Raw genomic sequence first — 57,671 nt, 5'->3', positions numbered from 1 at the left:
GCGCAGATCATGCTGTCGGGCCTGCGCGGTGCCGGCCTGCCCGCCGCCTATTGTTCGGGCTATCTGCGCACCCTGCCGCCGCCGGGGCAGGAGCGGCTGGTCGGGGCGGATGCGACCCATGCTTGGGTATTGGTGTGGGCCGGTCTCGAATCGGGATGGGTCGGCGTCGATCCGACCAACGGCATCTGGATGGCCGAGGACCATGTCGTGATGGCGATCGGCCGCGACTATGCCGACATCGCGCCGATCGACGGCGTGGTGCTGGGGTCCGGCGCGCAGACGATGCACGTGTCGGTCGATGTGGAGCCGTTGCCGGTCGGGTAAGAGCGTTCGCGTTGTCCTGAACCAAACGTCATCCCAGCGGAGGCTGGGATCTCCCCGTTTGCTTGGGCGCGCGCCTCGCCGCTGGAGGCCCCAGCCTTCGCTGGGGCGACGTTTCGGACAGAAGTGCCTGTACCGATGGCGCACCCCTCCCAACCCGGATTGACGAATCCATAAGGGTTGGAGGATAAAGAACAAATCATGAACGTAGAGTCGCCCACCCTGTCCGCGCTGAAGCGGCAAGTCGCCGCCATGGAGCGGCGCGCGCCGATAGGCAAGGCGGTGCGGGTCGCGACCGGGCATGGCGATATCGATGCCGCACTGGATGGGGGCATAGCCCGCGGACGGCTGCACGAGATTTTTGCGGCGGAGGAAGGCGATGCCGGTAGCGCGACCGGCTTTGCAGGGATGCTGTCGATCCGGCTGGGCGGCGGCATCGTGTGGCTGCGCGAGGAGGCGGCGGTGCGCGGTGGCGGGCATCTCCATGCGCCGGGACTGGTCGAGATCGGAGTCGATCCCGCGCGGTTGCTGCTCGGCTTCCTCCCCGATGCGCTGTCGGTGCTGCGCGCCGCCGCCGACGTCGTACGCTGCGCCGGAGTCGGCGTGGCGGTGATCGAACTGCACCGCGATCCCCGCGCACTCGACCTGACCGCCAGCCGTCGCCTGGCACTGGCGGCGGAGGAAAGCGGAGTGACCGCGCTGTTGCTGCGCATCGCCGCGACTCCGGTGGCGAGTGCCGCCGACACGCGCTGGGCGGTGCGGTCCTGCGCATCGCAACCGCTGCCGGCCAATGCACCGGGGCATCCGACCTTCGACCTCGAATTATTGCGTCAGCGCGGCCGGGGTGCCGATGGCCGCTGGCAAGTGGAGTGGAACCGTGAGCAAGCCGTCTTCACCAGCCCGGCCCAGCGGCCGACGCCATCTGGCGCTGTGGTGGCCGTTCCTGCCCACCGACCGGTTGCGATTCCAATCCCCTTGCGTCGTGCCGGATGACGCGCCGTTCGTCTGTGTCGAGACGGTGCGGGGTGCCTTGCGTATCGCATCGGTCGACCCACAAGCGGCGGACAAGGGGATCGCGCCGGGCATGACGCTGGCCGATGCGCGGGCGCAACTGCCCGATCTGGTCGCGGTCGATGCCGATCCGTTTGCCGACCATGGCTGGCTGGAGCGGATGGCGGACGCCTGCGACCGGTTCACGCCGCTGGTGGCACTGGACGGCGGCGACGGGGTGACGCTCGACATTACCGGCTGCGCGCATCTGTTCGGCGGAGAGGCCGCGCTGGTGGCAGAGGTCGAGACGCGCCTCGCCCGGTTTGGGACGTTGCGTCATGCGCTAGCCGATACGCCCGATGCGGCGCAGGCGCTAGCGCGGTTCCAGAGCGCGCCGGCGGCAAGCGAGGCGGCGGCGGTCCGGCGGCTGGGCGTTGCGGCGCTCAGGCTGGACGACGAGATTGCGGTGGCGCTCCGTCGCGCGGGCCTGCGTACCATCGGCGATCTGGCGAGCCGCCCGACCGCGCCGATCGCGGCGCGCTTCGGCGAGGAGACGGTGGCGGCGCTGGCGCGGTTGCTGGGCGATGCCGATCAGCGGTTGCGCCCGCGCCGGGCGCTGCCGGCGCTGTTCTTCGAACGGCGCTTCGCCGAACCGATTGCACGCGACGGCGATGTGCTCTCGACGATCGGCGAGCTGGCGGCGGAGGCGGAGGCGGAGCTGACCGCGCGCGACCGTGGCGGGCGGCGTTTCGCGGTGCGATTGTACCGGGCGGATGGGGCGCTGCGCGATCTGGCGGTGGAAAGCGGGCTGCCGATGCGCGATCCGCCGTCGATCCTGCGGCTGTTCCGCGAACGGATCGACGCGCTGGCCGACCCGATCGATCCGGGCTTCGGTTTCGACATGATCCGCATGAGCGTGCCCGCGCTCGAACCGCTGGCACCGACGCAGTTGCAGCTGGAGGGCGGCGCGGTCAGCGAAGAGGCGATGGCGGCGCTGGTCGATCGGCTGAGTACGCGGCTGGGACGCGGGCGGATCGCACGGGTCGCGCCGGGCGACAGTCATCTGCCCGAACAGGGGATGCTGACCATTGACGCGATCGACGCGCCTGTGCCGACCGGATGGGACGCGCCGGAGGCGGGCGAGCCGCCGCTGCGCCCGATCCACCTGTTCGACCCGCCGCAACGGATCGAGGTGATGGCCGAGGTCCCCGACGGCCCGCCGCACCGCTTTCGCTGGCGGCGCGTGCTGCACGATGTGATCCGCTTCGAAGGGCCGGAGCGGATCGCCGCGCAATGGTGGCGGCGCGGGCAGGCGAAGGTGCGCACGCGGGATTACTACCGCGTCGAGGATGTGCGCGGGCGGCGCTACTGGATTTTCCGGCACGGGCTGTACGATCGCGAGACGCCCGACCCGCTATGGTATGTGCATGGGGTGTTCGCGTGACGACGCCTCAACCTCGTCATTCCCGCGCAGGCGGGAATCCATTCACGCCGACGCTGCGGATGAAATCGAGACGTCAGCGCATATGGATTCCCGCCTGCGCGGGAATGACGAAAGGTGGTTTGGTAGCGCGGGTTTGTCCTCCCTTCGTCATCCCGGCGCAGGCCGGGATCCACCGTGCCGCATATTCGATGGCTTCGGCGCTTGCGGAACCATGGATCCCGGCCTGCGCCGGGTTGACGAACGGGGCGGGGTGGTGCTTCGCCTCCGCTGCTCCGTGAGATGGTCTTTGCCGAACTGATCGCCGCGACGCATTTCTCCTTCCTGCGCGGGGCGTCGTCGCCGTCCGAAATGGTTGCGCGCGCTAACGAACTGGAAATGGCCGGAATCGGGATTGCCGACCGCAACACCGTTGCGGGCGTCGTGCAGGCGCATCTGGCTCTTAAAAAGGCGAATGAAGGGCTGGTCGAGCAGGGACTGCCGCCCAACGACTTCGATCTCGTGGTCGGCGCGCGGCTGGTGTTCGCGGACGGGACGCCGGACATCGTCGCCTATCCGACGGACCGCGCGGCCTGGGGACGGCTGACACGATTGCTGAGTACCGGCAACCGGCGGGCGAAGAAGGGGGAGTGCCATCTCGACCTTGCCGACCTGCTCGACTGGCAGGAAGGGTTGTTGCTGATCGTCACCGCGCCCGATGCGGCATTGCTGGCGCGGCTCGGCGATGCCTGTCCGGGGCGGGTGTGGCTGGCCGCGGCGATGCCGCGCGGCGGGCGCGACCGGCGACGCTTGGCGGCAAGGATCGCGCTGGCGCAGGCGGTGGGCGTCCCGCTGCTGGCGACCAACGACGCCCTCTATGCGACCCATGAACAGCGCCCGTTGCACGACGTGCTGACCTGTATCCGCGAGGGCACGACGCTCGCCGCGGCCGGGCGCAAGCTGGCCGCCAATGCCGAGCGGCATTTGAAGGACCCGCTGGAGATGGCGCGGCTGTTCCGCGACTGCCCGGAGGCGGTGGACGAAAGCGTGCGGCTGCTGAAGCGCATCACCTTTCGCCTGACCGACCTGAAGTACGAATATCCGCACGAACCGGTGCCGGACGGGTGGGAGGCGCAGGACTGGCTGGAGCATCTGGCGACGACCGCCGCGCATGACCGCTATGGTCCCGACCTGCCGGACGATGTGCGACATCGGCTGGACGAGGAGTTCGCGCTGATCCGTAGCGAGAAATATGCGCATTACTTTCTGACGGTCCACGACCTCGTCCGGTTCGCGCGGACCTGCGACCCGCCGATCCTGTGCCAGGGGCGGGGGTCGGCGGCGAATTCGATCGTGTGCTTCCTGCTGGGCGTCACATCGGTCGATCCAAGCGAGCATGACCTGCTCTTCTCGCGCTTCGTGTCCGAACAGCGCGGCGAGCCGCCCGACATCGACGTCGATTTCGAACATGAGCGGCGCGAGGAGGTGATCCAGTATATCTACCGCCGCTACACCCGCGAGCGTGCCGGCATCGCCGCGACCGTGATCCATTACCGGCCGAGGAGCGCGGTGGCGGAGGTCGGCAAGGTGCTGGGCCTGACCCGCGACGTGACGCAGCGGCTGGGCAGCACGGTATGGGGCAGTTTCGCCGGACAGATGGAGGCGCGGCGCTATACCAGTGCCGGGTTCGACCTGAACAATCCCGACATCGCGCAGCTGCGCTGGCTGGTCGACCAGATCATGGAATTCCCGTGTCATCTGTCGCAGCATGTCGGCGGGTTCGTGCTGACGCAGGGGCGGCTGGACGAAATGGTGCCGATCCATAACGGCGCGATGGAGGGCCGGACCTTCATCGAATGGGACAAGGACGATATCGACGCGCTGGGGCTGATGAAGGTCGATGTGCTGGCGCTGGGGATGCTGACCTGCATCCGCAAGGCGTTCGACCTGCTGCGCCATCATGGGCTGGGCGACCACGACCTGACGGTCGACCTGAAGGCCGATGACCAGCAGGTCTACGAGATGCTGCACAAGGGCGACAGCATCGGCGTGTTCCAGGTCGAAAGCCGGGCGCAGATGAACATGCTGCCCCGCCTCAAGCCCGAAAGCCTCTATGACCTGTCGGTGCAGGTGGCGATCGTGCGGCCGGGGCCGATCGAGGGGGACATGGTGCATCCCTATCTGCGGCGGCGGGCGAGCAAGGAGGTGGTGACCTACCCCTCGCCCAAGCCGCCGCACGACCCCGATGAACTGAAGACGCTGCTCGACAAGACGTACGGCGTGCCGCTGTTCCAGGAACAGGTGATGAAGCTGGCGATCGTCGCCGCCGACTTTACGCCGGGCGAGGCGAACGAACTGCGCCGGGCGATGGCGACGTTCCGCAATCCCGGGACGATCCAGAAGCTGCGCGACAAGCTGGTCACCGGCATGACGGCACGGGGCTACGAACCCGACTTCGCCGAACGCTGCTTCCGCCAGATCGAGGGGTTCGGCAGTTACGGCTTTCCCGAAAGCCACGCGCTGTCGTTCGCAAGGCTGGTCTATGTATCGTCATGGATCAAGTGCCACCATCCGGCGGTGTTCGCCTGCGCGCTGCTCAATTCGCAGCCGATGGGATTCTATGCCCCGGCGCAGATCGTCCGCGACGCGCGCGACCATAGCGTGGAGGTGCGCGGGATCGATGTGAACGTCAGCGACTGGCACAACAAGCTGGAAGGAGTGTCTCTCGCACTCAGGCTGGGCTTTCGGCAGATGGACGGGTTTCGGGAGAAATGGGCGGAGGCGATCGTCGAGGCGCGCCCCTTTGCCAGCGTCGAGGAACTGGCGCGCCGCGCCCGGTTGCCGCAGCGGGCGCTCAGGCTGCTGGCCGATGCCGATGCGTTCCGGTCGATCGGGCGCGACCGGCGCGAGGCGTTGTGGGAGGTGCGGCGGACGCCCGATGCCGAACTGCCGCTGTTCGCCCATGCCCGCGCCGCCGAACTGGGCGCGGAGCCGGACATGGCGCTGCCGGTAATGCCCGCAGTCGAGCATGTCGTGACCGATTACCAGACGCTCAGGCTGTCGTTGCAGGGCCATCCGATGCAGTTCCTCCGCGACCGATTGACGCGGATGGGCGTGGCGAGTTGCGCCGACATCATGGCGGCGAAGGCGGGGGCGAAGGTGACCGCCGCCGGCCTCGTCCTCGTCCGGCAGCGGCCGGGCAAGGGCAATGCGATCTTCGTCACGCTGGAGGACGAGGGCGGCATCACCAACGTCGTGCTGTGGGCGCGGTTGTTCGAGGCGTATCGGCGCGAGGTGATGGGCGCGCGACTGATGCTGGTCGAGGGCGAGGTGCAGCGGACCCGCGAAGGGATCGTCCATTTGATGGGGGCGCGGGTGCGGGACCGCAGCGACCTGCTCGACACGCTGGGCGAGGCACCGCCGCCGATACCCTCCTCGTGGGGCGACGAAGCGATCCGCCCGGTCGCGTCACGCCATCCGCGCGACGTGCGGCTGGTGCCCAAGTCGCGCGATTTCCACTGACAAGCGCCCCGGCCACCGCGTAGGACGGGGGCAGGGGAGGATGCATGGACGGGTTGCTGCTGTTCGTCGTCGCGATCGGCTATGCCGCGCTGCTGTTCGCGGTGGCGTGGATCGTGCGGCGGCGCGGGATTGCGGCCGGGCAGCGGCGGGCGGTCTATACGCTGGGGCTGGCGGTCTATTGCAGCAGCTGGACCTTCAACGGCGCGGTCGGCAGCGCGGTGGCGGATGGCTGGGCCTATCTGCCGATCTATCTGGGGCCGATCCTGTTGTTCGTCGGGGGTCGGCGGCTGCTGGTGCGGCTGGTGAGCGCGGTGCAGGCCGATGGCGCGACGTCGATCGCGGACTTCATCGGCGGGCGGTTTTCGCGCAGCCGGGGGGTGGCGGCTTTGGTCACGCTGATCGCGCTGACCGGCACCGTGCCCTATGTCGCGCTGCAGCTGCGGTCGGTCGCGACCAGCTATGGTGCGCTGTCCGGCATGGCCGATGCAACGCGACCGATGATCGTTACCGCGATCGTGCTGGCGGGATTTGCCGTCGCGTTCGGGACGCGCGGCGATGCGCGGACGCGGGCCGATGGCGGGCTGCTGGCGGCGGTGGCGGTGGAGTCGGTCATCAAGCTGGTCGCCTTTGCCGGGGTTGCGCTGTTCGCGTTGTGGCTGGTTTCGCAAGCCGCCCCGGCGGATCGCGCGGTCGGGCTGGATCGGCTGGCGAGCGGCTTTGCCCGGCCGCCGGCCGTCGGCGACTTCGCCATCGCCACGCTGCTGGCGATGGCGGCGATGCTGTGCCTGCCGCGCCAGTTCCATGTGACGGTGATCGCGGCGCATGACCAGCAGGACCCTGCGCGGGCGCGCTGGCCCTTCGTCGCCTATCTGGCGCTGACCGCGCTGCTGGTCGTGCCGATCACCTGGGGGGCGCTGGTGCAGGGCGGCGTGACGCGGCCCGACCTGCTGGTCATCGCCATGCCCCTTTCGGCCGGAGCGCCCATGATCGCGCTGCTGGGGTTCGTCGGCGGCTTTTCGGCGGCGACGGCGATGGTGGTGATGGAGACGGTCGCGCTGGCGACGATGGTGTCGAACGACCTGATCGCGCCGCTGTTGCTGCGCAGCCCGCGCATGGCCGCCGCCGCGCATGTCGGGCGCACATTGCTATGGGTACGGCGGGGAGTGATCGTGGGGATCATCGCGGTGGCGCTGCTCAGCGCGCTGCTGATTCCGATGACGCGCGGGCTGGCGACGATCGGCCTCGTCGCCTTTGCCGCGATGGCGCAGTTCGCGCCGGCGCTGGTGCTGGCGGTACTGGGCGGCGGGCGCGATCCACTGGCGGCGAAGGCGGGGCTGGCGACCGGTTTGGCGGGGTGGACGCTGCTGCTGTTCGTGCCGACGCTCAGCGGCGCGCCGCTGCCGATCGCGGGGCTGGCGGGGATGGGGGCGGTCGCGACGGGGGCGGTGGTGACGCTGGCCGCGAACCTGGCCGTCCATGCGGCGGTCGCGATGTCGCGCGCGCCGCGCCTGCCGTTCGTGCGCGACGACCGGGTGCCGCCGGTGCGCGACCTGCCCGAACTGACCCAGCTGGTCGCGCGCTTCGTGGGCGAGGAACGCGCCGCCGCCGAGCTGGGTACCGGCACCCATATCGATGCCCGTGCGGCACGGCGGGCCGAGCGGCTGGTGGCGCAGGCGGTCGGCGTCTCGTCGGCCCGGCGGCTCGTCGCCTCCGCGCTGTCGGGCGAGGGGCTGGGTGCCGAGGATGTCGCGCGGATGCTGGACGAAAGCGGACAGAGCCTGCAATTTTCCAAGGGGCTGCTGGCCGCCACGCTGGAGCATATCGATCCGGGGGTCAGCGTGGTCGATGCCGAGCTGAACCTCGTCGCGTGGAATCAGCGCTATCTCGACATGTTCGGCTTTCCGGCCGGCATGATCCGCATCGGCGCGCCGGTCGCCGACGCGATCGCGTTCAATGCCCTGCGCGGCGATTGCGGTCCCGGTGAGGTCGACGACCATGTGCGGCGGCGGCTGGCGCATATGCGGCGCGGCACCCGGCACAGTTTCGAGCGGGTCAGGAACGACGGGCGGGTGCTGAAGACGGTCGGCGGGCCGATGCCCGGCGGCGGCTATGTCATGTGCTTTTCGGACATCACCGCCGAGGCGCAGGCGCTGCGCGCGGTGGAGACGGCACGGGCCGATCTGGAGCGGCGGGTCGCGGCGCGGACGCGAGCGCTGTCGGATGCCAATGCCGCGCTGGCGCGGGCGACGGCGGACAAGACCCGGTTCCTTGCCGCTGCCAGCCATGACCTGTTGCAGCCGCTCCATGCCGCACGGCTGTTCACCGCCGCCTTGGCACGGGGAGCGGACGACCGGGCGAAGCCGCTGGTCGAGCGGATCGACCAGTCGATCGCGGCGGCGGACCAGCTGCTGCGCGCGCTGCTCGACATATCGAAGCTGGACGCCGGGGGGATCGTGCCGGTGCCAACCCGCTTCGGGGTACGCGACCTGCTGGCCGAACTGGTCGACAGCTTTGCCGATCAGGCGCGGGCCAAGGGGCTGGTGCTGCGGCTGGGGGCGGGGGATGCGGTGGTGGCGACCGACCGGGTGCTGCTGCGATCGATCGTCCAGAACCTGCTGGGCAATGCGGTGCGCTACACGGCGCGCGGCGGGGTGGTGATCGGGGTGCGGCGGCAGGGCGGACTAGCGCGGATCGAGGTGGTCGATAGCGGGCCGGGAATCGACGACGCCGACCGGGCGCGGGTGTTCCGTGAGTTCGAGCGGCTGGCGACGGCGGAGGATGCCGGGCTGGGCCTAGGCCTCGCCATCGTCGCGCGGACGGCGGCGCTGCTGGGCGCACAGGTCGATCTCGACAGTCGTGTCGGGCGGGGGAGCCGCTTTGTGGTGACGCTGCCGATGGTTGCAGGTGTCGTTGCGCCGGTGCCGGAGCGGGTGGCGGCGCGCGATGTGGGGCCGCTGTCGTGCCTGATCGTCGATGACGATGCCGGGGTGCGGCGGGCGATGAAGGCGCTGGCGGAGAGCCGGGGGCATCGGGTGCGGGTGGCGGCTGGCGTCGCGGAGGCGTTGTCGGACGTGCGCGAGGACGTTGCGTTCGTCGACCATGATCTGGGCGGGGAGATGGACGGGCTGGCGCTGATCGCGGCGTTGCGGGCGCGCAAGCCGGATTTGCGCGCGGCGCTGGTGACGGCGGATGCCAGCCGGACGCTGGCCGAAACGGCGCAACGCGCGGGGGTGGCGGTGTTGCTGAAGCCGTTGTCGGGCGAGGTGTTCGACGGGTGGGTAGCCGCGCCGGGCGAGCGGTAGCGCAGCTACGGCGAGCCGAACGAGGCGCGGCCGGCCGGCGGCGCTTAAAGCGCCGTCCGACGACATGGGCTTTGCCCATGGCGGGTCATGCTGAAAACAAAGGGTTTTTCGGCCAAAGTTCACTAAGTTCACACTCGCCGCGCCCGGCAAGGCGTAGCGCAGCTAGGCCGAGCCGCACGAGGCGCGGCCGGCCGGCGGCGCGTAAAGCGCCGTCCGACGGCACGGGCTTTGCCCGTGTCGGGCCTTCTGAAAACAAAGGGTTTTTCGGCCAAAGTTCACTAAGTTCACACTCGCCGCGTTTTTGTCGCGGGACCGTGCGCGGCGCGGTGGGATGGCGGAACCGACGATGGGAAAGAGCAGGGTGCGACCCTGGCAGATTGGCGGCCTGTAGGACAGTGCCTCGCGGCGGGGGGTGGAGGAGAAGCGGGACCCCGGATCAAGTCCGGGGTGACGGTGGGGGTGACGGGTTCGCCACATAGCACCGATCCCTAGGAAAGCTGGGGATCGACCTGACCAATGGTCCTTTGTCGGTTGGAAACGCTCCGCATAGCGTCGCTGGCAGCCCGCTGCCCTTGGCGGAGCGTTCCGTGGAGGTCCGACGTGCCGCGCATCCTTGCCCTGTTGCCGATTGCCCTGTGTCTGGCGGCGAGCGACACGCCGCCACTGCCGAAGAACGAGCGCGTCGGGGTGTGGCAGGCACCGGACGGTGGTGTTCAGATACCATTGTGGCCGGCGGAGGTGGCGCTGAGCAAGCCTGATACCGGCGATCGGCCGGAGGCGACGGGCAACGGGACCGGGTTGGTCGCAGGGCGGAAATGGCATTGGGCGAGCTATGTCACGCGGCCGACGATGACGGTGTTCCGGCCGAAGGGGCGGGGCAATGGTACGGGCGTGCTGGTGCTGCCCGGTGGCGGGTTCGAGGTGGTGGCGACCGATCTGGAAGGGACCGAGATTTGCGACTGGGTGGTCGCGCAGGGGATGACGTGCGCGATGCTGAAATATCGCGTGCCGCAACGCTGGCCGCAGGTCGACGGTCGGCAGCAACGGCCCGAGGTGCTGCTGGCGCTGGAGGATGCGCAGCGGGCGATGGGATTGCTCCGCGCCGACGCCGCGCGGTTCGGGATCGATCCGCACAAGCTGGGGGTGATCGGCTTTTCGGCGGGGGCGTATCTGGCGGCGAATATGAGCAATAGCGAGGCGCGGACCTATCCGACGCAAGATGCCGCCGACCGGGTATCGCCGCGCCCGGACTTTGCGGTCATCGCCTATACCGCGCGGATGCTGGACGACAGCAAGGGGCGCAACAGCCTCGAACTGCGACCATGGGTGACGATCGATCCGAAGGCGCCGCCGACGCTGCTGCTGCACGCGATGAACGATCCGACGGACAAGGTGCGTCAGCCGCTCGCCTATGCGCTGGCGCTGAGCGATGCGGGGGTGCCGGTCGACCTTCGCTTCTATGCGAAGGGCGGCCATGCGTTCGGGCTGCGGCCGGGGGCCAATCCGATCACCCGCGAATGGCCGGGGCAGGTGGCGCAGTGGTTGCGCAATTTGGGAATGTTGTGAGGGAGATCAGCCCGTCACTTCCAGCCCCAGCGCGCGGGCGGCGACGGCGGCTTGCGTGCGGTTGCCGACGTCGAGCTTGCGCAGCACGGCGGTCATGTGGACCTTTACCGTGGCTTCGGCGATGCCGAGGTCGTGGGCGATCTGCTTGTTCAGCCGACCGTCGAGAACGCCGAGCAGGACGCGGAGTTGTGTCGGGGTGAGGCTGGCGACGCGGGCGGCCATGTCGTCCTCCGCGGCATCGCCTGCGGCCATGCGGTCGCCGGCGAGCGCGGCGGCGATGGCGGCTTCGATCGATTCCAGTGGCGCGTCCTTGCCGACGAAGCCGACCGCGCCGAAGCGGGCGACCTGCGCGAATGCCGCCGCGCGATCTGCGCCGGAGACGACGAGGACGGGGACGTCGGGTGCTTCGGCATGGAGCAGCGCCACGCCGCTATAGCCGACCGCGCCGGGCATGTTCAGGTCGAGCAGGATCAGGGCGAGGGAGTCGGCGTCGCGTGTTGCCTGCACTGCGCGGTCGAGCGAGCCGGCCTCGACGATGGTCGCGTCGGGGCGGACCTGCAGGACGGCGAGGGTCAGCGCCTGGCGGAACAGGGGGTGGTCGTCGGCGACGAGGATGGTGGTCATCGGCCAGTTCTCGTCTGTTCGTCGTCACCCCGGGTCAAGCCCGGGGTGACGAGAGGGGCGGTTGCCCGATCCTCAGGCCGGGCGGATGCGTTCGCTGACCAGCGTGTCGACCACCGACGGGTCGGCGAGCGTCGAGGTGTCGCCCAAATTCGACGTGTCGTTCTCCGCGATCTTGCGCAGGATGCGGCGCATGATCTTGCCCGAGCGGGTCTTCGGCAGGCCGGGGGCGAATTGCAGCGCGTCGGGGGTGGCGACCGGGCCGATTTCCTTGCGGACCCATTGGCGCAGTTCGGTGCGCAGGTCCTCGGTCGGCTCGTCGCCGGCGTTGAGCGTCACATAGGCGTAGATGCCCTGGCCCTTGATGTCGTGGGGCATTCCGACGACCGCCGCCTCGGCGACCTTGGGATGCGAGACCAGCGCGCTTTCGACCTCGGCGGTGCCCATGCGGTGGCCGCTGACGTTGATGACGTCGTCGACGCGGCCGGTGATCCAGTAATAGCTGTCCTCGTCCCGCCGCACGCCGTCGCCGGTGAAATATTTGCCGGGATAGGTCGTGAAATAGGTCTGGAAGAAACGGTCGTGGTCGCCCCACACCGTCCGCATCTGTCCGGGCCAGCTGTCGGTGATGCAGAGATTGCCTTCGGTCGCGCCGGTCAGTTCCTTGCCCTCGGCATCGACGATCATCGGCTGCACGCCGGGCAGCGGTTTGGTCGCGCTGCCGGGCTTCAGGTCGGTTGCATAGGGCAGCGGCGAAATCAGGATGCCGCCGGTTTCGGTCTGCCACCAGGTATCGACGATCGGGCAGCGGCGCTCACCCACGACCCGGTGATACCATTCCCACGCCTCCGGGTTGATCGGTTCGCCGACGCTCCCAAGCAGGCGCAGCGACTGGCGGCTGGACTTGGTGACCCAGCCGCCGCCTTCACGCATCAGCGCGCGGATCGCGGTGGGGGCGGTGTAGAAGATGTTGACGCCCAACCGGTCGATCGTTTCCCAGAACCGGCCATGGTCGGGATAGTTGGGCACGCCGTCGAACATGACGGTGGTCGCGCCGTTCGATAGCGGGCCATAGACGACATAGCTGTGCCCGGTGACCCAGCCGATATCGGCGGTGCACCAGAACACCTCGCCGTCGCGATAATCGAACACGTCGCGGAAGGTGGTGTGCGCCCAAACCAGATAGCCGCCCGTCGTGTGGAGCACGCCCTTGGGCTTGCCGGTCGACCCCGACGTGTAGAGGATGAACAGCGGGTCTTCGGCGTCCATCGGCTCGGCCGGGCAGTCGGGCGAGGCGTCGGCGAGCAGGTCGTGCAGCCAGAAATCGCGGCCGTCGACCATCGGCACGTCGGCACCGCTGCGGCGGATGACGATGACGGTATCGACACCGGGGGCGTGGTCCAGCGCCTTATCGACATTGGCCTTGAGCGGAATACGCTTGCCGCCGCGACAGCCTTCGTCGGCGGTGATGACGAGACGGCTGTCGCAATCGACCAGGCGGTTGGCGAGGCTGTCGGGGGAAAAGCCGCCGAACACGATCGAATGGATCGCGCCGATGCGGGTGCAGGCGAGCATCGCGGCGGCGGCTTCGGGGACCATCGGCAGATAGAGGGTGACGCGGTCGCCCTTCTTCACGCCCTTGCCCTTCAGGACGTTGGCGAAGCAGCAGACCTGTTGATGGAGTTCGCGATAGGTGACCTTGCGCGTTTCGCCCGGTTCGTCGCCTTCCCAGAGGATCGCGACCTGGTCGCCGCGGGTTTCGAGATGGCGGTCGAGGCAGTTGACCGACACGTTGGTCTGCCCGTCGGCGAACCAGCGGATGCGGAAATCCGCCTCGTCGAACGACGTGTCCTTCACCTGCGTATAGGGCCGCGACCAGTCGATGCAGCGGCCGCCTTCACGCCAATAGGCTTCCGTGTTGCTGACCGATGCGGCGTAGCGCGCGTCATATTCGGCCTTGTCCACCTGTGCGGCGGCGTCCTGCGGTGCCGCATGGATCGTCTGGGTCATATGTCTCTCCTGTGCGCCTGATGTGCGGTCGCGGGGGCGCGCGTCAAGCCGATGGTTCCTACGACCAAGGTCGTACTGGCCCCCATGGCGCGCGCAGATGACACTGGCGCGGCACGAGGTGTGGCGACAGACTGCACCGGACAAGACGAGAGGATGCCGCCATGGCAGAGGCTGTAGCCGTGCCCCACAAGGGCCAGAACGAGAAGCTGGTGATCGCGGCGTCGTCGCTCGGCACCGTGTTCGAATGGTACGACTTCTACCTGTACGGGTTGCTGGCGAGCTATATCTCGAAGCAGTTCTTTTCGGGCGTGAACGAGACGACCGGGTTCATCCTCGCGCTGGGCGCGTTTGCGGCCGGTTTCGCGGTGCGGCCGTTCGGCGCGCTGGTGTTCGGGCGGATCGGCGATCTGGTCGGGCGCAAGAACACGTTTCTGGTGACGATGGGGCTGATGGGCCTGTCGACCTTTGCGGTGGGCCTTCTCCCCTCCTATGCCAGCATCGGCGTGGCCGCGCCGATCATCCTGGTGCTGCTGCGGATCGTGCAGGGTCTGGCGCTCGGCGGTGAATATGGTGGTGCTGCGACCTATGTTGCGGAGCATGCGCCCGACGGGAAGCGGGGGCTGTACACCAGCTTCATCCAGACGACGGCGACGATGGGGCTGTTTGCGGCACTTCTGGTCGTGATCGGGTTCCGTACGGCGCTGGGCGAGGAGACGTTCGGCGGGTTCGGGTGGCGGCTGCCGTTCCTCGTGTCGATCCTGCTGCTGGGCGTGTCGATGTGGATCCGGCTGCAGCTGTCGGAAAGCCCGGTGTTCCTGAAGATGAAGGAAGAGGGCAAGACGTCGAAGGCGCCGCTGACCGAGGCGTTCCTGCGCTGGCCGAACCTTAAGGTCGTGCTGATCGCGCTGTTCGGCGCGGCGATGGGTCAGGCGGTGGTGTGGTATACCGGGCAGTTCTACGTCCTGTTCTTCCTCGAAAAGATGATGAAGGTCGACGGCGCGACGGTGAACGTGCTGCTGGCCATCGCACTGGCGCTGGGTACGCCGTTCTTCGTGTTCTTCGGCTGGCTGTCGGACAAGATCGGGCGGAAATGGATCATCATGGGCGGGTGCGCCATCGCCGCGCTGACCTATTTCCCGCTGTTCGGCGCGCTGACCAATGCCGCCAACCCGGCGCTGGCCGCCGCGCAGGTGGCATCGCCGGTGCGGGTGAGCGCACATGACGAGGATTGCTCGGTCCAGTTCGACCCGATCGGGCGCAACAAGTTCGATGCGAAGAGCTGCGACATCGCCAAATCCTATCTGGCGAAGAACGGCATCAGCTATACCAATGTCGAGGCACCGGCGGGCACCATCGCCAGCGTGGCGGTAGGCGACCGGGTGCTGGTCGCGCCCGATCCGTCGAAGGTGACGGGCGCGGAACGCGCGGCGGCGATCACGGCGTATCAGGGCGAAGTCGCGGCGGCGCTCAGCGCAGCCGGCTATCCGGCCAAGGCCGATCCGGCGGCGATCGACAAGCCGCTGGTGGTACTGATCCTGTGGTTCATGGTGATCCTGGTGACCATGGTCTATGGCCCGATCGCGGCGCTGCTGGTCGAGCTGTTCCCCAGCCGCATCCGCTATACGTCGATGTCACTGCCCTATCATATCGGCAATGGCTGGTTCGGCGGGTTCCTGCCGACCACGGCCTTCGCGATGGTCGCGGCGACCGGGGATATCTATTACGGGCTGTGGTATCCGGTGGTGCTGGCGGTGGTGACTTTGGTGCTGGGCGTGCTGTTCCTGCCGGAGACGTTCCGGCGGAATATCCGGGATTGAGAATGCGCCCCTTCCTGAAAAGGGAGGGGTTTTTGTACCTGCCCCACGCACGTCATCCCAGCGCAGGCTGGGATCTCCCGGTTGTCAGGCGGGGCAGGAGCCGCGAGAGACCCCAGCCTGCGCTGGGGTGACGTGTTTGGTGAAGGCGCGGGCGGTGTGGCCGGTGCTGTCAGCAGCAACGCGGCGGGGCGCCGGGGCCGGTGCCGTAGCGCCGTGCGATGCGGTCGCGGTGGAATTCCTTGACGCTCATCACCGGTTCGCCCGGATGATGCGCCGCCCGGTGCGCGACATAGCGGTCGTAGTCGGGGACGCCGACCATCAACCGCGCGGTTTCGGCGAGCTTATGCAGGAAGGGCATCGCCGACCTCCTGCGCGGTCGGGACGGGCGATGCCTTCGCCTTGCGGATCGCGCCGATGCCGTAGGCGAGGATCGACAGCACGACGACGATGAACAGCACGCACAGCGCGGCGTCGATGCGGTCGTTGAGGATGATCCGCTGCATCTCCGCCGCCGTCTTGGCGGGGGCGAGGATTTCGCCGCGCGCCAGGGCTTCGGAAAAGACGTCGGCATGGGCGAGGAAGCCGATCTTCGGATTGGCGTCGAACAGCTTCTGCCAGCCGGCGGTCAGCGTGCAGATCAGCAGCCATGCGGTCGGGACCATCGTCACCCATGCATAGCGGTCGCGCTTCATCTTGAAGAGCAGCACCGTCGACAGGATCAGCGCGATGGCGGCGAGCATCTGGTTCGAGATGCCGAACAGCGGCCACAGCGTGTTGATGCCACCCAGCGGATCGGTGACGCCGCTGTAGAGGAAATACCCCCATGCCGCGACGGCGAGCGCGGTGCCGATCAGGTTGGGGCCGAGCTTCTGCGTCTCCTTCATGGCGGGCACGAAGCTGCCGAGCAGGTCCTGGATCATGAAGCGGGCGACGCGGGTGCCGGCATCGACCGTGGTCAGGATGAACAAGGCTTCGAAGAGGATGGCGAAGTGGTACCAGAAGGCCATCATCGCCTGTCCGCCGATCACCTGGGACAGGATGTGCGCCATGCCGACCGCCAGCGTCGGCGCCCCGCCCGCGCGCGACAGGATGCTGGTTTCGCCGACGTCGCGCGCCAGCTGGGTCAGCATGTCGGGGGTGATGACGAAGCCCCAGTTCGCGATCGCCTGCGCCGCGCTGTCGGCGGTGGTGCCGATCAGGGCGGCGGGGGCATTCATCGCGAAATAGACGGCGGGGTCGAGGACGCAGGCAGCGATCAGCGCCATGATCGCGACGAAGCTTTCGGTCAGCATCGCGCCATAGCCGATGAAGCGCAGGTCGGCCTCGCTCGCGACCATCTTCGGCGTGGTGCCGCTGGCGATCAGGGCGTGGAAGCCGGAGACGGCACCGCAGGCGATGGTGATGAACAGGAACGGGAAGAGCTTGCCCGAAAAGGCCGGGCCGGTGCCGTCGATGAAATGGGTGACGGCGGGCATCTGCAAATCGGGGCGGACATAGAGGATGCCGAGTGCCAAGCCGGCGATCACCCCGATCTTGAGGAAGGTCGACAGGTAGTCGCGCGGGGCGAGCAGCAGCCAGACGGGCACGACCGAGGCGACGAAGCCATAGGCCATCAGGATCAGCGCCAGCGCCGTGCCGGAATAGGTGAACATCGGCGCGAAGACCGGCGAATGCGCCACCGGCTCCCCGCCGACGATCGCGGCCATCAGCAGGACGAAGCCGATCAGCGACATTTCGGCGATCTTGCCGGGGCGCAGGAAGCGGCCATAGAGGCCCATCAGTATCGCGATCGGGATCGTCGCGAAGACGGTGAAAGTGCCCCATGGGCTGCCGGTCAGCGCCTTGACCACCACCAGCGCCAGCACCGCCAGCAGGATGACCATGATCATCAGCACGCCGACCAATGCGATGGTGCCGGGGATCAGCCCCATCTCGCTGCGGATCATGTCGCCGAGCGACCGCGCGTCGCGGCGAGTGGAGAAATAGAGGATCAGGAAATCCTGCACCGCGCCGGCGAACACGACCCCGGCCAGCAGCCAGAGCGTGCCGGGGAGATAGCCCATCTGTGCGGCAAGGACCGGGCCGACCAGTGGACCGGCACCGGCGATGGCGGCGAAGTGATGGCCGAACAGCACGCCCTTGTGCGTGGGAACATAGTCGAGGCCGTCGTCGCGCCGCACCGCCGGGGTCGGGCGGGACGGATCGACGCGCAGCACGCGGCTGGCGATGAAGAGGCCGTAGAAGCGATAGGCGATGGCGTAGACGCAGAGCGATGCGACGACGATCCACAGCGCGTTGACCGGCTCGCCGCGCATCAGCGCGATCCAGCCGAGCGCGACCGCGCCGACGATCGCGACCGCTGCCCAGCCGAGCCATTCGAGCGCTGACTTCGGTGCGATCGGTGTGACTGCTGTTGCCATCGGCCTCTCCCCTGTTTCGGGAGAGTATTGGCGCAAGGGGGCGGGGGATGCCATGGGTTTCGTGATTTGAGCGAATCCGGCACATCCGTTTGCTTCGAGCGCAGGTTCGAGCCTGTCGAGAACCGAAGTCGAGAAGGGGTTGCCCCAAGGAACCGGGTTCTCGACGGACGCTTCTCGACTTCGCTCGAAGCTGCTCGAACTAAACGGTTAGAGGAAAAATATGTCACTACCATCCGACCGCTCGTTCCTGCTCGTCTGCCTCGGCAATATCTGTCGCTCGCCCCTCGCAGAGGCGGCGTTGCGCGATGCGGCGGCGCGGGCCGGGGTGGCGATCGCGGTCGATTCGGCCGGGACCGGGGCATGGCATGTCGGCAACCCGCCCGATCCGCGGTCGCAGGCGGTGGCGCTGGCGCATGGCATCGACATTTCGGGCTATCGCGGGCGGCAGGTGGAAGCGGCGGATTATCGGCGGTTCACCGACATCCTCGCGCTGGACAAGGACAATCTGGTCGAGCTGCGGCGGCGGGCGCCGAGCGATGCGACCGCGCGGATCGGCCTGTTGATGGACGCGGTGCCGGGGCGGAAGGGGCAGGCGGTGGCCGACCCCTATTATGGCGATGCGGCGGGGTTCGAGGTGACTTGGGCCGATGTGTCGGCGGCGGCGGAGGCGATCGTGGCGGGCTTACGCTGATCCCGCGACGCCACGACCCCGAACGTCACCCCGGCGCGACCACGCGCGTCACCCCAGCGAAGGCTGGGGTCTCTCGCGGTTCCTGTCCCGCGCTTTTACCGGGAAACCCCAGCCTGCGCTGGGGTGACGTGCGCGGTTGGCAGCGACAGGGGTCGGGGCGCTCTACCCCCCGAACGAACGACCGCCGCCCCAGCCGCCGCTGGAGCGCGCGCTCACCCGGCCGCCGAAGCCGCCGCGCGAGACGACCGAGCTGCGCGTCTGGATGCGCTGGGTCGTGACCGGGGTCGTGATCGCCTTGCTGCCGACATTGTAGCGATAGCCGCTGCTGGGGCTGAGATAGGCGCCGCCCGGCGTGTACCAGCCGCCGTCGCGCTGGCTGCGGTACAGGCCGCCATAATTGTAGCGCGCCGAATTGTTGTTGAGGATCTGCCCGATCAGGAAGCCGGTCAGCAGGGGCGTGAAGAAGCTCTGTCCGCCTTCGCTGCGGCGCTGGCACTGGGCGGCGCCGAACTGTTCCTCGCACAGTTGCTGGCTGTCGAAGCGCGGCGCGGCCTTGCCGTCGTCGTTGAACGCCTTTTGCTGCGCGGCGACGCAGGTGTCGCGGTCATACTGGCCGCTGTCGACGCATTGCTGCACCGTCTGGAATGCGGCGACCTCGGTCGGGGGGCCGAAACGCGCCTGATCGTTATTGTCGTCGCAGCCCGACAGCATCGCGACCGCGCCGACGGCGGTCAGGCCGGCAGCGACCGAGCGTTTGCGGCGGGGGGGCTGATTGGTCATGGGGTAGCCCTTCAATAGGTCATCGACGCGGCGTTGAGCAGGCCGACGCCGATCGAGGTCGCCGCGCTGTAGATCGCGCTGGCGATGTTGCCGGCTTCGATCCGCTGCGCCATGTCGCGCACGACGACGCGGCGGATGATGAAGGCGGCGACGATTTGGATCATGCCCGCCAACAGGCCCCAGGCGGCGAATTCGACGATGCTGCCGGTCACCTCCAGCGCGGAGGCGAGGGGGAGGGCGAAGCCGATGATCGCCCCGCCCAGCGCCACGGCGGCGGCGGTGTTGTTGGCGGCGATCAGCGCACGTTCGTCATAGGGGGTGGAGACCTGATACAGCCATTTGAAGATGGTCAGGAACAGGCACGCCAGGCCGAACGCGACGATGAAATGCACCGCGCCGTTCGTGAAATAGGCAATATCGAACATTCCGATCCCCCTGTCGGTCGCTAAGGCTCAGGCGTTGAATTCGGCGGGCAGCAGCGGCAGCCCGACCATGATCTCGTGCGTCAGGTCGCCGCCCTCGGGCTGCATCGCCAGCGCCAGCAGCAGCTCCTGCCCCTCAGGCGGGACTTCGCGGGCATAGAGCATACAGGCCTGCTTGATGTGGCGGACCGGGCGGCCGGTGCGTTCCTCATACACCGCTTCCCATAGTTCGACCGGCGGCTGCACCCGGTCGTCGTCGGGATACCAGAAGCGGTCGAAGCGGGCGAGGCCGGGTTCGTCCCACACCGGCTGCGACAGGCGGTTGCGGAACGCGCCGGTATCGGCCCAGTCGGTCGGATAGGTCGACGACCATGGCCGGAACAGGGTGAAGTCGTCGGCGTCCGATCCGTCGGCGCGCTGGCTGACCGCCTGCAGCATCAGTTCGTCATCGGTGTAGAAACGGTGGACATGGCTGCCATCGTCCAGCCGGATCAGCCCCTGTGCGGTGATTTCCAGCGTGTCGCGCTCGAGAGTGAAGGCGGCACCGGTCAGCCGCCGCCACGCGAGCGCGTCCAGTCGCACCTGTCGTCCGATGGTGATGTTGCGGACCACCGCCACGGCGGGGGTTTCGTCCTTGGGAGCGCCGCCGAACAGGCTGCCGAAAATCATGCCGCGATCCTTGTGCGCGCGATGTAGAACAGCCGGTCGCCGGCCGCGACCTGACCGTCGGGGTCGAATAAAGGCGAATTCTGTCCGGCGCCACAGCTGGCGACCAAAATTCCGCCGCGGGCGCGCAGATCGCGGGCCGCATCGTCGAAGCTGCCCGCGGTGCGGGCGGTGGTGGCATAGAGCGTGCCGCCATCGTCGGTATGGCTGGCAAGCTGGGCGATCAGGCGGCTGGAGCCGGGGTCGCTCAGCGCCTTCACCACCAGTTCGACGGTGGGGGTCAGCACCACCTCGACCTGCGGGCAATGCGCGGCGAGCAGCCCGGCGGTGTCGGCATCGCGCAGGAAGCAGACGACATGGCCTGTGTCGTTGAGCGCGGTGACCGCCAGCGTCGCCGCCAGCGTATCGGGGTCGGACGGGCCATAGACGATCACCCGCTCGGCGGTGGCGACGCCGGCGCGGCGCAGGTCGGCAGGCGCGGTCAGCGAGGGCACGCGGACGAAGCGGTGCGTTGCGGCGTCGCCCGACAGCTCCTGCGTCGCGACCAGCACCAGTTCGTGACCCTGCCCGTCGGCGACGATCTCGGCGATCATGCGCGGCGTGCGCTCGGGATCGTAGCCGACCAGGACGATATGGCCACGCATCGCGCTATAGTCCCCCAGCCCCATGCGCCGTCGCCGCCAGCGCGCCGACACCCCGGCAAAGACGCGGGCGATCGACACGGTGAACAACGCGATCGCGCCGGGCATGACGAACAGCGCGGTGACGATCCGGCCCATGTCCGATTTCGGCGACAGGTCGCCATAGCCGACCGTCGAGGCGGTGGTCGCATACCAGTAGAGATAGGCGGAGGGGCGCAGCAGGTCGGTTTCGCCCGCGAACGACAGCAGTTCCCACGAAATCGTCATGTGCAGCACCAGCAGCGCGAACAGCACGCCGCGATGCAGCTCGCTGGCCGCGAGATAGAGCCGGCGAAGATACGTGCCCAGATTGAATGGCTTCATTCCTCGACTGCCCCCGCGCCTTGCTTTTTGGTCGCGCCTTATGCTTGGGGTGTCAAGCACGGCCAACACACCGGCCGCGTTTCGGAGGGATGAATGGACGACGCACCCCGTAGCTGGACGACCACAGGCCTGGCCGATGCCTTGCGTGGCGCCGAGTTTGCCGACGAACTGAGCGTCGAGCGGATCGAGCAGGCCGAACCGGTCCTTAAGGTCACCATGCACCATTTCGGCGACCTCGCCATCTTCGCCTCGGTCGCGGGCGAGCAGATCATCGTGTCGTCGCTGCTGTGGCCGGTCGAAGAACAGGCGGACCAGCACGCGTTCAACCGGTTCCTGCTGAAAACGCAGAAGCTGGTCCCGCTGTCGAATTTCGCCATCGCCGAAGTCGGCGGACGCGAATATTATGAACTGGTGGGTGAGCTGTCGGTCGAATCGTCGCTGCGTACCGTGCTGATCGAACTGCGCGTGCTGGCGCAAAATGCGATCGAGGCGGCGTCCGAGCTGCGCACCGAATTTGCCGCGTAACGGAGTTTAGTCGATGTCGATGTGGAAGAATCTGGTCGCGCTGGTTCGCGGCACCGCGCATGAAACCGGCCAGTCGATCGTCGACGCAAAGGCGCTGACGATCCTCGACCAGCAGATCCGCGATGCGGGCACGCTGCAGGCGAAGGCGCGCGACGATCTGGCGACGCTGACCGCCAAGCGGCGGATGATCGAAAAGGAGCTGGAGGCGCTAACCTCGCAGCGTGAGAAGTACGAATCGTCGGCGCGTGCGGCGATGGCCCGCGGCGATATGGACCTCGCGCGCGAAGTCGCCGAGCGGCTGGCGACGATCGAGAGCGAGGCGACGCTCAAGACGCCGCAGATCGCCGACATGCGCGCGGCCGAGGACAAGATTCGCGCCATCATCAAGACGGGCGACGGCAAGATCGACGCGCTGCGTCGTGAGGTCGACGTCGTCCGCGCGAACGAGAGCGTGCAGAAGGCGCAGGCCTCGGTCGCCAGCAGCTATGGCGGTGCGGCATCCTCGCTGGGATCGGCGGCGGACAGCCTCGCGCGGCTGAAGGAACGGCAGGCGATCCGCGAGGAGAAGTTCCGCGCGTCGGCCGAGCTGGAGGACATGCGCACCGGCGCCGATCTCGACGCCAAGCTGAAGGCGGCCGGACTGCTGCCCGGATCGTCGAGCGCCGATGACATCCTCGCGCGGCTGTCGCAGCCCAAGGACGCCGCGCCGCGCCTGTCGGACGGCACGCGCGACGGCGGGACGATCGGGCGCGATTGATGGAACGCCGCACGGTCGCCCCCCGTCCCGACTGGCGGGCGACCGCCGAGCGGATGGGATTCACCTTCCACCATCAGGACGGACAGAAATATTGGGAGGAGGAGGCGTGGTACGCCTTCTCGCTCGACGAGGTGGAACAGGGGATCGAGGGGCCTAGCGCCGAGCTGCACGGAATGTGCCGCGATCTGGTGGACGAGGTGGTCGGCAGCGATGCGCTGATGCACCGGCTCGCCATCCCGCAGGACATGCGCGACGTGGTGGCGGCATCGTGGCGTGCCCATGCGCCGTCGCTCTATGGACGGTTCGACTTCGCCTTTGATGGGACCGGTCCGGCCAAGCTGCTCGAATATAACGCCGATACGCCGACCAGCATTTTCGAGACCGCGCTGTTCCAGTGGCAGTGGCTGGAGGATCGCATCGCCGACGGCACGCTGCCGGCGGGAGCCGACCAGTATAACCGGCTGCACGATGCGTTGGTCGAACGGTTCGGCGCGCTGTTCACCCGTGGCAGCACGGTGCATTTCGCGTCGGTCGACGATCATGTCGAGGATCGCCAGACGGTCCGCTATCTGGAGGATGTCGCGCGGCAGGCGGGACTGGACCCGGCGTTCGTCGCGATCGACCGGATCGGGGTCGACGGCGACGGTGCGTTCGTCGATGGCGACGACGTGCTGATCGGCGCGCTGTTCAAGCTGTATCCGTGGGAGGATATGCTGCGCGAACCCTATGCCAAGCAGCTGGCGGCGACGAAGACGCTGTTCCTCGAACCGGCGTGGAAGGCGCTGTTGTCGAACAAGGGAATATTGCCGCTGTTGTGGCAGCGGCACCGGGGGCATCCCAATCTGCTGCCCGCCGCCTTTGCCGACGATACGGCGGCGCTGGCGGAGATCGGCGATGCCTATGTGCGCAAGCCGATCTTTTCGCGCGAGGGGTGGGATATCGAGCTGGTCGACGGCGCGACCACCGCGCGCGGGCCGGACGGCGGCTATGGCGAGGAAGGGCATGTCGTGCAGGCGCTCAGCGCGCTGCCGGTGTTCGACGGCAATCATGCGGTGATCGGATCGTGGATCGTCGGCGACGAGGCGGTGGCGCTGTCGGTGCGCGAGGATGACGGGCCGATCACGCGCGATCTGGCGCGGTTCGTGCCGCATGCGATTGTTTGAGCACGTCGTCATTCCGGCGTAGGCCGGAATCCATTGTGTCGGGTGTTCTCGATGGAAGGGCGGCGGGGCCGTATCCATGGATCCCGGCCTTCGCCGGGATGACGGAGGGGCTGTTTCGTCGTTCCCGCGCAGGCGGGAACCCATTGCCGCTGACGGTCGTGATGGAGCCGTGGCGTTGCGTGTATGGATTCCCGCCTGCGCGGGAATGACGATTGGGGCGCGGGAATGACGATGGGGTCAGGCGGGAATGAGCGCCCTTAGCCCCGCCTCCAAAGCCACCGCATCGCCTACAATCCGCAACCGTTTCACCCGGCTGGTCTGCCCTGTGACCAGCGTCACCGACCCGCGGCCGACCCCCAACGCCTTCGCCACGAACCGCACGACCTCTTCATTCGCCGCGCCGTCGACCGGCGGGGCGGCAACGCGCAGGCCGAGCGCGGTCGCGTCGCCTTCCAGCGCGACGACGCCCGTCACCGCCGTCTTCGAGGCTTTTGGCGTCACGCGGATCGTGAGCGTTGCGCCGGTCGCGTCGAGGGTGAAGGGATTGCGCATCGCCGGACCCATGCCGCGTCCCCGGACCGCGATGCAAGTCGCTTGGCACAAAGCGGCGCTTGCCGCATTCACCCGTCATGGCATCGACCCCCGCACCCGGCGTGACCGCGACGCATAGTTCCCCGCTGTCGATCCCGATCTTTCGCGCCATCTGGATCGCGTCGATGGCGTCGAATTTCGGCGGGCTGATCCAGTCGGTCGGCGCGTCGTGGATGATGACGTCGCTGGCGGCGTCGCCGCAGATGATCGCGCTGGTCCAGGCGTCGACGACGCTGCCGATCATGCTGTTGTCGCTCTGGGCCGGTGCGGTCGCCGACAATCTCGACCGGCGGCGGGTGATGCTGGCGGCGCAGAGCTTCATGCTGCTCGTGTCGGTCGCGCTGGCGGTGTGCGCGTGGATGGGGCTGCTCAGTCCGTGGCTGCTGCTGTCGTTCACCTTCCTGATCGGGTGTGGGACGGCAATCAACGGACCGGCATGGCAGGCATCGGTCGGCGACATGGTGCCGAGGAGCGTGTTGCCCAGCGCGGTCGCGCTCAATTCGATGGGGTTCAACATCGCGCGCAGCGTCGGGCCGGCACTGGGTGGCGCGATCGTCGCGGCGGCGGGGGCGGCGGCGGCGTTCCTGACCAATGCGCTCAGCTATATCGGGCTGATCGCGGTGCTGGCGCGGTGGAAGCCGGACTATGCCCCGCGCCTGTTGCCGCGCGAGACGCTGGGCCTCGCGATGGCCGCCGGGGTGCGCTACGTCCGCATGTCGCCGTCGCTGCGTACCGTGCTGCTGCGCGCGGCGCTGTTCGGCATTGCGGCCAGCGCGGTGCCGGCGATGATGCCGCTGGTCGCGCGCGACCTGGTGACCGGCGGGCCGCTGACCTATGGCGCGCTGCTGGGCGCGTTCGGGGCGGGCGCGGTCGGCGGGGCGTTGACCAGCGTGCGGCTGCGGCGGCGCTGGGCGCCCGAAAAGCTGGTGCGGGTCGCCGCCACGGCGTTGTCGGCGGGCGGGGCGGTCGCGGCGCTCAGCCCGTGGTTGCCGCTGACGATGGCGGCACTGGTTCTGGCGGGGGCGGGGTGGGTCGCGGCGCTCAGCACGTTCAACGTATCGGTGCAGATGGCCGCCCCCCGCTGGGTAGTCGCCCGCGCGCTGGCGCTGTACCAGATGGCGGCGTTCGGCGGCATGACGCTGGGCAGCTGGCTGTTCGGATCGATCGCCGAAGGGCGCGGCGTGCAGACCGCGCTGTTGACCGCCGCCGGGGTCCAGATGCTGAGCGTCGTCGCGGGACTGAAGCTGCCGCTGCGCGATATCGAGACCGCGAATCTTGCCCCACGCGGCTGGGAAACGCCCGATACCGAGGTGCCGGTGGAGGCGCGGTCGGGGCCGGTCGTCGTCACGATCGATTACCGCATCGCGGCGCAGGACGTGATGACGTTCCTGAACGTGATGAACGAACGGCGGCGCATCCGGCGGCGCGACGGGGCGCATCACTGGGCTTTGCTGCGCGACCTGAACGATCCCGAATTGTGGATCGAGCGCTATCATGTGTCCACCTGGCTCGATTACATCCGCCATAACCAGCGCCGCACCGAGGCGGACCGCGCGAACAGCGAGGCGCTGCTGGCGCTCCACCGGGGCGACGACGCCCCCCGCGTCCACCGCATGATCGAACGCCAGACCGGGTCGCTGCCGATCAGCCGCCTGCCGACTCCGCGCGAAATGGCCGATCCGATGACCGACCCGACCCGTTCCAGCTGATATATTGAACAGTGTTATTTTTCTGCTAGCTTGACGCGGACGGTTCGAATCGCGGCTATGGCGGCCTAGCGTTCGAACCGGTGTCGAACCCGCCAAGGGGGAATACATGTCCGCACCCGATTTCTCGCTGCTGACCCGGCGTCGCTACGCACCGCTCTTCACCGTGCAGTTCCTGACGGCGATGAACGACAATCTGCTGAAGTTCGCGTTGCTGTTCCTCGCCAATTTCACGCTGTACCGCGCCGATCCCGCGAAGGCGGCGACGCTGGCGACGATCTCCACCGGCCTGTTCATCCTGCCTTATTTCCTGTTTTCAGGACTGGCCGGGCAGATGGCGGATGCGTGGAACAAGGCGTGGCTGATCCGTGCGGTGAAGGGCGCGGAGATCGCGATCATGGCGCTGGCGCTGGCCGGCTTCTGGTTCGAATCGGTGCCGGTATTGCTGACCTGCCTGTTCCTGATGGGCGTGCATTCGACGGTGTTCGGGCCGGTCAAATATTCGATCCTGCCGCAGCATCTGCGCCCCCATGAACTGATGGGCGGCACCGGGCTGGTCGAGGCGGGGACGTTCGTCGCGATCCTGACGGGGCAGTTGCTCGGCGGGATCATTCCGCCTTGGGAAGCGGGCTTGGCGGCGTTCGGCTTCGCGGTGCTGGGGTTCCTCGCTGCGCTCATGGTGCAGAGCGCGCCGTCGGCGGCCCCGGACATGCGGATCGACCTGAACCCGTTTCGCAGCACCGCCGCGATCCTGCGCGCGGCGCATGGCGGGCGGGGGGTGTGGCTGGCGATCCTCGGGATCAGTTGGTTCTTTTCGGTCGGTGCGGTGGTGTTGTCGGAGTTCGCGCCTTTGGTCGCCGGCACGCTGAACGCCGCGCCGGAGGTGGTGACGCTGTTCCTCGCGGTGTTCAGCCTGTCGGTTGCGGCGGGGTCGCTGCTGGTCAACCGGCTGCTGAAGGGCGAGGTGTCGGCGCGGTACGTGCCGGTTGCCGCGATCGGGCTGGCGGTGTTCCTGATCGACCTGTGGCTGACCAGCGGACGCTTCGTGGTGGCGACGCCGGGGGCGGACATCACCGCGTTCCTCGCGACGCCGGGCAGCTGGCATCTGCTGGTCGACCTGGCGGGCATCGCATTGTCGGGCGGGGTGTTCGTGGTGCCGCTCTACGCCATTCTCCAGACGTGGAGCGCGCCGGAAAAGCGCTCGCAGATCATCGCGGCGAACAATGTCATCAACGCCATCGTCACCGTGCTGATGGTCGCGGTGGTGACGGCGATGCTGGCGGGGGGCACGACCGTGCCCGGTATCTTCGGCGCGTTGGGCTTCGCGACGCTGTCGATCGCGCTGATTTCGTGCTGGCTGCTGCCCGAGACGGTGTTCAAGGGCATCGTGCGCTGGGCATTGCGGCTGGCGTACCGGGTCGAGGTGCATGGTGCCGAGAACATGCCGGCGCCGGGCGAGCGGGCGGTGGTGGTCGTGAACCACGTATCGTTCCTCGACGGGCTGCTGCTCGCGGCGTTCCTGCCGGGCAAGCCTACCTTCGCGATCCACAGCCGCTTTGCCCGGGCGTGGTGGATGCAGCCGCTGCTGAAGCTGTTCGACGCCTTTCCGGTCGACCCGACCAACCCGATGTCGGCAAAGGCGATGGTGAAGGCGGTGCGCGAGGGGCGGACGCTGGTGATCTTTCCAGAGGGGCGGATCACCGTCACCGGCGCGCTGATGAAGATCTTCGACGGCCCCGGCATGGTCGCCGACCGCGCCGATGCGCCGATCGTGCCGGTCAGGATCGACGGCGCGCAATATAGCCGCTTCTCCCGCCTGAAGGGCAAGGCGCGGCTGCACTGGTTCCCGAAGATCGAGCTGACCGTGCTGCCGCCGCGCCGGTTCGCGCTGCCCGAGGGGATGAGCGCGCGCGAACGGCGGGCGATTGCCGGGCGGCGACTGTATGACGTGATGAGCGAGATGATCTTCGCCACGTCGGACACCGACCGCACGCTGTACGATGCGCTGATCGATGCGCGGCACCTGCATGGACATGCGATGGGCGTGGTCGAGGATGTGCAGCGCGTGCCGCTGACCTATGACCGGCTGGTTACGGGCACGCAGGCGCTGGCGCGACCGCTGGCGGTCGGGACGACGCAGGGCGAGGCGGTCGGCGTTCTGCTGCCCAACGTCAATGGCGTGGTCGTGACGTTCTTTGCGTTGCAGGCGACGGGGCGGGTGCCGGCGATGCTGAACTACACCGCCGGCCTCGCCAATCTGCGGGCCGCCTGTACCGCGGCGCAGATCAGGACGGTGGTGACCGCGCGGGCGTTCGTCGAGCAGGCGAAGCTGGGCGAGGTCGTCGCGGCGCTGGCCGGCGAGGGGATCGCCATCCGCTATTTGGAGGATATTCGCGAGAAGATCGGCGCGGGGGCGAAAGTCATGGCGCTGGTCCGATCGCGCATGGCGGGACGGCTGCACCGGCGGCAGCGGGTGGCGGCGGATGCGCCGGCGGTCATCCTGTTCACCAGCGGGTCGGAAGGCGTGCCGAAGGGCGTGGTCCTGACGCACCGCAACCTGCTGGCCAACTGCCTGCAGCTGTCGTCGCGGATCGATTTCAACCGGGCGGACGTGGTGCTGAACGCGCTGCCGGTATTCCACAGCTTCGGCCTGACCGGCGGTACGCTGCTGCCGATCCTGTCGGGGGTGAAGACGGTGCTGTACCCCAGCCCGCTGCATTACCGGATCGTGCCGGCGCTTGCCTATGACGCCAATGCGACGATCCTGTTCGGGACCGATACCTTCCTGTCGGGCTATGCGCGGATGGCGCATGGCTACGACTTCTATGCGCTGCGCTACATCTTTGCAGGCGCAGAGCGGGTGCGGCCGGAGACGCGCGCGGTCTATGCCGAGAAGTTCGGGCTGCGCATCCTGGAAGGCTATGGCGCGACCGAGGCGGCCCCGGTGATCGCGGTCAACACGCCGATGCATTTCAAGGCCGGCAGCGTCGGGCGGCTGTTGCCGGGGATCGAGGCGCGGCTGGACAGCGTGCCGGGCATCGAAGAGGGCGCGCGGCTGGCGATCCGGGGGCCGAACGTGATGGCGGGGTATCTGAAGGTCGATGCGCCAGGCGTGGTGCAGCCGCCCGAGGACGGGTGGCACGATACCGGCGATATCGTCACCATCGACGACAGCGGCTTCGTCACGATCCGGGGGCGGGCCAAGCGCTTTGCCAAGATCGGCGGCGAGATGGTGTCGTTGCCGGCGGTCGAGGGCTATGCGGCGAAGCTCTGGCCGGGCGCCGAACATGCGGTGGTGACCCGGCCGGATGCGAAGAAGGGCGAGCAGCTGGTGCTGTTCACCACCCAGCCGGACGCGGCGGCGGGGGCGTTGTCGGCATGGGGGCGGGCGAACGGCGTGTCCGAACTGGCGCTGCCACGCGACGTGCGGGTGGTGGCGAACCTGCCGGTGCTGGGCACGGGCAAGCTGGATTATGTGACGATGGGGGCGATGGCGGCCCGGTAGCGCGGAAGTTGGCGAAGGTTGGGAGGCGTCGGGTTTTTGCGGCGGGTCTTTTCGTTTCCGGCCAATGGGTTGGTCGTGAATTTCAGGCCGGAAGTTGGCGTTTTGGGTTGTCGCGCGTGTCATGTCGGGATGGTGGCCGGCGTTTGGGCGATCCTTACGCCCGATCGACATTCGGCTGTCTCGACAATCGTTCCGGGGTCACGGCTCCGGCCGAAACGTCAGCGGATATGGATTCCCGCCTGCGCGGGAATGACGGTGGGGACGGGCGTTGAAGGTCGATCGATCCTCTGGAGGCTGGGATCGCCCGGCGATGGCGCACCGCAGGAGCCGATGGAGACCCCAGCCTTCGCTGGGGTGACGGTTTGGTGGCGGTGGATCAACGTTGGGCGGACGATGGGAAAGAGCGTTGGCGATCCTGCCATCCGAGTGGCGTGTAGGAAAGGGCGGGGTGCGGGTTCTCGACAAGGGGCGGGTCGGATTGTCCCCCGGACAATCCTGAACCATGTGGGGTATGGTTCACCTGACCCGCTTCTCGACAGGCTGGCCCCCTGCTCAGCACGAACGGTTCTACCTTTTGTCATCACGCCATAATGTTGCGGGGCGCTTCCTGACCGGCGTTGCGGGACAAGCGAGACCCCGGGTCAAGCCCGGGGTGACGATGGGGGATCGTCAATAGCGATAGTCGAGCGTCGCCGTGTCGCCGGGGGCAACCGTTACCCGCCACGTCTGGATGCCGTCGATCCGCTCCAGCCCCGGCGCGTCGACCTGTCCGCCGGGGGCGCCGATCGGCAGCTCGACATCGACCGGAACCGCGCGGGCATTGGTGACGGTCAGGCGAGCGGTGCGGTTGTCGAGCCGGGTCTGGGTCACCTGCACCTGCCGGCTGCTGCCCGCGCCGATCAGCAGCGTTTCGCCCTCCGCACGGTCGGTCATCGTGCCGGTGCCGATCAGCAGCGCGCTATCGCCGCGCGGCGCGTAGAGCGCGGTGGTTCCGGCGGGAAGGGGAATGCCGAGGCCGGCGGCCTTGTCGTTCTTGACCCGCAGCGCGATGTCGAGTGCGCCGCCGTCGATCGGCTGGGCGATGGGAATGCGGCGGCGATAGACCCGGCGATAGGCGACGCCGTCCTGCCGCAGCAGCGCGACCTGTTTCTGGCCCTTGGCCGCAACGGTGGTGCGGCCGGGGATGCGGTAGAGTTTCACGTCGCCCAGATTTTCGGGCGCGGGTGGCGCCATGGGAGCGGGCGGGGCGGGCGGCCCCGGTGCGTAGACCGGCGGTGGGGCGGAAACGCGTTGTAGTCGCGCACCAGTAACGACGATCTCCTCCGCCGCTTCGAACCTGCGCGTTCGTAGATCCGACGTCGTCGTACCCAGCGGATAGCAGCGCAGTTGCAGCCGGCTGCCTGCCGCTGCGATCGGGTCGACCCATCGCCGGTTCAGCCGGCCGGCGACGACCTGTACCTCGGCATCGGCGAACCCCTCCGCATTGCCGTTGGCGAGCGTGGTCCAGGCGAACAGGTCCAGCCGATCGCCGTTGAGCGTGCCGACATAGCTGGCCGACCAGTCGAACCCGCTGGCGAGATAGGACAGGCGGACGGTCACGGTGCGCCGCGCCGGGCTGTCGGTGGTGACGCTCAGCACCGGCCTGGCGGCGAGATCGGCGGGGACGCGGGCGTATTTCAGGCTGTCGGCGAGGCCGGCACAGCCCAGCGCTTCGACGCCGTTCGGCGTCTGCAGGACCACGCCGCCGGTCGGGCCGGACAGGATGGTCGCCTCCTCCTCGCGCACCGTGCCGCTCGCGCGGTCGGTGCGGCGCAGCGTCACGCGGTTGCCGAGCGTGCCGTCGACCAGCGCGGCGGGGGAGAGGAGGCGGGCATCGCGATTCTTTTCGACCGTGCCGCCGGGCAGGCCGTCGACGACCGCGCTGACCGGGATGATGCCGCCGGCGACCCCTTCGAAGCGAAGCACCGCGCGGCCGCGCGGCAGGTTGACGCGGCGGGTTTCGGTGACCAGTGCATAGCCCTGAAGATTGCGTAGGTTCATTGCTTCGCGGGCGGAGCGAAAGGGCGCGCGGTAGAGGGTGACGGCGACGGTCTGCGGGGCGGGAGAGGTGACGGTAGGCGTGGGGGGGGCGGGGGCGGTGGAATCCCAGCGGCGTTCGCCGAAGGTGGCACGACCGCCCGTGCCAATATCATCGCGTACCCCAGCGGAGGCCGGGGTCCAGTTGGGTGGGGGTTGCGTTCGATAACCGGCGTCCCCCGACTGGACCCCGGCCTTCGCCGGGGTGCGGGTGGGGGTGGATGCCGGGTTGCGGGCGGCCAGCGGCGCGGTGGTTGCCAGCAGGGCGGCGACAGCGAGCGTAGCGGCGCCGCGATGGCCGTACCCCCGTGCAGGCGGGGGGGCAGCGTTGTCGAAGACCGACGTCGGCGCGCTTGGCCCTGGACCCCCGCCTGCGCGGGGGTACGGCATTGTGCGGGGCGGGCGGTCGTTCGCCTGCCGAAACCGGCGCGGCCCGCGCATCAGTAGCGCGTGTCGAACGTCGCGGTGACGGTGGCCGATCCGTTGGCCGGGACCGGCACCTGCCATACCGCCTGTCCGGCATCGACCCGCTCGCTCGGGCGGCTCTGTTCGGGGATGCGGGTGTCGCTCCAGTCCAGCCCGGCCTGTGCCAGTTCGATGGTAACCGCGGCGGGCGTGGCGTTGGTCAGGGTGTAGCGCATCTTCGTCTGCCAGCGGCTGGCGTTGAGGCGGGTGCGGCTCTCTACGACGGCGCGGACCTTTACGTCGAAGGCGTCGCCGGTCGCCAGCGCGATCTTCGACCCCTGCGGCGTGTGATCGATCGCCGCTTCGCCGGTGAATTGCGGCTGGCCGCGCGCGTCGCGCATATAGACGCGGATCGTGCCGGCGGGGAGCGCGTCGCCCAAGCCGCCCTTCGCCGCGTTGCTGAAGCGGACGATGCTCTGCGCGCTGGCGGGCTGTTCGGTGGTGCCGAGCCAGTTGTTGACGAAGCGATAGCCGCTGGTCGCGGGCGTGCCCTTCACGTCGAGGAAGCTGACCTGCTTGGTCTGCTTGTCGGCGATCGTGGTCCGTTCGGGCAGCGGATAGAGGTAGAAATCGCCGAGCTGTTCGCGATTGGCGGTCTCGGTGCCGGGCTGCATCACCGGCTGGCGGCGCGGGCGGTTCGGCCGATACATCTGCTGGTCGTCGCTGCTCGAAGCGACCTCGCCCGCGACCAGCAGCGTGCGAGCGTTGGTGAAGGTCGTGCCGGTGGTGTTGGTCAGCGTGACCCAGCCCTGTACGTCGATCGTGCCGCTCCTGCGGTCGAGCAGCGCGACATAGTCTGCTTTCCAGCCCAGACCCCGGCTGAGATAGGACAAGGTTGCCGGGCGGGTGCCGGCGCGGCTGCTGTCGAGCGTCACCGACAGGGTGGGGCGGGCGCGCAGCGACGGCGGCACCTTGTCGAAAATCGCGCGGACCGGCAGGCCGTCGTCGCGCAGCACCTCGATCCAGTCGCCGATCTGGAGGACGACGCCACCATTGACCGCGAGCACCCTGGCGCGTTCGCGCGTCTCCGCGCCGGTCGCGGGGTTGGTGCGCAGCAGGGTGATGGTTTCGCCGACCGCCTTTTCCATCAGGCTGGAGGGGGAGAGCAGGTCGAAGTCGAAATTCTGTTCGACGATGCGGGCATCGGGGACGGCGAGCGAGACGGTTTCGGGGCGGATCTGCGCGCTGACGTCGGGGAAATCCTGTCGCACGGTGCCGCTGTTCAGCGACAGCGGGCGGACGTCCTGGATGAGCGCGACGTCGCCGTTATAGATGGTGACCGACACGTCGCCCTGTGCGGAGGGGGCGATCGCCGCCGGGGTGGCGGCGTCCTGCGCGAGTGCGGGAAGGGGGGCGAGGAGGCTCGCCAGCAGCAGCCAGGTCGGTTTCATCGCGCATCCCCCCGTTGTTTCGCGCAAGTGTGGCGGGGGGATGTTACGTTGGCAAGACGGGAGGTTTTGCCCTTTTTGCCTCCCCGCTTGGTTCGAGCAGCTTCGAGCTTGTCGAGAAGCGGTAGTCGAGAACGCCCCGTTTGGGGCAACCCCTTCTCGACTACGGTTCTCGACAGGCTCGAACCTGCGCTCGAAGCAAACGGGGTTGGGACGGGTGGGATGGGGGAGGAGGGAGCTGCGTTCCGCCCTCTCCCCCTACCGCACCTCAGTGGTTATCGCGGGGCAGGCCGCGGGTCTGGGCGATCTTCTGATAGGCCTCGGCCCCTTCGAGGATCGCGCCGGTGGCCATCTGTCCGACGACCGAGCGCTGGATTTCCTGCCACGGGGTCTGCGATGCGGGGTACTGGTACCCGCCGGCCGCCTCCAGTTCCTGCCGGCGTGCGGCGAGTTCCTCGTCCGACAGCAGCACGTCGGCGCGGCCCTTGCCCAGATCGATCCGCACGCGGTCGCCGGTGCGCAGCAGCGCGAGGCCGCCGCCCGCCGCCGCTTCGGGCGAGGCGTTCAGGATCGAGGGCGAGCCGGACGTGCCCGACTGGCGGCCGTCGCCGATGCACGGCAGCGCGCTGACGCCTTCGGTGATGAGGTATGCCGGCGGGCGCATGTTCACGACCTCGGCGGCGCCCGGATAGCCGATCGGCCCCGCGCCGCGCATGAACATCAGCGTTTCCGGCGTGATGCCGAGCGACGGATCGTCGATGCGGTGGTGATAATCCTCCGGCCCGTCGAACACGACCGCCGGTCCTTCGAACGCGTCGGGGTCGTTGGGGTTGGACAGATAGCGTTCGCGGAATTCGGGGCCGATCACGCTGGTCTTCATCACCGCCGCGTCGAACAGATTGCCCTTCAGCACGATGAAACCGGCCTCTTCCTTCAGCGGCTGGCCGAAGGGGCGGATGACCTTTTCATCCTCGATCACCGCGTCGCGGCAATTGTCGCCGATCGACTTGCCGTTCACGGTCAGCGCGTCTTCGGCGATCAGGCCCGCGCCCATCAGTTCGCGGACGACCGCCGGCACGCCGCCCGCGCGGTAATAATCCTCGCCCAGATATTCGCCGGCGGGTTGCAGGTTGACCAGCAGCGGGACCTTGTGCCCCTGTTCCTGCCAGTCCTCGATCGGCAGGTCGACGCCGATATGGCGGGCGAGGGCGGCGAGATGAATCGGCGCGTTGGTCGATCCGCCGATCGCCGAATTGACCTTGATCGCGTTGTGGAACGCGTCGCGCGTCAGGATGTCGGAGGGCTTCAAATCCTCGCGCACCATGTCGACGATGCGGAGACCGGTGCGATAGGCGATTTCCTGCCGGTCGCGATAGGGGGCAGGAATCGCGGCCGATCCGGGCAGCTGCATCCCCAGCGCCTCGGCCAGCGAGTTCATCGTCGTCGCCGTGCCCATCGTGTTGCAATAGCCGGTCGAGGGGGCCGAGGACGAGACGAGGCGGATGAATTCCTTGTTGTCGATCTCTCCGGCGGCCAGCATCTGCCGCGCCTTCCACACGATCGTGCCCGAACCGGTGCGCTCGCCCTTGTGCCAGCCGTTCAGCATCGGGCCGACCGACAGCGCGATGGCCGGGATGTTGACGGTCGCGGCGGCCATCAGGCAGGCGGGCGTCGTCTTGTCGCAGCCGATCGTCAGCACCACGCCATCGAGCGGATAGCCGTACAGCACCTCGACCAGCCCGAGATAGGCGAGGTTGCGGTCCAGCCCGGCGGTCGGGCGCTTGCCGGTTTCCTGGATCGGGTGGACCGGGAATTCGAGGACGATGCCGCCCGCTTCGCGAATCCCCTCGCGCAGCCGTTCGGCGAGCACGAGGTGGTGGCGGTTGCAGGGCGACAGGTCGCTGCCGGTCTGGGCGATGCCGATGATCGGCTTGCCCGATTGCAGCTCTTCCTGGCTGAGGCCGAAGTTCAGATACCGTTCGATATACAACGCCGTCATGTCGATATTGTCGGGATTGTCGAACCACGCGCGGCTGCGCAGGGGGGGCATGTCGGTCATCGAAGTTCCGGTTCACCAAGAGGGTGTGGGCATGGCGGCCCTGGCGAAGCCGGAGCGTGCGGCAGTCCGGCCCGGTACCCCGAATCCGTTCCCCGCCTGCATTCCCCGCGCCGCCGTTGACGCCGTGCGTTGCCGCATATAGTCAGACAAAATCGAATAGGGCAAGCGATGCGACGGAACAAACCGTCCCGCGGTGCCACAGGACAGGGAGAAGACCAGGATGCCGGCCCCGATTTCCGCGCGCTCCGCCGGGGGTGCGACCAGCCCCGCCGGGGCCAGCTACGCCCCCGCGCTGACGCTGCTGGCCAGCCTGTTCTTCATGTGGGGGTTCATCACCGTCATCAACAACACGCTGCTGCCGCACCTGCGCAGCGTGTTCGACCTGAACTATACCCAGACGACGCTGATCGAGAGCGTGTGGTTCATCGCCTATTTCGTCGCATCGATCCCCTCGGCCAAGCTGATCGAGCGAATCGGCTATCAGAAGTCGCTGGTTATCGGGCTGCTGGTGATGGCGGCCGGGGCGCTCGGCATGGTGCTGGCGGCCAGCCTGCCCTCCTATGGCGTCACGTTGCTGATGTTGTTCGTAATCGCCAGCGGCATCACGCTGCTGCAGGTCGCGGCCAACCCCTATGTCACCGTCATCGGCCCGCCCGAGACCGGGTCGTCGCGCCTGAACCTGGTCCAGGCGTTCAATTCGCTCGGCACGACGCTCGCGCCGATCTTCGCGGGCTATCTGATCCTCGGGCGGTCGGTCGGCGGCACGACGCAGGACCGTGTGCTCACCCCGGCCGAGCGGCTGGCGGACGCGCAGTCGGTGATCCTGCCCTATGTGCTGGTCGCAGGCGTGCTGGTCGTGCTCGCGGTCGTCATCGCCCGTTTCCCGCTGCCCGCCATGGGATCGGCGACCAGCCGGGTCGCGAAGGAAGAGCGCAAGAAGCATTCGCTGTGGAACCACCGCAACCTGGTGTTCGGCGTGCCGGCGATCTTCATCTACCTGATCGCCGAGATCGGGGTCGCCAACCTGTTCATCAATTTCGTCTCGCAGCGCGACATCGCCAACATCACCCAGGCGGAAGCGTCGCGCTACCTCGCGCTGCTGTGGGGCGGTATGATGGTCGGCCGCTTCGCCGGTTCGCTTATCATGCAGAAGATCGCCGCCGAACGGGTGCTGGCGTTCTTTTCGATCGGCGCGTTCGTCGTGATGCTGGGTGCGACCTTCCTGTCGGGGCCAGCGGCGATGTGGTCGCTGATCCTGGTCGGGCTGTTCCATTCGATCATGTTCCCGACGATCTTCTCGCTCGGCATCAAGGGGCTGGGACCGTTGACCGAGGAAGGGTCGGGGCTGCTCATCATGGCGATCGCCGGCGGCGCGCTGGTGGTGGTGCAGGGCTGGCTGGCCGACAAATACGGCCTGCAATGGTCGTTCCTGCTGACCGCCGCGTGCGAACTGTACATCCTGTTCTATGCCGTGTGGGGGTCGAAGGTGACGAACCCGATCGCCGATACCCCCGCCGACGACGACGTCTTTGCATAAGGAAAATTCGATGACTCTCCGTCTGTTGCAGCGCGTGGCTCCGTCGCGCGCCGTCATCGCCGCGACCGAAGCGGGCGCGCATGTCGTGCCCGGTGTCGACAGCATCCGCGCGCTGGCACTGCGCGCGATCGATGCCGGCCACAGCATCGCCGACGCGGTCGCCGCACTGGGGCAAGGGGAGGCGGTCGATATCGCCGCGCTGCTCGACGCCGGTGCGATCGGATCGCCGATCGACCATGAGGACCCGGCGCATGTCATCCTGACCGGTACCGGCCTGACCCATCTCGGTTCGGCCGAGGGGCGTGACAAGATGCACCGCGCCGCCGCCGAAGCCGCGACCCAGACCGATTCGATGCGGATGTTCCTGGAGGGCGTCGAGGGCGGCAAGCCGGCGGCGGGGCAGGTCGGGCAGCAGCCCGAATGGTTCTTCAAGGGCGACGGCACGCAGATGGTGGCGCCGGGTGGCGACTTCACCATGCCGCATTTCGCGCAGGATGGCGGCGAGGAGCCGGAACTGGCCGGCATCTATGTGATCGGTTCGGACGGCACGCCGCACCGCATCGGCCTCGCGCTCGCCAACGAATTTTCGGACCATGTGACCGAGCGGCACAATTACCTCTGGCTGGCGCACAGCAAGCTGCGCCAGGCGTCGGTCGGTCCCGAATTGCTGGTCGGCGCGCCGCCCGAGCATATCGAGGGGACGAGCCGCATCGTGCGGGGCGGCGATACGATCTGGGAAAAGCCGTTCCTGTCGGGCGAGGCGAACATGTCGCACAGCCTGTCGAACCTCGAACATCACCATTTCAAATATCCGCTGTTCCGGCGGCCGGGGGACATCCATGTCCACTTCTTCGGCACGGCGACGCTGTCCTTCTCGGACGGGGTGCGGACCGAGGAAGGCGATGTGTTCGAGATTCAGGCCGCGCCGTTCACGCTGCCGTTGAAGAACCGGCTGACGCGGGCGGCGGACGTGCCGGTGGCGGTGAAGGTTCTTTAATCGGTGACCGTCTCCCGGCGGAGGTCGGGGGGGCGTTGTGTCGGGTGATTTGGATGGAAGCGTGACCGTTTCGCGTCCGTGGATTCCGGCCTTCGCCGGGATGACGGGGGCGGTGTGCGGGGCGCTTCCTGGTGTTCGTCACTTCTGCGGAGGTGGGATGCCATTGGCGCTGGCGTTGCGGGTTTGCCGCGACGGTGGCGTGTATGGATTCCCGCCTTCGCGGGAATGACGGGTGGGGCGGGCGACTTTCTTACCCTGCGCGCTTCGGGCGTTCCCTTTGCTTTCTCCCCACAGGCCCCCCCCGTTTGCTTCGAGCGGAGGTTCGAGCCTGTCGAGAACCGTAGTCGAGAAGGGGGTGCCGCAAGAGAGGCGTTCTCGACCGGCGCTTCTCGACTTCGCTCGAAGCTGCTCGAACCGAACGGGGTGGCTGTGGGGTAGAAGGGGTGGAAAGGAGCCTACCCCAGCAGCGGCTCGATCCGGTCCAGTAGCGGCAGCTGGCTTTTCAGCATCATCATCCGTGCTTCGGCGACCGGCATCCACCGCGCCGCGTCGACCTCCGGGAAGCTCCGCCGCCGGCCGCTGCGCGGGGGCCATTCCAGTTCGAAGGTCATGCTGGTGATTGCATGGGTGTCGACATCCTGTTCGGCGGCGAAGGCCGAGACGGACTTGCCGCCCGCCTGTCGCACCGTGCCGAGCGGGGCGAGCGGGGCGACGACCGCGACGCCCAGTTCCTCCGCGACCTCGCGGCGCGCGGCGTCCTCGACCGCTTCATCGGGTTCGACATGGCCCTTGGGAATCTGCCACGCGCCGACCTGCCGCCGCGCCCAATAGGGGCCGCCGGGATGGACGAGCAGCACCGCCGGGCTGGGCGTGCGACGATATAGCAGGATGCCCGCGCTATGCTGTGGCATGAAGCTGTCCCTGTTCTTGACGGGCGATCGTGATCGTCGCCGCTTGTTGATGGACAGACGCCGCCAACCCATGTTGCGTTCCATGGGCGTTGCATCGGACCGTTTCGCACCCTTTCGGACAGGGTTTCGCTGCGCGTGACCCAGTTCGATCTCTTTGCCGGCGCGCCGACAATACCGGGGTTGCGCCATGCGCGGGGTGTGGTGCCGCAGGGGCAGCTGGCCGGGCTGAGCGAGGCGATCGACGCCGCGCCGCTGACGCCGTTCCGGTTCCAGCAATGGACCGGCCTCCGGCTGACCGCCTCCTATGGCTGGCATTATGATTTCGAGGCGGGCCGGGTCGGGCAGGCGGAGCCGATGCCCGACTGGCTGTTGGCGGTGCGGGAGGTGGCGGCAGGCTTTTCGGGCGTAGCGGCGGAGGCGCTCGTGCAGGCGCTGCTGATCCGTTACGATCCGGGTGCCGGGATCGGCTGGCATCGCGACCGGCCGGTGTTCGACCATGTCGTCGGGCTGTCGATCGGCGCGCCGGCCACGCTGCGGTTCCGGCGGCGGCGGGCGGACGGGTTCGACCGGTTCGCGCAAGCGCTGGTGGCGGGGGATGCGTACCATCTGACCGGCGATGCGCGCTGGGAGTGGGAGCATGGCATCGCGCCGATGGACGCGACGCGCTGGTCGATCACCTTTCGCAGCCTGACCGAGCGGTTCCGGCGGGAGATCGGCGATGCGTGAGTTGAGCCTGCATGTGGTCGGGGCCGATCATCCCAATCGGGGTGGGGGCAATCGCCGGTTCGAGATATTGCTGTGCACGCCGGGCGAGGCGGTGACGCTGGTCCCCGAACCGCGCAACCCGGTCGACCCCAATGCGGTGATGGTGCTGAGCGCGCGCGGGGTGCAGATCGGCTATCTGACCGCCGACCGCGCGGCGTGGATCGGCGCGATGCTGCGGCAGGGGCGCGAGGTGGCGGCGCTGTTCCAGCAGGCGACGCCGATGGGCGCGGCGATCCGGGTGGCGTTCGACGGCGCGGTGCCGGTGCTGCCGAAGGTCGTGGCGGCGGAGGTGGAGCCGGAGCCGGAGTTCTGGCCGGACGAGGTTCCGCCCGACGACTGGGAGTAAGTCCCTCTGTCCCGATCCGTTCGGTTCGAGCCTGTCGAGAGCGCCCGTCCAGCGGAACCCCGTTCTCGATACGCGCTCTCGACTTCGCTCGATCGCTACTCGAACCGAACGGGAAAGAAAAATGGGGGAGGCGATCAATCCTCCATGATCTGGCTGTGCGTCCGCGTATCGCGCATCCGCAGGTAGACGACCAGCGACACGGCGATCATCGCCGTCACATACCAGTAGAAGCCGCGTTCGAAGCCGGCGTCCTTGAACTTCAGCGCGACGACCTCCGCCGTGCCGCCGAACAGGGTGTTGGCCAGCGCATAGGGCAGCGCCACGCCCAGCGCACGGATATGCGCCGGGAACAGCTCGGCCTTCACCACCGCGTTGATCGAGGTATAGCCGGTGACGATCACTAGCGCCCCCATCACCAGCAGCCCGGCGGTGATCGGATCGCGCGTCGTCTCCAGCGTGGAGAAGATCGGATAGGTGAACAGGACGCCGGCCAGGCCGAACGCGATCATCAGCGGTTTGCGCCCGATCCGGTCGCTGAGCGCGCCGGCGACCGGTTGCAGCAGCATGAAGACGAACAGCGTTACGCCGTTGATCTGGCTGGCGACTTCCCGGCTGAACCCGGAGGTGTTGACCAGGAATTTCTGCATGTAGATCGAATAGGCGTAGAAGGCGAGCGTGCCGCCCGCCGTCAGCAGCATGACGACGGCGGTTTCCTTGGGATGCTGGGTCAGCAGCTGGAGAAAGCCCGACTTGGGCGCGCCCGCCGCCTTGGCATTGGTGAAGCTCTGGCTTTCGGCGAGGCCGCGTCGAATCCAGAACACGACCACCGCCAGCACCGCGCCGATGGCGAACGGAATGCGCCAGCCCCATGCGTCGAGCTGCCCCTCGCTCATCGTCGATTGGAGAACCAGCAGGACGAGGATCGCGAGCAGCTGTCCCGAGATCAGCGTGACATATTGAAAGGACGAGAAGAAGCCGCGCCGGTCCTTGCCCGCCATTTCCGACAGATAGGTCGCGCTGGCGCCATATTCGCCGCCGACCGACAGGCCCTGCATCAGCCGCGCGAGGGTCAGCAGGATCGGGGCGGCGATGCCGATCGTCTCGAACCCCGGCGTCAGCGCGATCATCAGCGATCCGGCGCACATCAACGTGACCGAGATCGACAGCCCGGCCTTGCGCCCATGGCGGTCGGCATAGATGCCCATGATCCACGCGCCGATCGGCCGCATGACGAACCCGACCGCGAACACCGCCGCGGTGCCGAGCAGCTGCGCCGTCCGGTCGGTGCTGGGGAAGAAATGCGGCGCGAAATAGAGCGAGAAGGCCGCATAGACATACCAGTCGAACCATTCGACCAGATTGCCGGTGGACCCACCGATGATCGCCTTCAGGCGGGCGGCGCGGTCGGGGACCGCAGCGGAGGCTGAATGACTGTTCATGCGCGAGGGCTATCGCGTAGCGCCGGCCGCGCCAACCCCCGTGACGACTGGTAGCGGTACCTTGTCAGAAGCTGTTTGAAAATGCGCTGAAGGCGCATTTATGCGGTGCCGGCCCGCTCCCCCTCCCGGCCACCCACACGGTATTCTGATGGGTGGCCGGGAGGGGGAGCGGGCCGGCACCGCCTGAAATTGGCTCTCTCGCCAATTTCCAAATGGACCCTCAGAAGCTGCCCTGCACGCTTGCCCCGCCGGGCAGGCCGGTGAACGGCAGTGTCGCCGCGCCGTCGCCGGTCAGCGCGAAGCGCAGGCTGCCGTCCTCGTTGATCGTCGCATCCATCAACGTCTTGCGCCGCTGGTCGGCGGGGACGAGGCGCACGCGGGTCTGGGTGCCGATATGTTCGGCGGTCAGCAGCATGGCGGGGGTCGGCGTGGCGACGTTGCCCGGTTTCGTCACGCAACTGCCCGGATCGATCGCGATGCGGCCATCGGCCATGGCCGACCCGGCGATGGTCGAGAGGACCGGCAGATCGACCTGCCAGGTCGAATCGCAGGCAAAGGGCAAATTGGGTTGCAGCGCGGCCAGCAGCGACGCATCGGCCGATCCGCTCACCCGGTCGAGCCGCACGCCGCCGGGGCGCAGCAGCGCCTGCCCGCCCAGATCGGTATCGGCCCCGGTCGCGGTCCAGTCGACGGCGAAGCCGAGGCTGGTCAGGCTGCGAAGTGGGGCGAAATGCCATTCGAGGCGGCTGCCCCCGGCGATGCCGACTTCGCCGTTCCACACCGTGCCGCCGACGCCGCTGCGCCAGTCGGTATTGCCCGCGATCAAGCTGGCCGGGAGCGTCGCTACGATCGCCACCGCGAACGAGGCTATGCCGAGCGCGGCGAAGCGGATACTACGCCGACGTGCCAGCAACCGGGAAGGACTCGACAATGCGATCGCGGCGCTCGACGCTTGGACTGGTTCGCGATGCGGTGCTGCTGTCGTCGGTGGCATCGATCGCGTCCCCCATCATGGCTGCCAAGCGGGGCAAGCGCTCCGCCGCGTTGCTGGTTCCGCTGACCGGAGACCGCGCGGCGCTGGGCCTTAGCATACGCAATGCGGCGATGCTTGCTGAAACCGATGCCGCGGCGCTGAGCGTGATCGATACCGGGGGCACGGCGGCGGGGGCGGCCAGTGCGGCGCGGGCGGCGGTGAAGCGCGGGGCGGCGATGCTGCTCGGCCCCTTGTCAGCGGCCGAGACGCGGGCGGTGGCGGCGGCGGTCAGCGTGCCGGTCGTGGCGCTGACCAACGATTCGGGCGCACGCGGCGGACCGGCGTTCGTGTTCGGCATCACGCCCGCACAGGCGACGGCGGCGATCCTGAGCTATGCCCGGTCGCGCGGGGTGCGGCGGATCGTGGCGGTCGATGACGGCACGCCATGGTCGCAGGCGTCGGTCGCGGCGGCGCGGGTCGCCGAGGCCGATCTGGGGCTGACCATCGTGCCGGTGACCGGGGCGACGATCCCGCCCGGCGTCGAGGGGGATGCGGCGTTCGTGCCCGGGTCGGCCGTGGCGATCGCGCCTGTCCTGAAGAACCGGGGGATGCAGCTGCTGGCGACGATGCAGACGCTCGACTATCGCCCCGATGCGCTGACCGCGCTGGAGGGGGCGTGGATCGCCAGCCCCGATCCGGCGAAGTTCGCGAGCTTCGCCAGCGCCTATGCCGCGCGCAACGGCGGACGGCCGGGCGCCATCGCGGCACTGGGCAACGATGCGGCGCTGATCGCCAAGGCATTGCGCGACAGCGACCAGATGACGCGCGAGGGTGTGCTGCGCGAGGCGGGCTTCGACGGCGTGACCGGGCCGGTCCGCTTCCGCTCGGACGGCAGCTGCGCGCGCGACTTCGCGATCCTCGTTCCCACCAACGGCGTGTACGACAAGGTGGCGGAGAGCCGCGGGGCATGACGCCGGCGCGCGACGGGGAGGGTGGCTTCACCCTGCTCGAACTGATGATCTCACTGGGGCTGTTCGCGCTGATCGCGGTGGCGGGCCTCGCGCTGGTCGACAGCGTCATCGGGGTGGACGGGCGGACCGAGGCGCGGCTGGACCGGGTCGCCGACCTGCAGCGCGCGATGGTCGTCATCTCCAGCGACCTCGACCAGATCGCGCCGGGGCCGATGGGCGGCGACGCGGCGGGCCTGCGGTTCCGGCGGAGTGCACCGGGCGTGGGCGGGCCGCCGGTCGGGGTCGGATATCGCGTCGCCGAGGGGCAGTTGCAGCGGGTGGTCGATGGCCGCGCGCAGCTGGTGCTGGATCAGGTGAGCGCCGCGCGCTGGCGCTATTTCGACGGCGGCTGGCGTGACAGCTGGCCGCCCGCGCCCGACCGCTCGCTCGACTGGCCGCGCGCGGTGGTGGTGGAATTGCAGGTCGGCGGGCCGGGCGGCGGCAATCTGCGGCGGATCGTGACCTTGCCCGTCGCGGCGAAGACGACATGACCGCGCGGGTGCCGGAGCGCGAGCAGGGCATGATCCTGGTCAATGTCCTGATGTTCGTGGCGATCGCCAGCGGGCTGGTTCTGCTGATGATCAACCGCGAGGAAGTGGCGCTCGACCGGTCGATCCGATCGCGCGAAGCGGCGCGGGCGCTGGCCATCGTGCGCGGGGGCGAGCTGTCGGCGCTGTCGGCGCTGCAACGCGATGCGCTTGTGTCGCCGGAGGCCGACTATCCGGGCGAACCCTGGGGCGCGATCAGCGAGAATGGCATTGCGATCGAGGGCGGGACGTTCGACCTGGCGATTGCCGATGCCGAGGGGCGCTTCAACGTCAATTCGGTGCGGCGTGAGCTGGACCCGATCCCGCAATTGCTGTTCCTGCGCATCGCCAAGGCGGCGGGGATCGAGGAGGAGAAGGCGGTCGCCGCCATCGCGCTGATCCGCGAGCGGGGGCCGGTGCAGGACCTGCGGCCGCTCGCGGTGTTCCTGCCGCCCGAACAGGCGCAGCTGCTGGCGCGGATGGTGACCGCGCTGCCGGGCGATACCGCGATCAACCTGAACGCCGCGACGCCCGAATTGATGGCGGTGCTGTTCGAACCGGACAAGGCCCAGCGGCTGGTCGCGATCCGCAACCGGCAGGGCTATCTGTCGAAGGACGATCTGGCGCGCGAGGATGTGACGATGCCCGGCGGCACGCGGTTCAAGTCGGACCATTTCTGGGTCCGCACCCGCGCGACGATCGGCGGCACGGTGCAGCAGGGTGCGACGCTGATCCAGCGGGTCGAGCGCAAGGAGGGCGCGCAGAGCCTGCCGGTGGCGGTGCCGGTCGAGCGCTGGCGCAATGCCGCCATTCCCCCGGAAGTGCCTGGCTTTGCCGGGTAAATCGGCCAAAGTTCACGAAGTTCACACTTGCCGCGTTTTGCGCGGCGGTTGACGTCGGGGCAGGGTGGCAGTGTCAAGGAGCGCGGCCGGAGCGTGGTCGGCGAGCATGGTCGCAGCTATCCCGCCTGTAGGAAAGCGGTGCGTGCCAAGGTCCGGCGCGCAGGCCGGATTACTTCTGCGCGGGTAGCGGTTGCGGTCTGCGGGTCGTGAGCGTCACCGGCTTCATGCAGCCGCCCTCGCTATACGCCACGGCCGCTTCCTGTCGGGCGGGCGGTTCCTGGTTCAACGGGCGGATGCTAGCCGTGCCAGACGCTTGTGCGGCATGAGCGGTGGCGCGTTCGCACTTTTCCGGCGGCACCGCGGGCAGCGGCGGCGTGGCGAGCGGAGCGGACAGCGCGGCAAGCAGCGATAGGAACATCGTTCGACCCCTTCTCCTGTCGGCGCGTCCGTGTCGGTTCGCGGCATCGGTTCGCCGGAGCCTGAAATATCATGCCGGGGGCATCGGCGAAACCGGAATATGGTCGTGGCGTCTCAGGCGAAGCCGCGCACCGTCAGCAGCGGGGCGAGGCGGGTGACAAGGGCGGCGGCGGCATCGATCTGCCCGATCGGGACGATGCCGATCACCAGCCCGTCGCCATCCTCGACGATCAGCAGGTCGAGGTCTGCCTCCGCCAGCGCCAGCCGGACGGAACCCGGGCAGGGGCGCCCGAGCCGTTGTTCGGCCAGGAAGCGGATCAGCGCCTCGATCGTCTCCTCGTGCAGGTCGACCGCCACGACCCGGTCTTCGTCCCGCAGCAGGTCGATGAAGGCGTTCATCCGGCCATCGTCGGTGGCGTCCTCCTGATCGACGAAGAAACCGTCGCACAGCCGGCGGCGGGCGGTCGCGGGGGAGCAACCGGCGAGGTGGCCATAGAGCGCGACATAGTCCCGCTGCCACGCCGGAACGCGCGGGGCCGGAGCAACCGGCGGCGCGGAGGGGAGGACATGTTCGGCCCAGCCGAGCAGGGCGGCCAGATATTGTTCCTGCCGCTTCGTCAGGTCCGGGGTTTCGCGTCGTCCTTCGAGATGGTGCAGCGTGACCGCGCCATCGCCCGCCGCGCCCGTCACGCGGAAGATCGCGTGGAGCAACGCCGCGCCGGTGACATCCGACCGCAGGCCGAGTTTCAGCGTCAGGCGACCGCCATCCCGTCCGCGCGTGCATTCGGCGATGCGATCGCCTTCCCGCATCTTCAATGTCTTGCCATCGGGACAATGGCGGATCAGCGCGCGAACCCGGTCGGCATGGCGCGCGGCGAGCGGGGAGGTGTCCGTCATTGCCGTACCGCCTCGGTCACGTCGCGGGTGGCCTGATCGACCAGCGCGGCGGACTGGCGCGCGGCGTCGAGGAAGTCGGCTTCGGACGCGGGCGTGTAGTTGCAGCCGACGAACAACCTGTCGGCGGGCGGCGGTGGGGGAGCCTTCTCGCCGAATGCCCCGGCCAGCATCGCGGCCACCATGTCGCCGGTCGGTTCGAACGCGCCCAGCATCGGCCCGCTTTCGGGATCGATGAAGCGATAATATTGTCGCGTGATCGCAATCGGGGCGCGCTTCAGGCGCTGGGCGGTGACGAACGCCTCCGCCTGCGCGCGCGGCAACAACGCCAGCACCCAGTCCTTCAGGAAATAGACCCGGTCGACCTTCTGGCCCAGCAGGTCGACCGGTTCGCGCAGCGTATAGCCATAGAGGCCTATCATGCCCCTCGTCGCCTTGTCGCCCTTGGCCTTGCGCATCCATGCCGGCGGCGTGGTGTCGAGGAACAGGGCGGAGGCGAAGGCCTGCGCTGCCGCTGCCGAGCGGCAGGACAGCGCGTCGCCAAGCGCGGCGGGGGTCAGGGCGACGGTCGGGGCATCGCTCCGTGCCCGTGCTGACAGCGGGGCGGCGAGGGTCAGGGCGAGGAGGAGGGGACGCAGGAAGCGGGGCATGGCGGGGTTTCTAATATCCGATCCACGCATTCTCGATATGGCGCGGCGGGGTGCGCGGGGCGAGGAGGATGACGTCGATGCGGATGTCGCAGCCCTCGGCATAGGTCGGGGCGAGTAGTTCCGCCGCTGCCGCCACGCGGGCGAGGCGGCGTTCGTCGATGGCGTGGTCTAGGTCGGCGGCGGTGGCGCGTGCCTTTACCTCGACGAAGACGACGATGGTGCCGCGCCGCGCGATCAGGTCGACTTCGCCGGCCTTGGTGCGGACGCGGCGGGCGAGGATGCGCCAGCCCTTGAGCCGCAGCCACCAGCCGGCGATCCGTTCGCCCCGGCGGCCGGCATCGTCGGCGGCGATGCGGGACGCGCGCGAGCGGGGGCGGGGCGGGCGAGCGAGCATGGCTCCATGTGCCGCGCGGCCGCCCGCGCGGCAAGTCAGCGCATCAGGCCGGCGCTGCGCAACGCCCTTTCGATCGTCGCCTGTACCCCGGTGCCGGTCACGGCGTGCGTGACGGGTTCGGGGCGGTGCGGAGCCTCGCCGGTATCGATGGCGGGGGCGACCAGTCCCCAGCCGCGCGCGATCTCCAGCGTGCTCGACAGGCCGACATCGAGCATGAACGGCCCCGTCGCACCGATGCCGCTCGACGGATCGACCGGGACGCCGTGGCCCATGCCGACGATGCGCCATTCCTCGACCAGTGCATGGCCCTGCGCATCGCACCACGCGCGGTGCGACCAGTTCGGACCGTTGCCGCCCTGCTGCGGTTCGGCGGGCAGGGCGTGGACGGCGCGCCACTGGCGGACCAGCGCGTCGCTGTTGGCGATGACGACGGTCGTATCGGCGGTGCCATGCCAGATGGCGACGCGTGGGCTGACGGACGCGGGGGCGATGGGCAGCGTGTCGGTGGCGGCGGCCCCGCGCATCCGCTCCAGCGCGGCGCGGACACCGATCGCGGTGCCATAGGGCAGGCCACCGATGATCGCGCCGGCGGCGAACTTCTCCGGGTAGGTCGCCAACATCACGGCGGTCATCGCGCCGCCCGCCGACAGGCCGGTGATGAACACGCGCGCCGGATCGATGGCATGTTCGGCCACGACATGATCGATCATCGCCGCGATCGATTCCGCTTCGCCGCCGAGACGGGCGATGTCGGCGGATTCGAACCAGTTAAAGCACATATTGGCGTTGTTCGCGCGGCGTTGTTCGGGGAACAGCACGGCGAAGCCCTCCGCATCGGCCAGCGTCGACCAGCCGGTGCCATGATCGTACACCGCCGCATCCTGCGTACAGCCATGCAGCGCGACCACCAGCGCCGCGCCGGGACGCAGCTCTTTCGGGTCATAAGCGCGCGCGCGCAGGTTGCCGGGATCGGGCGCGAAACCGGTCACGTCGTGCAGCCGGTCGGGGACGTGCGACGGGCCGACGCCCTTCATGCGCGACAGGTTCGCGATGGTAGTGGAGAGCGACGCCATGATTCCGTGTCCTTCCTCGCGGTATCGTTCGATACCATAGGCGGAATATGGCGGCTATGCTGCATTGCACAATAGCCGGAACGCGCGAAGCTGTGGTGCAAGGGCGGTTGGTAAGGCGGTAAGTCGTTCGATTCACAGGGGATGCCATGGGCGGCAATCGTCCTGTGGCCGAGGCGGCGGGATTCCCGACCTGCTATATGGCACGTGGAAGGCTTGGCGCGATGCGTCGGAGGTAACGCCCGGCCCAACGGCTGGCCCGCGCGCTGCGCATCGGGAGGATCGTCCCCGATGCGCAGCGTCCCGGCAGGAAGGTCAGAAGCTGAACTTGGCGCCCGCGCTGAAGCTGCGGCCGACCAGCCCGGCATAATGCCAGCTGCTGAGATAGTTCGGGTTGCTGGTATAGGCACCCGATGCGAGCGGTGCACGGGCGTTGGTCACGTTCTGGACGTTCACGAAGAAGCGGAACTGGTCGTTCACCTCCACCGCGGCGTTCAGGTCGGCATAGATGAATGGCCGGATATAGCATTGCGCGGTCAGCGCCTTGCTGCACGACAGGTCGATCACCCCGTTGACCGGCGTGATATTGTCCGCCGCGACCTGCTTGATCCGGCCGACATAATAGGTCGTCGCGGTCAGGGCGAAGTTGCCGACTTCGACCGAATTCTGCCAGTTGCCGCGGGTGCGCGGCGTGCCGCCACCCGACGACAGCTGGTACGGCCCCAGCGTACCGGCATATTTCTGCACCACGCCATCCGGGGTCACCAGGTCGAGATTGATGACCTGCGTGACGTCGAGGCGGCTGATCAGGCGCAGCTGGTCCGTCACGGGGACGTTCAGGTTCGCCTGCATGTCGACGCCCGAGCTGACCTGGTAGTTGGCGTTGACATAGGGCACGTCGAACACGAGCAGGCGGGGCAGGGCATTGGGGTTGTCGGGATCGGGCGCATCGAGGACGTTGCAGCGATAGCCTTCGCCGACCGCTGCCAGAGCGGCACATCCGGCGGTCGCATTGGTCTGTGCATAATAGGCGGCGATCGCGGCGGCGCGGCGCGGACCCGTGACGATCAGGTTCGACTTCTTGATGTTGTAATAGTCGACGGTGAGGTTGAACCAGCGCACCGGCTTGAAGATCGCGCCGGCCGAGAAGCTGCGCGAGACTTCGGGCAGGATGTCGGCATTGCCGGTCGCGCCGTTACCGATGTTGTAGGTGTTGGTATAGGCGGGGTTGCCCGGATGCGCGGCGACGAAGCTGGCCGGCGGGGTGAACGGCGAGAAGCCGGCATAGCTGCTGGCCGGATTGTTTTCGGCGAAGGTCGGTGCGCGGAACCCCTTCGAATAGGTGGCGCGCAGCGAGAACTGGTCGATCGGCATGAACTTCATGCCGACCTTCGGCGAGAAGCGGCTATAGCCCTGCGAATAGCTGTCGTAGCGGCCCGACACGTTCAGGTCGAATTCGCGCACGAACGGGGCGTCGATTTCGAAGAAGCCGGCGGTCACCGTCTGCGCGCCGCGCGCCGACGACGTGTTCAGCCCGTAATAGCTGAGGTCGCGGTTCTGGTTGCGGTTCAGCAGCGTTTCGCGACGGACCTGGAACCCGGCACCGACGTTCAGGTCGCCGCCGCCGAGCGGCAGCAGCGTCTTCAGCAGCGAGCCGCCGATCGTCGCGACCGTCGAATAGGACGGGGTGGTACGATCGGGCGAGATCTGCGCACGCACCGCCGCGCTGTTCTGTTCCGGATTGACGAAATTGTAGGCGCCGGTGTTGATCGCGTTCAGCAGCCCCTGAATATTCAGGAAGCCGCGCTGCGTGACGGCGAAGTTGTCGCGGGCATAGACGCCGTTCAGGCGGAATTTGAACCCGCTGCCCAGATCGCCCGAAATGCCCGCCGTGGTGCGGAACACGTCGACATAGCGGTGGCTGTTCGCCGGGATGTCGCCGAACGAATAATAGATGCGCGCCGCGCCCTGGCTTGGATTGGCAGCGAAGGCCGCGGCATAGGGGTTGTTCGGGTTCAGCCGCCGATCCGCCGCCGTCGCGCAGTTGGTGCCGGCCGCACAGACATAGACCGGCAGCACGATGCCCGGGCTGCTGGATGCCAGCGCCGCCGAACTGCCGAAGGGCTGGGTCTGGCGGATGCCGGTCGGGGCGCCCTTGATGTCGACTTCGGAATGCGAATAGCTGCCGCTGGCGAACATCTCGAAATTGTCGCTCAGCCGGATGCTCAGGCGGCCGGTGGTCGAATAGCGCTGCTGCTGCGGCTGGATGATCGAATATTCGGCCGGGATGTTGTGTGCGCAGCCGGTCCCCTGTGCGGCGGTCGTGTTCACCGTATAGGTGCCGAACGGGCAGGAACCGGGGTTGAGCAGTTGATACTGGTTCGTCAGCGGCGATCCGACCTTGCCCGACAGCGGGTTGTTCAGGTCGCTCTGGCTGACGCGGACGACGACCGCCTGCGGGTTCTGCGCGGTCAGCGATTCGTCGTTGAGGTTGCGATCGCTCAGGCCGCTCGGCCGCAGGTCCAGCGTGTTGAACGGATAACCGCGCGAATTGTTGGTGATGTAGGCGTCATAGGTATATTCGCCGTTGAGGTAGAAGTTGAACCCCTGTTCCTTGTAATCGCCATAGCCGGCGGTCAGCGTCGCGCGGTAGCGCGAGCCATCGGCCTTTTCGGTGGTGCCGCCCTGCACCGTTCCTTCGACGCCCTGGAAATTCTTCTTGCTGATCAGGTTCACGACGCCGCCGATCGCGTCCGCGCCATAGGTCGACGAGGCGCCGTCCTTCAACACTTCGATCCGGTCGACGATGCTGAACGGGATCGAATTCAGATCGACATAGGCGTTGTGGCCGTCATCGTTCAGCGGGAAGTTGGCCGAGCGCAGGCCGTCGATCAGCACGACCGTCGACGACACGCCCAGACCGCGCAGCGACACCGCGGCACCGCCGGCGGAAAAACCGTTGCGGAAGCCGGTCGAGATCGACCCGGCGCTGTCCGCCGAAACCGACCGGATCGCGTCCTGCGCCGTGGTGATGTTCGCGCGTTCGAGCGTTTCGGAGCTGAGCACGGTCACCGGCGAGATCGAGCTGGCGTTCGAATCGCGGAACAGCGTGCCGGTGACGATGATGGTCGCGGGCTGACCGGCATCGGCGGCCGGGGCTGCTGGAACCTGCGCGACGGGCGCTGTCGCCGCATCCTCGACCACCGGTTCGGCGGTGGTGGTGGCGGTGGCCGGTGCCGTATTCTGGGCCAGCGCAGGAACGGCCGACGCCGCCAGCAAGGCTGCCGTCGAGATGCCGAGGCGCAGTGCGCCACGGGCCGAATGAATCAGAACCACCAGGAATTTCCCCCAACATTACACGGCGACACGCGTCGCCATCCCCCATGCGCCGTGCGGGACGGTGCGGGGCGCTGGTATGGCCAGGGCATTAGCGAGTCGTTAACAGGGCGGTCGGGCGCGACTGGAAAATGTTCTTCTGCGCCGGCGGGGCCACCATGACGGGCGGAAATCGAAGGCGTGCCACCGCTGTCGCGTTACGAAGTCGAGGCAGGAAAGCCCCGGCCTGAAAACACCGACCGGCGTTCGCGCCACTGGTTGCCGTGCCGTGCGCCGGTCCGTTCCCGCGCGATCCCCGACCGGCCCGACCAAGGACATGGTGCCGTTCGTAGCTGCCGATCGCACCCTGCCCGGGTGGCGCGGGGCGCCCTATCGTTCGAACAGCCGGTCGGGCAGGCGGCGCAGCAACAGCGCCAGCGCCAGCAGGTCGAGCGCGACGATCGCCGACGATACCAGAAACGCGCCCGGCACCGCCGCCGCCGATCGGCCCGCCACGACCATGAAATAGACCGTCGTGATCAGTGCGGTGCCCAGCGCGCCGCCGATCTGCTGCACCGTCTTGTGCGTCGCCCCGGCCACGCCGGCATGGTTGCGGTCGACACGGGCCAGGGTGATCGGGCCGAGCGGCCCGCTGAGCGTACCCATGCCGACCCCGGCGACCAGCAGCAGCGCGCCGATCACGACGGCCGGCATCGCCTGATGGATCGCCGCCGCAGTCGTCAGGCAGCCGGCGGCCATCACCACCGCGCCGGTCATCGGCACGCGCCGGCCGTATCGGGGCAACGCCTTGCGACCGATCTGGCTGATCCCCGCCATCACCCCCAGTCCGAACGGAATGTGCAGCAGCGCGACATCGATCGGCGCATAGCCAAGCCCGCGTTGCAGCGTGAGGCTGAAGGTCAGCAGAAAGCCGCCCGACGCCACTGCAAAGCCGGTCGTCGCGGCCAGGCCGATGCGAAAGCCGGGGTCGGCGAACAGCGACGGTTCGATCAGCGCCGAACCGACCGTCGCGCGTCGCCGACATTCGTAGCGCCAGAACGCCCACCACAGCACGACGCTGGCCAGCCCGAGCGCTGCGGTCCACCACGGCCATCCGGCAGCGCGCCCCTCGATCAAGGGGAACAGCAGGCTGCCGAGCGCGGCGAACAGCAGGAGCGACCCCGGAACGTCGGGGCGCAGCGCGTCGCCCGACCGGCCGCGCGGCAGCAGCGTCAGCCCCGCGACCAGTGCCATCAGGCCGAAGGGCAGGTTGATCAGGAACACGCTGCGCCAGCCAAGGCCGAACGGGCTCCATTCGATCAGCATCCCGCCCAGCACCGGGCCGCCGATCGCCGCAAGGCCGCCGATAACCCCGAATGCCGCCAGGCGCCCGATGCGTTCGGTCGGGGTGTAGAGGAGCTGGATCAACGCGACCCCCTGCGGCGCCATCAGTGCCGCCGCCGCCCCCTGGGCCAGTCGCGCGGCCGACAGCGCGCCGCCATCCGCCGCCAGTCCGCAGGCGAGCGAGGCGAGGGTGAAGCCGATCACCCCGATCACGAACATCCGGGCATAGCCGAACAGGTCGCCCAGCCGCCCGCCGACGACCAGCAGCACGGCGAATGTCAGGAAATAGCCCGAGACGACCCATTGCATCGCCCGGTCGGAAGCCCCCAGCGCGGACTGGATGGGGGGCAGGGCGGTGTTGACGATCGTGGAGTCGACGACGTCCATCACGAACGCGATCAGGACGGTGACGAACGCCAGGCTGCGCTGGCGGTCGCTCAATCGATCGGTAAACGCCGTATCGGGCACCGTGGGAATCCTTGTCCGGCGGGAGCGGACGGATCCGCCCGGTTCCGAAGAAAATCGGCCCCCGCGTCAACCCGAAGGTCGCGACGGGGGCCAGGTGGGGAAGCTTTCGGTCCTGTTCACGCGCCGGCCGCCGATGCCGCCGCAATCGGCAGCAGGAAAAGCAGGCGACAAGGGGGCGTCATGGTCGGCATGTCCTTCCGCGCGAGGGACTGCTCCGGCACCGGCACGCGCCGCCCCGTTGTGGGACGGCGCGCCGTGGATCAGAAGTCGAAGCCGAGGCGGACACCATAGGTGCGTGGCGCCCCGAACCCCCAGTTGTAGACCCGGTCTGGCCCGGCCGAGACGAAGTCGGCAAAGGCGAGCGGACGGATATCCTCGAGGTTGCGAACGAAGGCCTGCAGGCTCCACCGCTCCGACACCGGCTGGAACTTCAGGCTGAGGTCGGTCTGGGTATAGGCTTCCTGGCGATTGTCGCGGTAGTTGTTGCCGACGAAGTAATCGCTCTTGAACCGGCTGAATGCGCTGGCCGTCAGCCGGCCGGTGTTCCCCAGATCGAACACATGGTCGTAGCCGACCGAGATCGTCCATTCGGGCGACTGGCTCAGCCGGTTCCCGGCCAGGTTGGGCGGGACGATCCGCGTCGGCGACGGGTCGAGGTCGCCGACCGCGGTCTGGGTGCAATCGACGCAGAATACCGTCAGCGTCGTGAACAGTTCGTCATAGCGGGTGTTGAGATAGTTGACCGCCGCCGAGAAGGTGTTGCGATCGTCGAGGTTGATGACCGTCTCCGCCTCGACGCCCCATACCGTCGCCCCGCCGGCGTTGAACACCTGCGCACCGATGGCATTGTCGATCAGCGTCGGCACCTGCAGGTTGCGATAGTCGTAATAGAAGCCGGCGAGGTTGAAGTGGCTGCGCCGTCCGGCCATGAAGTCGAGCTTCAACCCGGCTTCATAGGCGGTGTTGGTTTCCGGTGCATAGGAACCGACACTGTCGAAGCCGCCCGACTTGAACCCGGTCGACACCTTGCCATAGATCAGGGTGTCGTTGTTCGGCTTGTAGTTCAGCCCGGCCAGCCAGGTGATCTTGTCGTCGGCAGAGCTGGGGTACAGCAGCTGCGTCGGTGCCGTCGTCGCCCTGTTCGGACCGCTGTTGAAGCGGAAGCCGTAGTTGCCGAACACGCCATTGCGCTTGTCGTTGGTATAGCGCACGCCGCCGACCGCGGTCAGCGTGTCGGTGATCGGCGCGTCGACCTGTCCGAACACGGCCCAGCTCTTCGTGTCGCTCGCGCGGGTGAAATAGTTGATGAAGCTGCCGTTCGGACCGATGCGCGGGTTGAACAGGCCGCGGTTGTTGTCGAGCTTTTCGCGGTAGTAGAAGGCACCCGTCTGCCAGATGAAGCCGCCGGTGTCGCCGTTCAGGCGCAGTTCGTGGCTCTGGGTCGCGGTATTGTTCGCGAATTCGAGGAAGCGGTAGCTGGGCGGCACCGCCGGTTCGGACTTTTGCGCGACGTCGCGATAGCCGCCGGTATAGGTCAGGATCGCGGGACCGAAGTCATATTGGATGCGTCCGCGCACCGCGGTCGACTGCTGCTGGTTGCGGCCGACGCCGGTCAGGGCCGCGTCGTAGCGCTTGCGGTCGATCCGGCTGAGATAGTTGGTGTTCCGCGGAATGCACTGCCCGCCGGCGAGCAGCGGCGCGACATCGACCCAGCCGTTCTGCGAACAATTGGCACCGGGGCCGTTGCCGGCGGCGTTCAGGTCGACCGAGGCGAACGAGCTGATGATGTTGTCGATATCGACATATTCGACCGCGGCGTCGATGGTCAGCCGGTCGACTGGCTGCAACCGCACGCTGGCGCGACCGCCGATCGTACCCGCCGTCGCGCTGCGCGCATCGATATTGGGGTGATAGAAATAGCCGCTGCGGTCGGTATAGATCCCCGACAGGCGCAGGCCGCCGAAACCGAACGGCACGTTCACGCCGCCTTCCAGCGTCTTGAGGTCGTAATTGCCGTAGGTCGCCGACCCGTTGGCCGAAAAGTCCCTCGTATTCGCCTTGCGCGTGATGAAGTTGATCGCGCCGCCCGTGGCGCTGCGGCCGTAGAGCGTACCCTGCGGCCCGCGCAGCACCTCCACCCGGTCGAGGTCGAACAGCGAGATGTTGAGGATGTTGGCGCGGTTCAGATATTCGCCGTCGATATTGATCGCGATCGACTGGTCCTGCGACTCGTCGTTCGAATTGGTGCCGACGCCGCGGACGGTGACCCGGGTGAAGTTCGCGTCCTGGGTGATGTTGACGGCAGGTGCCAGTCGTTCGATCTCACGGAAATCGGTGACGCCGGCATCCTTGATCGCTTCCGCGCCGATCACGTCGATCGCGATGGGGACGTCCTGCACGCTTTGCGCGCGATTCTGTGCCGTGACGACGATTTCCGCTACCTGATCGTCGGGCGCGGTGTCGGTCGTCTGGGCAAAGGCCGGCATGGCGATGGTCGCGCAACCGACCATGAGCATGTGAATCGTCGCGGAAAAACGCATAAAGTCCCCTCCTCAGGCTGCCAGCTTCCCTGGTCATTACCAGAACAGGTATTCTGATTCGGATGGAGGTTGTCAACTGGGTCGCGCGGCTGCGGCGCAAGAAAATCCTCGTTGCCCGCGCCCGATACCACTTCCCGTCCAAGCTCGCTTGACAGTTTCGCGAGGCCAAGTGATACCGCTTATCAGAACATTAGTTCTAATAAGCCGGCCAACCGGCGAGACATGCGAAGAGAGGATCGGCGATGGCTTCCGACATGCGGGAATTACACGCGCGCCGCCCCGGATTGGGGCAGGGGATAACCGTCATCATCGCCGGGTTCCTGCCGATCCTGGCCATCGTGTCGCTGTTTCCGGCGGTGCCGTCGATCATCGACCATTTCGCCGCCGATTCGACCGCCACGTGGAAGGTACCGGCGATGGTGTCCGCGCCGGGGCTGACGATCGCGATCTTCGCGCTGTTCGCCGGTATCCTGGTCGACCGATTCGGACGGCGAAAGCTGCTGCTGGCGGCGACGCTGCTGTTCGGCGTGTTCGGGACCGCGCCGTTCTTTCTGGACAATCTCAATGCGATCTACGGATCGCGCCTGCTGCTGGGCATTGCCGAAGCGGCGATCCTGACGACGATGAACACGCTGATCGGCGATTACTGGGACGAGAAGGGCCGTCGCAACTGGCTGACGCTGCAGGGCATGGCCGGACCGCTGCTGGCCAGCGGGGTCATCCTGGCGTCGGGTTTCCTGACGGGGCTGCGCTGGAACGGCATCTTCCTGATCTACCTGATCGCCTTTCCGACCTTCCTCGCCGCCGCCCGGTTTTTGTACGAACCGGCCAGCGACGCGACCGCGCGCAAGATGCTCGGCATCGGCGCGGAACCGGCGCGCAGCCCGTTCCCGACCGCATCGGTCGCGGCGATCGGCGCAGTGACGCTGTTCGCATCGGCGCTCTATTACGTCTTCATCATCAACGGCGGGATGGCGTTTCGGGAAGTCGGTGTCCAATCGTCGCAGGAGCTGGGCAAGCTGACCTTCATCCCCAGCCTGTTCGTCGTCGTCGGGTCGGTGATCTTCTGGGCGACGGGGCGGGCACGGCCGGTGGTGCAGCTCGGCATCTTCCTCTCGCTGATCGGCGGCGGGCTGGCGATGATCGGGCTGGCGCCCGACTGGCGCTGGATGGTCGCCGGGCTGGTCGTGCAGCAGACCGGGGCGGGGATGGCGGTGCCGACGCTGATCGCCTGGGCGCAGACCAAGCTGCCCTTCGAGCATCGCGGGCGCGGCATGGGGGTGTGGACCGCCTGCTTCTTCTTCGGGCAGTTCTCCAGCCCGTTCCTCGTCTCCCTGTTCCGGGTCCAGACCGGCGCGATGCAGTCCGCGTTCCTCATCATGGGCGCGGCCGGGGTCGTCGGCGCGGTCGTCGCCTTTCTTCTCGCGGTGACGCGGCGCGGCGGA

General features: G+C 68.1%; 44 protein-coding genes (2 of these 44 running past the window's edge). 21 read left to right on the top strand and 23 right to left on the bottom strand.

Annotated features, from left to right (window positions below):
• The 6 genes from MF609_RS08260 to MF609_RS08235 form a co-directional block, all read left to right on the top strand.
• Positions 1-324: the final stretch of a transglutaminase family protein gene (locus MF609_RS08260; RefSeq protein WP_242416011.1), read on the top strand. The gene continues 561 nt to the left of window position 1, outside the view; only the last 324 of its 885 coding nucleotides appear in the window; its start codon lies off the left edge, out of view; it ends in the stop codon at positions 322-324.
• A 198-nt stretch (positions 325-522) separates the two neighbouring features.
• Positions 523-1,314: an ImuA family protein gene (locus MF609_RS08255; RefSeq protein ID WP_242415833.1), complete on the top strand. Its 792-nt coding sequence runs from the start codon at positions 523-525 to the stop codon at positions 1,312-1,314.
• Positions 1,304-2,755 (top strand): Y-family DNA polymerase, encoded by a 1,452-nt coding sequence (locus tag MF609_RS08250; RefSeq protein WP_242415832.1) that lies wholly within the window; start codon positions 1,304-1,306, stop codon positions 2,753-2,755. The genes MF609_RS08255 and MF609_RS08250 overlap by 11 nt, the downstream gene beginning before the upstream one ends.
• 279 nt (positions 2,756-3,034) lie before the next feature.
• Positions 3,035-6,253 carry an error-prone DNA polymerase gene (locus MF609_RS08245; protein WP_242415831.1) on the top strand — a complete coding sequence of 1,073 codons (3,219 nt, stop codon included), beginning with the start codon at positions 3,035-3,037 and terminating at the stop codon, positions 6,251-6,253.
• A gap of 44 nt (positions 6,254-6,297) precedes the next feature.
• Positions 6,298-9,555: a hybrid sensor histidine kinase/response regulator gene (locus tag MF609_RS08240; RefSeq protein ID WP_242415830.1), complete on the top strand. Its 3,258-nt coding sequence runs from the start codon at positions 6,298-6,300 to the stop codon at positions 9,553-9,555.
• A 600-nt stretch (positions 9,556-10,155) separates the two neighbouring features.
• On the top strand, positions 10,156-11,121 hold the full coding sequence (locus MF609_RS08235; RefSeq protein WP_242415829.1) for an alpha/beta hydrolase: 966 nt from the start codon (positions 10,156-10,158) through the stop codon (positions 11,119-11,121).
• 6 nt (positions 11,122-11,127) lie between these two features.
• Here the strand turns inward: MF609_RS08235 and MF609_RS08230 are convergent, their stop codons facing one another.
• Positions 11,128-11,745 carry a LuxR C-terminal-related transcriptional regulator gene (locus tag MF609_RS08230; protein ID WP_242415828.1) on the bottom strand — a complete coding sequence of 206 codons (618 nt, stop codon included), beginning with the start codon at positions 11,743-11,745 and terminating at the stop codon, positions 11,128-11,130.
• 72 nt (positions 11,746-11,817) lie between these two features.
• A complete protein-coding gene (gene acs / locus MF609_RS08225) occupies positions 11,818-13,752 on the bottom strand; it encodes an acetate--CoA ligase (RefSeq protein WP_242415827.1) in 1,935 nt (644 codons plus the stop codon).
• A gap of 161 nt (positions 13,753-13,913) precedes the next feature.
• On the opposite strand from acs, the gene MF609_RS08220 reads away from it, so the two are divergent.
• Complete coding sequence (locus tag MF609_RS08220) at positions 13,914-15,569, top strand: MFS transporter (protein WP_242415826.1); 1,656 nt, start codon at positions 13,914-13,916, stop codon at positions 15,567-15,569.
• 169 nt (positions 15,570-15,738) lie between these two features.
• Here the strand turns inward: MF609_RS08220 and MF609_RS08215 are convergent, their stop codons facing one another.
• Positions 15,739-15,927, bottom strand: a complete 189-nt coding sequence (locus tag MF609_RS08215) for a YbdD/YjiX family protein (protein WP_242415825.1) — start codon at positions 15,925-15,927, stop codon at positions 15,739-15,741.
• On the bottom strand, positions 15,911-17,989 hold the full coding sequence (locus tag MF609_RS08210) for a carbon starvation CstA family protein (RefSeq protein ID WP_419723072.1): 2,079 nt from the start codon (positions 17,987-17,989) through the stop codon (positions 15,911-15,913). The genes MF609_RS08215 and MF609_RS08210 overlap by 17 nt, the downstream gene beginning before the upstream one ends.
• A gap of 220 nt (positions 17,990-18,209) precedes the next feature.
• Here MF609_RS08210 and MF609_RS08205 point away from each other — a divergent pair, with 220 nt between their 5' ends.
• On the top strand, positions 18,210-18,680 hold the full coding sequence (locus tag MF609_RS08205; protein ID WP_242415824.1) for a low molecular weight protein-tyrosine-phosphatase: 471 nt from the start codon (positions 18,210-18,212) through the stop codon (positions 18,678-18,680).
• Positions 18,681-18,842: 162 nt separating this feature from the next.
• Here MF609_RS08205 and MF609_RS08200 read toward each other — a convergent pair whose 3' ends face one another.
• The 4 genes from MF609_RS08200 to MF609_RS08185 are packed head-to-tail and all read right to left on the bottom strand — an operon-like array spanning position 18,843 to position 21,552.
• Positions 18,843-19,460 (bottom strand): DUF1190 domain-containing protein, encoded by a 618-nt coding sequence (locus MF609_RS08200; RefSeq protein ID WP_242415823.1) that lies wholly within the window; start codon positions 19,458-19,460, stop codon positions 18,843-18,845.
• 11 nt (positions 19,461-19,471) lie between these two features.
• Positions 19,472-19,885, bottom strand: a complete 414-nt coding sequence (locus MF609_RS08195) for a DUF350 domain-containing protein (protein ID WP_242415822.1) — start codon at positions 19,883-19,885, stop codon at positions 19,472-19,474.
• A 27-nt stretch (positions 19,886-19,912) separates the two neighbouring features.
• On the bottom strand, positions 19,913-20,551 hold the full coding sequence (locus MF609_RS08190; RefSeq protein WP_242415821.1) for a DUF2491 family protein: 639 nt from the start codon (positions 20,549-20,551) through the stop codon (positions 19,913-19,915).
• Complete coding sequence (locus tag MF609_RS08185) at positions 20,548-21,552, bottom strand: ion channel (protein ID WP_242415820.1); 1,005 nt, start codon at positions 21,550-21,552, stop codon at positions 20,548-20,550. Before MF609_RS08185 ends, MF609_RS08190 begins: the two co-directional genes overlap by 4 nt.
• A gap of 93 nt (positions 21,553-21,645) precedes the next feature.
• Between MF609_RS08185 and MF609_RS08180 the strand changes: the two genes are divergently transcribed.
• From MF609_RS08180 to MF609_RS08170, 3 genes are read left to right on the top strand one after another with little or no spacing between them, the layout of a single operon-like run.
• Positions 21,646-22,077 carry a YjfI family protein gene (locus tag MF609_RS08180; protein ID WP_242415819.1) on the top strand — a complete coding sequence of 144 codons (432 nt, stop codon included), beginning with the start codon at positions 21,646-21,648 and terminating at the stop codon, positions 22,075-22,077.
• A 13-nt stretch (positions 22,078-22,090) separates the two neighbouring features.
• A complete protein-coding gene (locus MF609_RS08175; RefSeq protein WP_242415818.1) occupies positions 22,091-22,834 on the top strand; it encodes a PspA/IM30 family protein in 744 nt (247 codons plus the stop codon).
• Positions 22,834-23,997, top strand: coding sequence for a glutathionylspermidine synthase family protein (locus MF609_RS08170; RefSeq protein WP_242415817.1), 1,164 nt, complete (start codon positions 22,834-22,836; stop codon positions 23,995-23,997). The genes MF609_RS08175 and MF609_RS08170 overlap by 1 nt, the downstream gene beginning before the upstream one ends.
• Before the next feature lie 237 nt (positions 23,998-24,234).
• Here MF609_RS08170 and MF609_RS08165 read toward each other — a convergent pair whose 3' ends face one another.
• The gene (locus MF609_RS08165; protein ID WP_242415816.1) at positions 24,235-24,561 is read right to left on the bottom strand and encodes a DUF167 domain-containing protein; all 327 of its coding nucleotides are present in this window, start codon (positions 24,559-24,561) and stop codon (positions 24,235-24,237) included.
• Positions 24,562-24,626: 65 nt separating this feature from the next.
• Between MF609_RS08165 and MF609_RS08160 the strand changes: the two genes are divergently transcribed.
• Complete coding sequence (locus MF609_RS08160; RefSeq protein ID WP_242415815.1) at positions 24,627-26,297, top strand: MFS transporter; 1,671 nt, start codon at positions 24,627-24,629, stop codon at positions 26,295-26,297.
• A 106-nt stretch (positions 26,298-26,403) separates the two neighbouring features.
• The gene (locus tag MF609_RS08155; RefSeq protein WP_242415814.1) at positions 26,404-29,799 is read left to right on the top strand and encodes an acyl-[ACP]--phospholipid O-acyltransferase; all 3,396 of its coding nucleotides are present in this window, start codon (positions 26,404-26,406) and stop codon (positions 29,797-29,799) included.
• Between the two features lie 669 nt (positions 29,800-30,468).
• On the opposite strand, the gene MF609_RS08150 is transcribed toward MF609_RS08155, so the two are convergent.
• The 3 genes from MF609_RS08150 to MF609_RS08140 all read right to left on the bottom strand — a co-directional run bounded on the left by MF609_RS08150 (position 30,469) and on the right by MF609_RS08140 (position 35,787).
• Entirely contained in the window at positions 30,469-31,839 is a 1,371-nt protein-coding gene (locus MF609_RS08150; protein ID WP_242415813.1) for a DUF4139 domain-containing protein, read from the bottom strand.
• A gap of 476 nt (positions 31,840-32,315) precedes the next feature.
• Positions 32,316-33,731, bottom strand: coding sequence for a DUF4139 domain-containing protein (locus MF609_RS08145; protein WP_242415812.1), 1,416 nt, complete (start codon positions 33,729-33,731; stop codon positions 32,316-32,318).
• Between the two features lie 265 nt (positions 33,732-33,996).
• Positions 33,997-35,787, bottom strand: a complete 1,791-nt coding sequence (locus tag MF609_RS08140) for an IlvD/Edd family dehydratase (RefSeq protein WP_242415811.1) — start codon at positions 35,785-35,787, stop codon at positions 33,997-33,999.
• Positions 35,788-36,007: 220 nt separating this feature from the next.
• Between MF609_RS08140 and MF609_RS08135 the strand changes: the two genes are divergently transcribed.
• Together MF609_RS08135 and araD1 are read left to right on the top strand one after the other, a co-directional pair.
• Positions 36,008-37,324, top strand: a complete 1,317-nt coding sequence (locus MF609_RS08135) for a sugar MFS transporter (protein WP_242415810.1) — start codon at positions 36,008-36,010, stop codon at positions 37,322-37,324.
• 10 nt (positions 37,325-37,334) lie between these two features.
• The gene (gene araD1 / locus MF609_RS08130) at positions 37,335-38,321 is read left to right on the top strand and encodes an AraD1 family protein (RefSeq protein WP_242415809.1); all 987 of its coding nucleotides are present in this window, start codon (positions 37,335-37,337) and stop codon (positions 38,319-38,321) included.
• 455 nt (positions 38,322-38,776) lie between these two features.
• Here araD1 and MF609_RS08125 read toward each other — a convergent pair whose 3' ends face one another.
• Positions 38,777-39,232 (bottom strand): NUDIX hydrolase, encoded by a 456-nt coding sequence (locus tag MF609_RS08125; protein ID WP_242415808.1) that lies wholly within the window; start codon positions 39,230-39,232, stop codon positions 38,777-38,779.
• Positions 39,233-39,367: 135 nt separating this feature from the next.
• On the opposite strand from MF609_RS08125, the gene MF609_RS08120 reads away from it, so the two are divergent.
• Complete coding sequence (locus tag MF609_RS08120; protein ID WP_336944484.1) at positions 39,368-39,958, top strand: alpha-ketoglutarate-dependent dioxygenase AlkB; 591 nt, start codon at positions 39,368-39,370, stop codon at positions 39,956-39,958.
• On the top strand, positions 39,951-40,343 hold the full coding sequence (locus MF609_RS08115) for an HIRAN domain-containing protein (protein ID WP_242415807.1): 393 nt from the start codon (positions 39,951-39,953) through the stop codon (positions 40,341-40,343). Before MF609_RS08120 ends, MF609_RS08115 begins: the two co-directional genes overlap by 8 nt.
• 134 nt (positions 40,344-40,477) lie before the next feature.
• Here the strand turns inward: MF609_RS08115 and MF609_RS08110 are convergent, their stop codons facing one another.
• Together MF609_RS08110 and gspN are read right to left on the bottom strand one after the other, a co-directional pair.
• The gene (locus MF609_RS08110; protein WP_242415806.1) at positions 40,478-41,782 is read right to left on the bottom strand and encodes an MFS transporter; all 1,305 of its coding nucleotides are present in this window, start codon (positions 41,780-41,782) and stop codon (positions 40,478-40,480) included.
• Between the two features lie 220 nt (positions 41,783-42,002).
• Positions 42,003-42,713, bottom strand: a complete 711-nt coding sequence (gene gspN, locus MF609_RS08105; protein ID WP_242415805.1) for a type II secretion system protein N — start codon at positions 42,711-42,713, stop codon at positions 42,003-42,005.
• Here gspN and MF609_RS08100 point away from each other — a divergent pair.
• Genes MF609_RS08100 through MF609_RS08090 form a run of 3 tightly spaced genes read left to right on the top strand, consistent with a single transcriptional unit; the run spans position 42,713 to position 45,134 of the window.
• Positions 42,713-43,726: an ABC transporter substrate-binding protein gene (locus tag MF609_RS08100; protein WP_242415804.1), complete on the top strand. Its 1,014-nt coding sequence runs from the start codon at positions 42,713-42,715 to the stop codon at positions 43,724-43,726. The genes gspN and MF609_RS08100 overlap by 1 nt on opposite strands.
• Positions 43,723-44,256, top strand: coding sequence for a type II secretion system protein GspJ (locus MF609_RS08095; protein ID WP_242415803.1), 534 nt, complete (start codon positions 43,723-43,725; stop codon positions 44,254-44,256). Before MF609_RS08100 ends, MF609_RS08095 begins: the two co-directional genes overlap by 4 nt.
• The gene (locus MF609_RS08090; RefSeq protein WP_242415802.1) at positions 44,253-45,134 is read left to right on the top strand and encodes a type II secretion system minor pseudopilin; all 882 of its coding nucleotides are present in this window, start codon (positions 44,253-44,255) and stop codon (positions 45,132-45,134) included. The genes MF609_RS08095 and MF609_RS08090 overlap by 4 nt, the downstream gene beginning before the upstream one ends.
• Positions 45,135-45,303: 169 nt before the next feature.
• Here the strand turns inward: MF609_RS08090 and MF609_RS08085 are convergent, their stop codons facing one another.
• The 8 genes from MF609_RS08085 to MF609_RS08050 all read right to left on the bottom strand — a co-directional run bounded on the left by MF609_RS08085 (position 45,304) and on the right by MF609_RS08050 (position 56,226).
• Positions 45,304-45,552: a hypothetical protein gene (locus MF609_RS08085; RefSeq protein ID WP_242415801.1), complete on the bottom strand. Its 249-nt coding sequence runs from the start codon at positions 45,550-45,552 to the stop codon at positions 45,304-45,306.
• Between the two features lie 113 nt (positions 45,553-45,665).
• The gene (locus MF609_RS08080; protein ID WP_242415800.1) at positions 45,666-46,448 is read right to left on the bottom strand and encodes a hypothetical protein; all 783 of its coding nucleotides are present in this window, start codon (positions 46,446-46,448) and stop codon (positions 45,666-45,668) included.
• Positions 46,445-47,095 carry a hypothetical protein gene (locus MF609_RS08075; protein ID WP_242415799.1) on the bottom strand — a complete coding sequence of 217 codons (651 nt, stop codon included), beginning with the start codon at positions 47,093-47,095 and terminating at the stop codon, positions 46,445-46,447. Before MF609_RS08075 ends, MF609_RS08080 begins: the two co-directional genes overlap by 4 nt.
• Before the next feature lie 10 nt (positions 47,096-47,105).
• Complete coding sequence (locus MF609_RS08070; RefSeq protein WP_242415798.1) at positions 47,106-47,489, bottom strand: YraN family protein; 384 nt, start codon at positions 47,487-47,489, stop codon at positions 47,106-47,108.
• A gap of 35 nt (positions 47,490-47,524) precedes the next feature.
• Positions 47,525-48,562, bottom strand: a complete 1,038-nt coding sequence (locus MF609_RS08065) for an extracellular catalytic domain type 1 short-chain-length polyhydroxyalkanoate depolymerase (protein WP_242415797.1) — start codon at positions 48,560-48,562, stop codon at positions 47,525-47,527.
• Between the two features lie 312 nt (positions 48,563-48,874).
• Entirely contained in the window at positions 48,875-51,895 is a 3,021-nt protein-coding gene (locus MF609_RS08060; RefSeq protein WP_242415796.1) for a TonB-dependent receptor domain-containing protein, read from the bottom strand.
• Positions 51,896-52,264: 369 nt separating this feature from the next.
• Positions 52,265-53,686 carry an MFS transporter gene (locus MF609_RS08055; protein ID WP_242415795.1) on the bottom strand — a complete coding sequence of 474 codons (1,422 nt, stop codon included), beginning with the start codon at positions 53,684-53,686 and terminating at the stop codon, positions 52,265-52,267.
• 260 nt (positions 53,687-53,946) lie between these two features.
• Positions 53,947-56,226, bottom strand: a complete 2,280-nt coding sequence (locus MF609_RS08050) for a TonB-dependent receptor (protein WP_242415794.1) — start codon at positions 56,224-56,226, stop codon at positions 53,947-53,949.
• 242 nt (positions 56,227-56,468) lie between these two features.
• Between MF609_RS08050 and MF609_RS08045 the strand changes: the two genes are divergently transcribed.
• On the top strand, positions 56,469-57,671 hold the 5' portion of the coding sequence (locus tag MF609_RS08045; protein WP_242415793.1) for an MFS transporter. Its footprint extends 30 nt past the window's final position; the window shows 1,203 of its 1,233 coding nt (coding positions 1-1,203); the start codon lies at positions 56,469-56,471; the stop codon falls past the right edge of the window.

The sequence above is a fragment of the Sphingomonas panni genome (assembly GCF_022664435.1).
Classification (GTDB): Bacteria; Pseudomonadota; Alphaproteobacteria; order Sphingomonadales; family Sphingomonadaceae; genus Sphingomonas; species Sphingomonas panni.
The sequence above is the reverse complement of the archived record's forward strand: the minus strand, read 5'-3'. Positions and strand labels throughout refer to the sequence as shown.

Bases quoted from the DNA above. Each gene is read 5' to 3' on its own strand.
- MF609_RS08065 (WP_242415797.1), bottom strand. From the start codon at position 48,562: ATGGCGTCGCTCTCCACTACCATCGCGAACCTGTCGCGCATGAAGGGC.
- MF609_RS08175 (WP_242415818.1), top strand. From the start codon at position 22,091: ATGTCGATGTGGAAGAATCTGGTCGCGCTGGTTCGCGGCACCGCGCAT.
- MF609_RS08185 (WP_242415820.1), bottom strand. From the start codon at position 21,552: ATGAAGCCATTCAATCTGGGCACGTATCTTCGCCGGCTCTATCTCGCG.
- MF609_RS08230 (WP_242415828.1), bottom strand. From the start codon at position 11,745: ATGACCACCATCCTCGTCGCCGACGACCACCCCCTGTTCCGCCAGGCG.
- MF609_RS08170 (WP_242415817.1), top strand. From the start codon at position 22,834: ATGGAACGCCGCACGGTCGCCCCCCGTCCCGACTGGCGGGCGACCGCC.
- MF609_RS08195 (WP_242415822.1), bottom strand. From the start codon at position 19,885: ATGTTCGATATTGCCTATTTCACGAACGGCGCGGTGCATTTCATCGTC.
- MF609_RS08070 (WP_242415798.1), bottom strand. From the start codon at position 47,489: ATGCTCGCTCGCCCGCCCCGCCCCCGCTCGCGCGCGTCCCGCATCGCC.
- MF609_RS08080 (WP_242415800.1), bottom strand. From the start codon at position 46,448: ATGACGGACACCTCCCCGCTCGCCGCGCGCCATGCCGACCGGGTTCGC.
- MF609_RS08145 (WP_242415812.1), bottom strand. From the start codon at position 33,731: ATGAAACCGACCTGGCTGCTGCTGGCGAGCCTCCTCGCCCCCCTTCCC.
- MF609_RS08190 (WP_242415821.1), bottom strand. From the start codon at position 20,551: ATGATTTTCGGCAGCCTGTTCGGCGGCGCTCCCAAGGACGAAACCCCC.
- MF609_RS08160 (WP_242415815.1), top strand. From the start codon at position 24,627: ATGGCATCGACCCCCGCACCCGGCGTGACCGCGACGCATAGTTCCCCG.
- MF609_RS08255 (WP_242415833.1), top strand. From the start codon at position 523: ATGAACGTAGAGTCGCCCACCCTGTCCGCGCTGAAGCGGCAAGTCGCC.
- MF609_RS08125 (WP_242415808.1), bottom strand. From the start codon at position 39,232: ATGCCACAGCATAGCGCGGGCATCCTGCTATATCGTCGCACGCCCAGC.
- MF609_RS08135 (WP_242415810.1), top strand. From the start codon at position 36,008: ATGCCGGCCCCGATTTCCGCGCGCTCCGCCGGGGGTGCGACCAGCCCC.
- MF609_RS08050 (WP_242415794.1), bottom strand. From the start codon at position 56,226: ATGCGTTTTTCCGCGACGATTCACATGCTCATGGTCGGTTGCGCGACC.
- MF609_RS08205 (WP_242415824.1), top strand. From the start codon at position 18,210: ATGTCACTACCATCCGACCGCTCGTTCCTGCTCGTCTGCCTCGGCAAT.
- MF609_RS08115 (WP_242415807.1), top strand. From the start codon at position 39,951: ATGCGTGAGTTGAGCCTGCATGTGGTCGGGGCCGATCATCCCAATCGG.
- MF609_RS08140 (WP_242415811.1), bottom strand. From the start codon at position 35,787: ATGACCGACATGCCCCCCCTGCGCAGCCGCGCGTGGTTCGACAATCCC.
- MF609_RS08150 (WP_242415813.1), bottom strand. From the start codon at position 31,839: ATGAACCTACGCAATCTTCAGGGCTATGCACTGGTCACCGAAACCCGC.
- MF609_RS08075 (WP_242415799.1), bottom strand. From the start codon at position 47,095: ATGCCCCGCTTCCTGCGTCCCCTCCTCCTCGCCCTGACCCTCGCCGCC.
- MF609_RS08220 (WP_242415826.1), top strand. From the start codon at position 13,914: ATGGCAGAGGCTGTAGCCGTGCCCCACAAGGGCCAGAACGAGAAGCTG.
- MF609_RS08180 (WP_242415819.1), top strand. From the start codon at position 21,646: ATGGACGACGCACCCCGTAGCTGGACGACCACAGGCCTGGCCGATGCC.
- MF609_RS08210 (WP_419723072.1), bottom strand. From the start codon at position 17,989: ATGGCAACAGCAGTCACACCGATCGCACCGAAGTCAGCGCTCGAATGG.
- MF609_RS08095 (WP_242415803.1), top strand. From the start codon at position 43,723: ATGACGCCGGCGCGCGACGGGGAGGGTGGCTTCACCCTGCTCGAACTG.
- MF609_RS08245 (WP_242415831.1), top strand. From the start codon at position 3,035: ATGGTCTTTGCCGAACTGATCGCCGCGACGCATTTCTCCTTCCTGCGC.
- acs (WP_242415827.1), bottom strand. From the start codon at position 13,752: ATGACCCAGACGATCCATGCGGCACCGCAGGACGCCGCCGCACAGGTG.
- araD1 (WP_242415809.1), top strand. From the start codon at position 37,335: ATGACTCTCCGTCTGTTGCAGCGCGTGGCTCCGTCGCGCGCCGTCATC.
- MF609_RS08240 (WP_242415830.1), top strand. From the start codon at position 6,298: ATGGACGGGTTGCTGCTGTTCGTCGTCGCGATCGGCTATGCCGCGCTG.
- MF609_RS08110 (WP_242415806.1), bottom strand. From the start codon at position 41,782: ATGAACAGTCATTCAGCCTCCGCTGCGGTCCCCGACCGCGCCGCCCGC.
- MF609_RS08215 (WP_242415825.1), bottom strand. From the start codon at position 15,927: ATGCCCTTCCTGCATAAGCTCGCCGAAACCGCGCGGTTGATGGTCGGC.
- MF609_RS08165 (WP_242415816.1), bottom strand. From the start codon at position 24,561: ATGGGTCCGGCGATGCGCAATCCCTTCACCCTCGACGCGACCGGCGCA.
- MF609_RS08090 (WP_242415802.1), top strand. From the start codon at position 44,253: ATGACCGCGCGGGTGCCGGAGCGCGAGCAGGGCATGATCCTGGTCAAT.
- MF609_RS08085 (WP_242415801.1), bottom strand. From the start codon at position 45,552: ATGTTCCTATCGCTGCTTGCCGCGCTGTCCGCTCCGCTCGCCACGCCG.
- MF609_RS08100 (WP_242415804.1), top strand. From the start codon at position 42,713: ATGCGATCGCGGCGCTCGACGCTTGGACTGGTTCGCGATGCGGTGCTG.
- MF609_RS08155 (WP_242415814.1), top strand. From the start codon at position 26,404: ATGTCCGCACCCGATTTCTCGCTGCTGACCCGGCGTCGCTACGCACCG.
- MF609_RS08200 (WP_242415823.1), bottom strand. From the start codon at position 19,460: ATGACCAATCAGCCCCCCCGCCGCAAACGCTCGGTCGCTGCCGGCCTG.